This is a genomic window from Bacillus sp. NPDC077027 (assembly GCF_050269555.1).
GTDB lineage: Bacteria > Bacillota > Bacilli > Bacillales > Bacillaceae > Bacillus.
In genome coordinates this window covers 830,070-887,740 of sequence record NZ_JBNNIO010000002.1, presented here as the reverse complement: position 1 = coordinate 887,740, position 57,671 = coordinate 830,070, and the positions used below count along the sequence as shown (strand labels likewise).

At 36.6% G+C, this 57,671-nt stretch carries 58 protein-coding genes, 3 pseudogenes and 1 other annotated feature (1 of these 62 only partly in view); of the genes and pseudogenes, 45 read left to right on the top strand and 16 right to left on the bottom strand.

Annotation, left to right across the window (positions count from 1 at the left end; all coding sequences use genetic code 11):
• The 3 genes from ACQKEZ_RS10050 to ACQKEZ_RS10040 form a co-directional block, all read left to right on the top strand.
• Positions 1–499, top strand: the 3' portion of a protein-coding gene (locus tag ACQKEZ_RS10050; protein ID WP_427300363.1) for an MBL fold metallo-hydrolase. Its footprint begins 296 nt before the window's first position; the window shows 499 of its 795 coding nt (coding positions 297–795); its start codon lies off the left edge, out of view; its stop codon occupies positions 497–499.
• Positions 500–580: 81 nt separating this feature from the next.
• Positions 581–1,768, top strand: a complete 1,188-nt coding sequence (locus ACQKEZ_RS10045) for a S1C family serine protease (RefSeq protein ID WP_427300361.1) — start codon at positions 581–583, stop codon at positions 1,766–1,768.
• A gap of 71 nt (positions 1,769–1,839) precedes the next feature.
• Positions 1,840–2,307: a GNAT family N-acetyltransferase gene (locus ACQKEZ_RS10040; protein WP_427300359.1), complete on the top strand. Its 468-nt coding sequence runs from the start codon at positions 1,840–1,842 to the stop codon at positions 2,305–2,307.
• A 97-nt stretch (positions 2,308–2,404) separates the two neighbouring features.
• Here the strand turns inward: ACQKEZ_RS10040 and ACQKEZ_RS10035 are convergent, their stop codons facing one another.
• Both ACQKEZ_RS10035 and ACQKEZ_RS10030 read right to left on the bottom strand, forming a co-directional pair.
• Entirely contained in the window at positions 2,405–3,292 is an 888-nt protein-coding gene (locus ACQKEZ_RS10035; RefSeq protein ID WP_427300357.1) for an ABC transporter ATP-binding protein, read from the bottom strand.
• On the bottom strand, positions 3,292–3,981 hold the full coding sequence (locus tag ACQKEZ_RS10030) for an ABC transporter permease subunit (RefSeq protein ID WP_427300356.1): 690 nt from the start codon (positions 3,979–3,981) through the stop codon (positions 3,292–3,294). Before ACQKEZ_RS10030 ends, ACQKEZ_RS10035 begins: the two co-directional genes overlap by 1 nt.
• 191 nt (positions 3,982–4,172) lie before the next feature.
• Positions 4,173–4,443 (top strand) — a binding site (T-box leader).
• Positions 4,444–4,552: 109 nt separating this feature from the next.
• Between ACQKEZ_RS10030 and ACQKEZ_RS10025 the strand changes: the two genes are divergently transcribed.
• The 7 genes from ACQKEZ_RS10025 (at position 4,553) to ACQKEZ_RS09995 (ending at position 11,585) form a co-directional block, all read left to right on the top strand.
• Positions 4,553–5,413, top strand: coding sequence for an SAM hydrolase/SAM-dependent halogenase family protein (locus ACQKEZ_RS10025; protein ID WP_427300354.1), 861 nt, complete (start codon positions 4,553–4,555; stop codon positions 5,411–5,413).
• Between the two features lie 15 nt (positions 5,414–5,428).
• Positions 5,429–5,983 (top strand): ECF-type riboflavin transporter substrate-binding protein, encoded by a 555-nt coding sequence (locus tag ACQKEZ_RS10020; protein ID WP_427300352.1) that lies wholly within the window; start codon positions 5,429–5,431, stop codon positions 5,981–5,983.
• Between the two features lie 21 nt (positions 5,984–6,004).
• Positions 6,005–7,720, top strand: coding sequence for an ABC transporter ATP-binding protein (locus ACQKEZ_RS10015; protein WP_427300350.1), 1,716 nt, complete (start codon positions 6,005–6,007; stop codon positions 7,718–7,720).
• The gene (locus ACQKEZ_RS10010; RefSeq protein WP_427300349.1) at positions 7,711–8,541 is read left to right on the top strand and encodes an energy-coupling factor transporter transmembrane component T family protein; all 831 of its coding nucleotides are present in this window, start codon (positions 7,711–7,713) and stop codon (positions 8,539–8,541) included. Before ACQKEZ_RS10015 ends, ACQKEZ_RS10010 begins: the two co-directional genes overlap by 10 nt.
• A gap of 152 nt (positions 8,542–8,693) precedes the next feature.
• Complete coding sequence (locus tag ACQKEZ_RS10005) at positions 8,694–8,864, top strand: CxxH/CxxC protein (protein ID WP_427300347.1); 171 nt, start codon at positions 8,694–8,696, stop codon at positions 8,862–8,864.
• 80 nt (positions 8,865–8,944) lie between these two features.
• Entirely contained in the window at positions 8,945–9,424 is a 480-nt protein-coding gene (gene rlmH / locus ACQKEZ_RS10000; RefSeq protein WP_427300345.1) for a 23S rRNA (pseudouridine(1915)-N(3))-methyltransferase RlmH, read from the top strand.
• Between the two features lie 358 nt (positions 9,425–9,782).
• On the top strand, positions 9,783–11,585 hold the full coding sequence (locus ACQKEZ_RS09995; RefSeq protein WP_427300343.1) for a DNA cytosine methyltransferase: 1,803 nt from the start codon (positions 9,783–9,785) through the stop codon (positions 11,583–11,585).
• Between the two features lie 48 nt (positions 11,586–11,633).
• Here ACQKEZ_RS09995 and ACQKEZ_RS09990 read toward each other — a convergent pair whose 3' ends face one another.
• Positions 11,634–12,668 (bottom strand): HNH endonuclease, encoded by a 1,035-nt coding sequence (locus tag ACQKEZ_RS09990; RefSeq protein ID WP_427300341.1) that lies wholly within the window; start codon positions 12,666–12,668, stop codon positions 11,634–11,636.
• 219 nt (positions 12,669–12,887) lie between these two features.
• Here ACQKEZ_RS09990 and radC point away from each other — a divergent pair.
• From radC to ACQKEZ_RS09900, 18 genes and pseudogenes are all read left to right on the top strand, one after another.
• Positions 12,888–13,357: pseudogene (radC, locus tag ACQKEZ_RS09985) on the top strand (RadC family protein).
• Between the two features lie 10 nt (positions 13,358–13,367).
• The gene (locus ACQKEZ_RS09980) at positions 13,368–13,877 is read left to right on the top strand and encodes a DUF1643 domain-containing protein (protein ID WP_427300340.1); all 510 of its coding nucleotides are present in this window, start codon (positions 13,368–13,370) and stop codon (positions 13,875–13,877) included.
• Between the two features lie 49 nt (positions 13,878–13,926).
• Positions 13,927–14,178 carry a hypothetical protein gene (locus ACQKEZ_RS09975; protein WP_427300338.1) on the top strand — a complete coding sequence of 84 codons (252 nt, stop codon included), beginning with the start codon at positions 13,927–13,929 and terminating at the stop codon, positions 14,176–14,178.
• A 144-nt stretch (positions 14,179–14,322) separates the two neighbouring features.
• The gene (locus tag ACQKEZ_RS09970) at positions 14,323–15,009 is read left to right on the top strand and encodes a hypothetical protein (protein WP_427300337.1); all 687 of its coding nucleotides are present in this window, start codon (positions 14,323–14,325) and stop codon (positions 15,007–15,009) included.
• Between the two features lie 137 nt (positions 15,010–15,146).
• Positions 15,147–16,859, top strand: a complete 1,713-nt coding sequence (locus tag ACQKEZ_RS09965) for a DUF927 domain-containing protein (protein ID WP_427300335.1) — start codon at positions 15,147–15,149, stop codon at positions 16,857–16,859.
• A gap of 91 nt (positions 16,860–16,950) precedes the next feature.
• Positions 16,951–17,076, top strand: a complete 126-nt coding sequence (locus ACQKEZ_RS09960) for a hypothetical protein (RefSeq protein ID WP_427300333.1) — start codon at positions 16,951–16,953, stop codon at positions 17,074–17,076.
• Between the two features lie 65 nt (positions 17,077–17,141).
• Positions 17,142–18,761, top strand: coding sequence for a recombinase family protein (locus tag ACQKEZ_RS09955; RefSeq protein ID WP_427300331.1), 1,620 nt, complete (start codon positions 17,142–17,144; stop codon positions 18,759–18,761).
• A gap of 151 nt (positions 18,762–18,912) precedes the next feature.
• The gene (locus ACQKEZ_RS09950; RefSeq protein WP_427300329.1) at positions 18,913–19,611 is read left to right on the top strand and encodes a helix-turn-helix transcriptional regulator; all 699 of its coding nucleotides are present in this window, start codon (positions 18,913–18,915) and stop codon (positions 19,609–19,611) included.
• Between the two features lie 21 nt (positions 19,612–19,632).
• Complete coding sequence (locus tag ACQKEZ_RS09945; RefSeq protein WP_427300328.1) at positions 19,633–20,298, top strand: EcsC family protein; 666 nt, start codon at positions 19,633–19,635, stop codon at positions 20,296–20,298.
• Positions 20,292–21,158 (top strand): flagellar hook-basal body complex protein, encoded by an 867-nt coding sequence (locus ACQKEZ_RS09940; protein ID WP_427300327.1) that lies wholly within the window; start codon positions 20,292–20,294, stop codon positions 21,156–21,158. The genes ACQKEZ_RS09945 and ACQKEZ_RS09940 overlap by 7 nt, the downstream gene beginning before the upstream one ends.
• Positions 21,159–21,328: 170 nt before the next feature.
• A complete protein-coding gene (locus tag ACQKEZ_RS09935; RefSeq protein WP_427300565.1) occupies positions 21,329–22,972 on the top strand; it encodes a ribonuclease YeeF family protein in 1,644 nt (547 codons plus the stop codon).
• A 2-nt stretch (positions 22,973–22,974) separates the two neighbouring features.
• Positions 22,975–23,226, top strand: coding sequence for a hypothetical protein (locus tag ACQKEZ_RS09930; RefSeq protein ID WP_427300325.1), 252 nt, complete (start codon positions 22,975–22,977; stop codon positions 23,224–23,226).
• Between the two features lie 49 nt (positions 23,227–23,275).
• Positions 23,276–23,782, top strand: a complete 507-nt coding sequence (locus tag ACQKEZ_RS09925) for a DNA polymerase III (protein ID WP_427300323.1) — start codon at positions 23,276–23,278, stop codon at positions 23,780–23,782.
• 427 nt (positions 23,783–24,209) lie between these two features.
• Positions 24,210–24,803 (top strand): hypothetical protein, encoded by a 594-nt coding sequence (locus tag ACQKEZ_RS09920; RefSeq protein WP_427300321.1) that lies wholly within the window; start codon positions 24,210–24,212, stop codon positions 24,801–24,803.
• 77 nt (positions 24,804–24,880) lie between these two features.
• Positions 24,881–25,123, top strand: coding sequence for a hypothetical protein (locus ACQKEZ_RS09915; RefSeq protein WP_427300319.1), 243 nt, complete (start codon positions 24,881–24,883; stop codon positions 25,121–25,123).
• A gap of 265 nt (positions 25,124–25,388) precedes the next feature.
• A complete protein-coding gene (locus ACQKEZ_RS09910) occupies positions 25,389–27,272 on the top strand; it encodes a 3'-5' exonuclease (RefSeq protein ID WP_427300317.1) in 1,884 nt (627 codons plus the stop codon).
• Positions 27,273–27,387: 115 nt separating this feature from the next.
• Entirely contained in the window at positions 27,388–29,157 is a 1,770-nt protein-coding gene (locus tag ACQKEZ_RS09905) for a DUF262 domain-containing protein (protein WP_427300316.1), read from the top strand.
• Positions 29,158–29,434: 277 nt separating this feature from the next.
• Positions 29,435–30,283 carry an MBL fold metallo-hydrolase gene (locus ACQKEZ_RS09900; protein ID WP_427300314.1) on the top strand — a complete coding sequence of 283 codons (849 nt, stop codon included), beginning with the start codon at positions 29,435–29,437 and terminating at the stop codon, positions 30,281–30,283.
• A gap of 68 nt (positions 30,284–30,351) precedes the next feature.
• Here ACQKEZ_RS09900 and ACQKEZ_RS09895 read toward each other — a convergent pair whose 3' ends face one another.
• A complete protein-coding gene (locus tag ACQKEZ_RS09895; RefSeq protein WP_427300313.1) occupies positions 30,352–30,513 on the bottom strand; it encodes a hypothetical protein in 162 nt (53 codons plus the stop codon).
• A 51-nt stretch (positions 30,514–30,564) separates the two neighbouring features.
• On the opposite strand from ACQKEZ_RS09895, the pseudogene ACQKEZ_RS09890 reads away from it, so the two are divergent.
• The 5 genes and pseudogenes from ACQKEZ_RS09890 to ACQKEZ_RS09870 all read left to right on the top strand — a co-directional run.
• Positions 30,565–30,771 (top strand): annotated as a pseudogene (locus ACQKEZ_RS09890) (darcynin family protein); the annotation flags it as partial.
• A gap of 122 nt (positions 30,772–30,893) precedes the next feature.
• Positions 30,894–31,400, top strand: a complete 507-nt coding sequence (locus ACQKEZ_RS09885; RefSeq protein WP_427300311.1) for an LURP-one-related/scramblase family protein — start codon at positions 30,894–30,896, stop codon at positions 31,398–31,400.
• A gap of 201 nt (positions 31,401–31,601) precedes the next feature.
• Positions 31,602–32,039, top strand: coding sequence for a helix-turn-helix domain-containing protein (locus ACQKEZ_RS09880; RefSeq protein ID WP_427300309.1), 438 nt, complete (start codon positions 31,602–31,604; stop codon positions 32,037–32,039).
• On the top strand, positions 32,036–32,770 hold the full coding sequence (locus ACQKEZ_RS09875) for an ABC transporter ATP-binding protein (protein ID WP_427300307.1): 735 nt from the start codon (positions 32,036–32,038) through the stop codon (positions 32,768–32,770). Before ACQKEZ_RS09880 ends, ACQKEZ_RS09875 begins: the two co-directional genes overlap by 4 nt.
• Entirely contained in the window at positions 32,767–33,504 is a 738-nt protein-coding gene (locus ACQKEZ_RS09870) for an ABC transporter permease (RefSeq protein WP_427300305.1), read from the top strand. The genes ACQKEZ_RS09875 and ACQKEZ_RS09870 overlap by 4 nt, the downstream gene beginning before the upstream one ends.
• A 169-nt stretch (positions 33,505–33,673) precedes the next feature.
• Here ACQKEZ_RS09870 and ACQKEZ_RS09865 read toward each other — a convergent pair whose 3' ends face one another.
• Together ACQKEZ_RS09865 and ACQKEZ_RS09860 are read right to left on the bottom strand one after the other, a co-directional pair.
• Positions 33,674–33,802 (bottom strand): hypothetical protein, encoded by a 129-nt coding sequence (locus ACQKEZ_RS09865; RefSeq protein ID WP_427300304.1) that lies wholly within the window; start codon positions 33,800–33,802, stop codon positions 33,674–33,676.
• Positions 33,795–33,998, bottom strand: a complete 204-nt coding sequence (locus tag ACQKEZ_RS09860; protein ID WP_427300302.1) for a PhzF family phenazine biosynthesis protein — start codon at positions 33,996–33,998, stop codon at positions 33,795–33,797. The genes ACQKEZ_RS09865 and ACQKEZ_RS09860 overlap by 8 nt, the downstream gene beginning before the upstream one ends.
• Before the next feature lie 123 nt (positions 33,999–34,121).
• Here ACQKEZ_RS09860 and ACQKEZ_RS09855 point away from each other — a divergent pair, with 123 nt between their 5' ends.
• A complete protein-coding gene (locus ACQKEZ_RS09855; protein WP_427300301.1) occupies positions 34,122–34,550 on the top strand; it encodes a hypothetical protein in 429 nt (142 codons plus the stop codon).
• Positions 34,551–34,924: 374 nt separating this feature from the next.
• Positions 34,925–36,142, top strand: a complete 1,218-nt coding sequence (locus ACQKEZ_RS09850; protein WP_427300299.1) for a TerD family protein — start codon at positions 34,925–34,927, stop codon at positions 36,140–36,142.
• Between the two features lie 220 nt (positions 36,143–36,362).
• Here ACQKEZ_RS09850 and ACQKEZ_RS09845 read toward each other — a convergent pair whose 3' ends face one another.
• Entirely contained in the window at positions 36,363–36,539 is a 177-nt protein-coding gene (locus ACQKEZ_RS09845) for a hypothetical protein (protein WP_427300297.1), read from the bottom strand.
• A gap of 156 nt (positions 36,540–36,695) precedes the next feature.
• Here ACQKEZ_RS09845 and ACQKEZ_RS09840 point away from each other — a divergent pair, with 156 nt between their 5' ends.
• The gene (locus ACQKEZ_RS09840; RefSeq protein WP_427300295.1) at positions 36,696–36,926 is read left to right on the top strand and encodes a hypothetical protein; all 231 of its coding nucleotides are present in this window, start codon (positions 36,696–36,698) and stop codon (positions 36,924–36,926) included.
• A gap of 79 nt (positions 36,927–37,005) precedes the next feature.
• Here the strand turns inward: ACQKEZ_RS09840 and ACQKEZ_RS09835 are convergent, their stop codons facing one another.
• Both ACQKEZ_RS09835 and ACQKEZ_RS09830 read right to left on the bottom strand, forming a co-directional pair.
• Complete coding sequence (locus ACQKEZ_RS09835) at positions 37,006–37,308, bottom strand: nucleotide pyrophosphohydrolase (protein WP_427300293.1); 303 nt, start codon at positions 37,306–37,308, stop codon at positions 37,006–37,008.
• Positions 37,301–38,950 carry a DUF2075 domain-containing protein gene (locus ACQKEZ_RS09830; RefSeq protein ID WP_427300291.1) on the bottom strand — a complete coding sequence of 550 codons (1,650 nt, stop codon included), beginning with the start codon at positions 38,948–38,950 and terminating at the stop codon, positions 37,301–37,303. Before ACQKEZ_RS09830 ends, ACQKEZ_RS09835 begins: the two co-directional genes overlap by 8 nt.
• A gap of 359 nt (positions 38,951–39,309) precedes the next feature.
• Between ACQKEZ_RS09830 and ACQKEZ_RS09825 the strand changes: the two genes are divergently transcribed.
• Both ACQKEZ_RS09825 and ACQKEZ_RS09820 read left to right on the top strand, forming a co-directional pair.
• On the top strand, positions 39,310–40,809 hold the full coding sequence (locus ACQKEZ_RS09825) for a ribonuclease YeeF family protein (protein ID WP_427300289.1): 1,500 nt from the start codon (positions 39,310–39,312) through the stop codon (positions 40,807–40,809).
• 16 nt (positions 40,810–40,825) lie between these two features.
• Positions 40,826–41,122, top strand: coding sequence for a hypothetical protein (locus ACQKEZ_RS09820; RefSeq protein ID WP_427300287.1), 297 nt, complete (start codon positions 40,826–40,828; stop codon positions 41,120–41,122).
• Between the two features lie 291 nt (positions 41,123–41,413).
• Here the strand turns inward: ACQKEZ_RS09820 and ACQKEZ_RS09815 are convergent, their stop codons facing one another.
• Positions 41,414–42,124 (bottom strand): GntR family transcriptional regulator, encoded by a 711-nt coding sequence (locus ACQKEZ_RS09815; protein ID WP_427300285.1) that lies wholly within the window; start codon positions 42,122–42,124, stop codon positions 41,414–41,416.
• A gap of 155 nt (positions 42,125–42,279) precedes the next feature.
• On the opposite strand from ACQKEZ_RS09815, the pseudogene ACQKEZ_RS09810 reads away from it, so the two are divergent.
• The 3 genes and pseudogenes from ACQKEZ_RS09810 to ACQKEZ_RS09800 all read left to right on the top strand — a co-directional run.
• Positions 42,280–42,549: pseudogene (locus ACQKEZ_RS09810) on the top strand (PTS transporter subunit EIIB); the annotation flags it as partial.
• Between the two features lie 33 nt (positions 42,550–42,582).
• Entirely contained in the window at positions 42,583–44,025 is a 1,443-nt protein-coding gene (gene bglA / locus ACQKEZ_RS09805) for a 6-phospho-beta-glucosidase BglA (RefSeq protein WP_427300563.1), read from the top strand.
• Positions 44,026–44,515: 490 nt separating this feature from the next.
• A complete protein-coding gene (locus ACQKEZ_RS09800; RefSeq protein ID WP_427300283.1) occupies positions 44,516–45,412 on the top strand; it encodes a hypothetical protein in 897 nt (298 codons plus the stop codon).
• A gap of 264 nt (positions 45,413–45,676) precedes the next feature.
• On the opposite strand, the gene ACQKEZ_RS09795 is transcribed toward ACQKEZ_RS09800, so the two are convergent.
• The 3 genes from ACQKEZ_RS09795 to ACQKEZ_RS09785 are packed head-to-tail and all read right to left on the bottom strand — an operon-like array spanning position 45,677 to position 48,373.
• Positions 45,677–46,558 (bottom strand): NgoPII family restriction endonuclease, encoded by an 882-nt coding sequence (locus ACQKEZ_RS09795; protein WP_427300281.1) that lies wholly within the window; start codon positions 46,556–46,558, stop codon positions 45,677–45,679.
• A gap of 1 nt (position 46,559) precedes the next feature.
• Entirely contained in the window at positions 46,560–47,798 is a 1,239-nt protein-coding gene (locus tag ACQKEZ_RS09790) for a DNA cytosine methyltransferase (RefSeq protein ID WP_427300279.1), read from the bottom strand.
• A gap of 20 nt (positions 47,799–47,818) precedes the next feature.
• Positions 47,819–48,373, bottom strand: a complete 555-nt coding sequence (locus ACQKEZ_RS09785; RefSeq protein ID WP_427300277.1) for a tyrosine-type recombinase/integrase — start codon at positions 48,371–48,373, stop codon at positions 47,819–47,821.
• Positions 48,374–48,836: 463 nt separating this feature from the next.
• Between ACQKEZ_RS09785 and ACQKEZ_RS09780 the strand changes: the two genes are divergently transcribed.
• Positions 48,837–50,030 carry an MFS transporter gene (locus ACQKEZ_RS09780; RefSeq protein ID WP_427300275.1) on the top strand — a complete coding sequence of 398 codons (1,194 nt, stop codon included), beginning with the start codon at positions 48,837–48,839 and terminating at the stop codon, positions 50,028–50,030.
• A 43-nt stretch (positions 50,031–50,073) separates the two neighbouring features.
• Here the strand turns inward: ACQKEZ_RS09780 and ACQKEZ_RS09775 are convergent, their stop codons facing one another.
• The 3 genes from ACQKEZ_RS09775 to ACQKEZ_RS09765 form a co-directional block, all read right to left on the bottom strand.
• Complete coding sequence (locus ACQKEZ_RS09775) at positions 50,074–50,976, bottom strand: quinate/shikimate dehydrogenase (protein ID WP_427300273.1); 903 nt, start codon at positions 50,974–50,976, stop codon at positions 50,074–50,076.
• Positions 50,977–51,016: 40 nt separating this feature from the next.
• The gene (locus ACQKEZ_RS09770; protein ID WP_427300272.1) at positions 51,017–52,198 is read right to left on the bottom strand and encodes an MFS transporter; all 1,182 of its coding nucleotides are present in this window, start codon (positions 52,196–52,198) and stop codon (positions 51,017–51,019) included.
• 583 nt (positions 52,199–52,781) lie between these two features.
• Entirely contained in the window at positions 52,782–53,798 is a 1,017-nt protein-coding gene (locus tag ACQKEZ_RS09765; RefSeq protein ID WP_427300270.1) for a LacI family DNA-binding transcriptional regulator, read from the bottom strand.
• 559 nt (positions 53,799–54,357) lie between these two features.
• On the opposite strand from ACQKEZ_RS09765, the gene ACQKEZ_RS09760 reads away from it, so the two are divergent.
• From ACQKEZ_RS09760 to ACQKEZ_RS09750, 3 genes are all read left to right on the top strand, one after another.
• On the top strand, positions 54,358–55,194 hold the full coding sequence (locus ACQKEZ_RS09760; protein ID WP_427300268.1) for a MerR family transcriptional regulator: 837 nt from the start codon (positions 54,358–54,360) through the stop codon (positions 55,192–55,194).
• Complete coding sequence (locus ACQKEZ_RS09755) at positions 55,184–56,356, top strand: MFS transporter (protein ID WP_427300266.1); 1,173 nt, start codon at positions 55,184–55,186, stop codon at positions 56,354–56,356. The genes ACQKEZ_RS09760 and ACQKEZ_RS09755 overlap by 11 nt, the downstream gene beginning before the upstream one ends.
• 130 nt (positions 56,357–56,486) lie before the next feature.
• Positions 56,487–57,491 (top strand): alpha/beta fold hydrolase, encoded by a 1,005-nt coding sequence (locus ACQKEZ_RS09750; RefSeq protein ID WP_427300264.1) that lies wholly within the window; start codon positions 56,487–56,489, stop codon positions 57,489–57,491.
• Positions 57,492–57,671 lie beyond the last annotated feature (180 nt).

Sequence of the window (57,671 nt, the reverse complement as noted above, 5' to 3'; positions counted from 1 at the left end):
GAAGTTCCATTTTGATATGGAGTCGGTTCAATCGTTTGGTTCGCTAGATGTTGAATCGTTCGGTGTGTCACATGATGCGGCAGAGCCCATGTTTTACGTCTTTCACTATGAGGGGCGTAAACTTGCACTCATGACGGATACAGGCTATGTCAGCGATCGAATGAAAGGCATTATTAAGTCCGCCAATACGTTTGTATTCGAAAGCAATCATGATGTTGGCATGCTACAAATGTGTAGATACCCATGGAGCATTAAACGAAGAATTTTAAGTGATGTGGGTCATGTCTCGAATGAAGATGCGGCACTCGCGATGACAGATGTGATCGGAGATGAGACATCACGCATTTACTTGGCTCATTTGAGTCAGGACAACAACATGAAAGATTTGGCACGTATGTCTGTACAACAAACGCTTGAGACGAAAGGGTTTGTTGTAGGTGAAGGGTTCGACTTATATGACACGGACCCTAAAAAAGCGACACCGCTTTGTGCTGTATGATTTTTATCATTTGATGATTAAGATAATGGCTTCTTACCAACACTATATACATCATTTATTCACTGAAAGGAAGGAATGATAGTGGATTATCGCGATGTAGAGTGGAAGCCGAGACGAAGCAGAAAAGGATATTTCTTATCTGGCTTACTCGGCGTATTGGTAGGGGCTTTTTTAATGGGATTCTTTTTCCCATATGTATCAGGGCAAGGTGGATCACCCTTCAGATGGCAGGGCACAGAGGAACAACAAACGGCAGATGGTGCGCTGAAAACAATCAATGTGAATGTGAATGATGCTGTCACAAAGGTTGTCTCCAGCATGTCAGATACTGTAGTAGGTGTGATTAACATTCAGAAATCCAGCTTTTGGGATGAAGGCGGAGAGGCTGGAAGTGGTTCAGGTGTGATTTATAAGAAAAAAGGAGACACCTTTTACATTGTGACCAACCACCACGTCATCAAAGGGGCCAATCAGCTAGAAATTAGCCTTCATGATGGGACAAGAATAGGTGCAGATCTTGTTGGAAGTGATCAGCTTATGGATTTAGCGGTATTGACTGTGAAAAGCAATAAAATCAAAAAGACAGCAGCCTTTGGCAACTCGGATCATGTGAAGCCAGGTGAGCCTGTCATTGCCATTGGTAACCCGCTTGGCCTAGAATTTGCGGGTTCGGTTACGCAGGGTGTCATTTCAGGAACAGAACGGGCAATACCCGTTGATTCCAATGGAGACGGACAGACTGATTGGAATGCAGAGGTGCTACAAACAGACGCTGCTATCAATCCAGGAAACAGCGGCGGCGCCCTGATTAACATGGATGGCAAAGTCATTGGCATCAATTCGATGAAAATTGCGGAGTCAGAGGTAGAAGGTATTGGCCTTTCTATCCCAGCCAATCTTGTTATTCCTGTAATAGAGGACTTGGAGCGATACGGAGAAGTAAAGCGACCGTATTTAGGTGTTGGTATGAAATCACTTGCTGACATTGCGAGCTACCATTGGCAGGAAACTTTAAAGCTACCATCTAGTGTCACATCAGGTGTTGTCGTAATGAGTGTTGAACCACTTTCTCCGGCTGGAAAAGCTGGTTTGAAGGAACTAGATGTGGTGACGTCCTTTGACGGCAAACAAGTACAAAATATCGTCGATCTGCGCAAGTACTTGTACCAAAAGAAGATTGGCGAGCGGGTCAAGGTGCAATTTTACCGAAGCGGGAAAAAAAAATCAGTCAACATCAAATTATCTCAAACCGATCAGTTTGGCGGATAACCAGTCGTTTCATTGACTGGTTTTTTCTTTGTGGATATACTATGATGATCGAAAAAAGGGGGAGATTTCACTTGGTTGAACTGAAGGATATGTCACAATCTGATTACGATAAATATACTGAACATGCCATCAATGATTATGCAAAGGGCAAGGTGACAGCAGGCACATGGACAGAGGAGGAAGCACCAGAGCAAGCAGCAAAACAGTTTCAGAAATTACTTCCTGAAGGCAGACAATCAGTCAATCACGAGCTCTGGAATTTGATATTGGACGGTGATGAGAACATAGGCTGGCTATGGTTATATCACGATCCTCACCATCCTCAAAAAGAAGGCTTTATCTATGGTTTTATTCTATTTGAAGCCTATCGAGGAAAAGGCTATGCGAAACAAGCTCTTCATGCACTAGATGAGAAAGCAAAAACAATGGGACTTGAAAAGCTCTCACTCCATGTATTTGGGCATAATCATATAGCTCGTTCCCTCTATGAAAAAACAGGCTATGAAGAAACAAGCATTATGATGAGTAAAATCCTTTAAATAGCATGTCAAATACAAGTCCCAGGGATGGGACTTGTCAGTGTGTAGAAAAACCTTCGCATTCGTTGTTCCTAGACATCCAGGGTTTTCAGTCACGCTAAAAAGAAGACAAAGTGGATGTGTCTTGTGCTGACACGCGGTATAGATCGACTTTGCATTTAACGAAGGCACGAATAATCGCAGGAATCTGTGCCTCTGAATGAATGAGTAGTGATGTTTCTTCATCATTTGTTACAAGATCTGTTCCAACACTTTGTAAATACTGTGTGAGAACAGGTCTGATCTCATCATCTATCCAAGAATGCTTGAAAGTCGCCCGAATCAGTAAGGAAGAGAATGTTTTTCCTAGAGGCGTGGGGCTATTATTCACGAGTTTCCCATCGTGGATAAGGGCAGTGTTCGTACAAACACTTTGTGCAAATCGTGGACTGTCGGCTGTTAAAAAGACGGTTTTTCCTTCATGTTTAAATGTATGTATGAGATGCTGAATCAACACAATCGAATCCGAATCAATATCGGCAAACGGCTCATCCAAGAAAATCAGTTCTGGCTGATGAGCGACGGCTTGGGCAATCCCAAGTCTTTTCTTCATTCCTGGCGAAAACGTGCTGACCTTCTCTTGTTGATGTGCCAACAAGCCTACAAGATCGAGCAGTCCCTCATAGTAGCTAGTTTTTTGCCTTATTCCTGTCACTCTTGATAAATAAGCGATGTGCTCAAGTGCAGTTAAAGAATCATATAAATCTGTATATTCTGGGAGAACTCCGATTTGATGTCTTACCTTTTTCAATGGGGCGCCATTGAATAGCGTGAACTTACCAGAGGTTGGACGACACAACCCCGTAATTAGGTTAAAAAATGTCGTTTTTCCAGCACCTTTTTCTCCAATGAAGCCAAAAATATCTCTTTTATGTACATGAAGGTCAATATGATCTATAGAGACTTTAGACCTATATATTTTTGTTAGACCCTTTACTTGAATCACTACACATCCCTCCTTTGAAATAGTAAGGATGTTCCAACCAGCAAGACGATGGTCATCACAAGATTAATGAGCACATAGACAAGAGGTTCACTCAATCTTGCATAATAGTAGGGCGTCATATATTGAAACCAGTGGATAAACCATTCAGTTGAGAGAACAGACAATACACTGAATATCGGAAAAATAAATGAAAATAGCATACCAAAAAACATGGATAGCTGTGGTTTCGGAAAAAGAATTGAAAAGAGTAAGGCAAAGGAGATGCCAACGCTGATAAAGGTCAAGCTTTTCAATGCATCTGAGAACAAAAATCGGTGTGAAATGAACATGTTGAGGACGTATGTAATCATGATACAACTCAACCAAAACAGCATCAATCCAAGGTATTTTCCAATGACGATATTCAGACGAGTCGTTTTACTGACAAGAAAGCGAATCGTTTTTAAGTGGATTTCTCGACTAAAAATATCGTGGGATAATAAAAAGATCAGAAAAAAACCAAATAAGGAAATCACGAGTTCATTCCCTAAAGAATACGGATCTTTTGCTAAATCCCAATCAGTTCGGCTAGTTGTCACAAAGGGAAGACTTGACATTAAAGTAGATAAAATGAAAATAATAACAATTGTTAAGATAGATTTTGTGCTTTTAAAAAGCTGTTTAAATTCGTTAAAACAGATGGTCCACACAATCTTTACCTCCCTTCATCTTTATTATAACGTTAGAAAAGAAAGACACCATATCATCCTCTTTAACATTTGCTTAAATTTTTTTAAAAAAGACCCTTCCAGCAAATATTATTTCTATTTTTAAAATTATCAGAAATATATCTTGATTTATATAAATGGATCATGTATGATATCCTTAATTCAAAATAGTTGAATAGGCAATGACGAGAGAAAGTACAATCATCAATTTTTCCACAGAGAGCTTCGGCAGCTGAAAAGAAGCAAAAATAATGATTCGAAAAATGGTCTCTGAGCCTCGTGCTGAACATATCCATTTTATTAGTAGGTCACGACGAGAGTTGGTACTCGTTATCAAAACCACAGTATATGAGCCAGATTGGAGCTTTGTACTTGTAGAGGCTGTTTAGCGCGAGCAAACAGTAAATAAAGGTGGTACCACGAGACAAATACCTCGTCCTTATGATTCATAGATAAGGATGGGGTATTTTTTATTTTCCACTTTTTTCATAAACTTGTTCAAATGTTCCACGTGAAACACCACAACCATTTTCTATATGAAAGGGAGATTGACATGAGTGAACATGCATTAGTACTACAATCAGATTTTGGTATTGACGATGGAGCTGTCAGTGCTATGTATGGTGTTGCCAATACAGTGAGCAGCAACATCCGCATTTTCGATTTAACGCATCACATTCCGCAATATGACATTTGGGAGGCATCATACCGCCTGCTACAAACCGTCACATACTGGCCAGAGAAAACGGTATTTGTTTCTGTTGTAGACCCTGGTGTTGGATCAGAACGAAAAAGCCTTGTTGTGAAAACAGCAAGCTCACACTACATTATTACACCTGACAACGGTACACTCACGCACGTTGCGCAAGATATCGGTATCGTTGAGGCACGTTATTTAGATGAAACAATCAACAGATTACCGAAATCAGGGAAATCACATACGTTCCACGGAAGAGATATTTATGCCTATACAGGTGCAAGAATTGCTTCTGGAATCATTTCCTTTGAAGAGGTCGGTCCAAAAGCGGATATTGACTCGATTATTCACCTACCAGTTGTACAGGCATATGCAGAAGCAGAGGTCATTACAGGGACGGTGGACATTCTGGATGTCAGATTCGGAAACCTTTGGACAAACATTCACCATACGCTATTTGAACAGCTTTCAATTAATTATGGTGATTCTATAGAAGTTACCATTGCCAACGGGCCGAAAAATGTGTATAAAAATATCATGACCTATGGACGATCTTTTGCCGATTTAAAGGTAGGCGAACCACTCGTATATGTCAATTCACTCGATCATTTAGGCGTGGCGATCAATCAAGGGTCATTTGCAAAGGCTTATAACATCGGTACAGGCACAGGCTGGCGCCTTTCGATTCGCAAAGCTCCGCGCATTATATACGAATAAGAAGGAGGAAACATCATGGCAGGTAAACAACTTTCAACGAAAACAGTCGTTGCCATTGGGATTGGCGCAGCCGTATTTGTGATTTTAGGTCGCTTTGTCTCTATTCCAACAGGCATTCCAAACACACAAATCGAGACCTCCTACGCATTTCTTGCATTAATGGCTGTGTTATTCGGTCCAATCGCAGGCGCACTCATTGGTTTTATTGGTCACCTTATTAAGGACGCAACAACGTTCGGCCCGTGGTGGAGCTGGATTATTGTTTCTGGCTTTGTCGGGTTGCTGATTGGTTTTATCTCAAAGCGTTTAAATGTAGAAGAGGGAGACTTCGGCTGGAAAAAAATCACGCTCTTCAATGTCGTGCAGGCAGGCGCACAGGCACTTGGGTGGTTTGTCATTGCACCAATCCTCGACATTGTGATTTACGCTGAGCCAGCAAACAAAGTATTTGTACAAGGGATTGTCGCAGGTGTATCAAACATCATTACTGTCGGTGTGCTTGGGACGATCATCATTGCTGCTTATGCGAAAACAAGAAGCAAAAGCGGCAGTTTGTCTAAGGAATCATAATGGAGCAAGGTGGAAAGCTTAATGAAGAAACCGATGATTCAATTCGAACAATTCGGATTTAAATATCGCAGTCAGTCAGAACCGACATTGAAAGATATCAACTTGACTATCTACGAAGGTGAAAAAGTCTTAATAGCAGGCCCGTCTGGATCGGGAAAAAGCACACTAGCGCATTGTATCAATGGGCTAGTTCCTGCGTCTTATAAAGGATCAATGGAAGGGAACCTGCTCATTGGTGGGAAGGATGCGCAAAAAGAGAATATTTTCTCCCTATCACAGCTCGTCGGAACGGTTCTACAAGATCCTGATGGACAATTTATCGGGTTGACCGTTGGGGAAGATATTGCGTTTACGCTTGAGAATGATCAGGTGAAGCAAGAAGAAATGAAATGGCGTGTAGAAGAAGCCGCACGTCTTACAGAAGTAGATGGCAAATTAGCCGCGTCAGTCCATGAACTATCTGGTGGACAAAAACAACGTGTTGCACTGGCAGGAGTACTTGTGAATGATGTCGATATTTTGCTGTTTGATGAGCCATTGGCAAACCTTGATCCTGCAACTGGTAAGGATGTCATGAACCTCATTGATCGACTTCAGAAAGAAACGAAGAAAACGGTTGTCATTGTCGAGCATCGTCTAGAGGACGTCCTGCATCGCCATGTCGACCGCATCATTGTTGTGAATGACGGCACAATTGCTGCTGATCTCTCACCAAATGAACTGCTTTCCTCTAATGTGCTGGAGAAAGCGCATTTAAGAGAACCATTATATGTGAAGGCACTGAAATACGCAGGTGTACACGTAACGCCTGAATTAGAGCCGGCAGACCTTCACAATCTCACATTAAATGAAGAGGCGAAACACAAGCTGAAGCAGTGGATGGAGGCAGACACGCAGTATTCGTCGTACGAGGAAGCGCAGGATCTGCTAGAAGTACGGAATCTGAGCTTCGGCTACCCAACAAGACCGAACACACTGAAAAACATCTCGTTTACAGTGAAAAAAGGAGAAATGGTCAGCATCGCTGGTGCGAATGGTGCAGGCAAAACAACATTATCCAAGCTACTCTGCGCGTTTGAAAAACCAAACGAAGGGAACATCCTGATTCATGGAGAGGATATCACTGGAGATACGATTAAACAGCGTTCTGACCGAATCGGGATCGTTATGCAAAACCCAAATCAAATGATCTCAAAACAAATGATCTTTGATGAGGTAGCGCTTGGTCTTGTATTACGAGGAGTATCTGAGGATGAAATCAAGGAACGCGTCGAGCGTGTACTCAAAGTGTGTGGGCTCTATCCGTTCCGTAAATGGCCAGTTTCAGCACTAAGCTTTGGACAGAAAAAACGCGTCACCATTGCATCTATTCTTGTGCTTGAACCAGAGATTATCATACTGGACGAGCCAACCGCAGGACAGGATTTCCGTCATTATACAGAAATGATGACGTTCTTAGAGCAATTAAACAAACAAGGCGTGACCATCCTGATGATTACGCACGATATGCATCTCATGCTCGAATACACCACAAGAACCATTGTCATCTCAGAAGGAAAAAAAATCGCTGATGACGTGCCTGTAAATGTGCTGACGAATCGAGCGCTTGTGCAAGAGGCAAGCCTCAAAGAAACCTCATTATATGAATTAGCCATCAAGGCAGAATGGCCGAATCCTAATGAGCTAGTTGGTAGGTTTATTGAGATTGACAGAAAGGAACGAATGACATGGCTGTAGACATGCTGTCCTATATTGACCGTCCGTCACCATTTCACAGGTTAACAGGCGCGACAAAACTCATCTGCTTTATCCTATGGTCATCCGCAGCGATGCTCACTTACGATACAGGCATTCTCATCTTTATGCTCATTGCCAGCGTTGCATTCTTTCGGCTATCAAATGTCCAGTTTCGTGATATATCATTTGTGGTCATCGTTCTGGCGATCTTTCTTGTCATAAACAACATCGCCATTTATGTCTTTGCCCCGCAACAAGGTGTTAGCATTTATGGCGCAAAGCACGAACTGTTTCATATCGCAGGCTGGTACAATGTCACACTCGAACAGCTTTTTTACCAATTCAATATCACGCTGAAGTATGTGACAGTCATGCCAGCGGCACTATTGTTTATCGTGACAACCAATCCAAGCGAATTTGCATCATCGCTTAGCCGCATCGGTGTCAGCTATCGCATATCATATGCCGTTGCCATCGCTCTGCGCTACATCCCAGACATTCAAAGGGATTTCCGCACGATTGCCATCTCACAGCAAGCAAGAGGCATTGATCTATCGAAAAACGAAAAACTAGGAAAACGCGTGAAAAATGCATTATCGATCGTCATGCCGCTTATTTTCTCAAGTCTTGAACGAATCGAAACCATCAGTAATGCCATGGAGCTCAGAGGATTCGGGAAGCATAAAAAGCGAACCTGGTATACAGCGAAATCATTTCAAAAAGCAGATTATGGCGCTCTCGTATTTGTTGGCGTGGTACTCATTGTGTCGCTCGTGATTACATTTGTGAGAGGAACGAGATTTTATAATCCGTTTTTGTAAGAGAAGAGGAAGGAAGCCTTCACAGGAAGTGGAGGCTTTTTATTGTGGATAAAGACGTACAGGACTATTAACATGTGTATAAATCGGTTATATTGATAAAAGAGTAAATACCATGTGTATAACAAACGAAATATTGGAGGAAACCATTAGTTATGAACAAACAACTTTTTTCATGTGAAGAACACATCGAAACCGTACTAGACATGTACATAGACGATCACGAACTCCCGCCAGAATTCAGAAAAATCGAACATACACACAGCTTATCCACAACCTGTGAATTGTGCGACAAACCAGCAATATATATAGTGGGGAACGAATGATCGGACACAAAATACACAAATTTTATCCACAATTGTTGATAACTTATATGAATAACTTGTTCTTAAGGTGGGGATGACCTGTGAATATATCAATTGTCACAATCGGAAAATTAAAAGAGAAATATTTAAAGCAAGGCATAGCCGAATACACAAAACGACTCCAAGCCTATGCCAAAATCGACATCATTGAGCTAGCGGACGAAAAAGCACCCGAAAACCTCAGCGATCAAGACATGAAAATCATCAAAGACAAAGAAGGCGAACGCATCCTAAGCAAAATCAACCCAGACGCCCACGTCATCGCCCTCGCCATCGAAGGAAAAATGAAAAGTTCCGAAGAATTAGCCGATACAATAGATAAACTGGCAACATACGGAAAAAGTAAGGTGTGTTTTGTGATAGGTGGTTCGCTTGGGTTAAGCGACACTGTCATGCAGCGTGCGAATGAGAAGCTGTCGTTTTCGAAGATGACGTTTCCGCATCAGTTGATGAGGTTGGTGCTGATGGAACAGGTTTATCGGGCGTTTCGGATTATGCGGGGGGAGCCTTATCATAAGTAAATGAGGTTTTTTCAAAAAAAGCATCATAAGATGCTCAGCGTGAAGAGAAAGTGAGGGTTTTTAAGACAAGTGTCTACAAAACCCTCATTTTTGTCTTTTGAACTGGGTCAAGAAGCAGTATGTAGTGTTTTTGCCTTGGAGTTCACTCAATATACGGTGTGTTTAAACCTTTAAAAAAGCTGTCGAGATTTTCTCGACAGCCTGAGCATCATAAGATGCTTTTCTTTTGTTTTATAGGTAAGTATATGATAAATTATACTAGAACTAATGTTCTTATTTTAGTACCAGACAAACACGTTTCTTTTTGTTATAATAAATAGGTTAAATTAAACGGCTCTAAAAAGGGGTGAAAGCGCCAATGTTAAAATTAGGAACCATCTTTAGTGGAATAGGTGCTATTGAGCATTCCTTAGAACGATTAGGTATTGAATATAAAGTATCTTTTGCATGCGATAATGGAGGCATTGATATCTTTTCAAAAACCATTGAAAGAAATTTAATTTCAGTGGATAAAGAAATTGAAGAATTAGAAATAAGATTATCAAGCCTAACAAATGAAAGTTACAAAGATGCCAATGAACTTGATATTCAGGAACATTTTGAACATATACAAAAGCGAAGAGAAGAATTAGAAACCGAGTCAATAATTGTTGCTGAGAGGATTTTAAAGGAACGTTTCTTACTCTCCACAATAGATAATTTTCTAGAGATGATTACTAATAGTCGAGTGAAAATGAAGTATTCTTCATTTCTTGGAAGTTTTCAAGGAATGCAAATAAATGATATATCAAAGTCCCATCTTTATTATTTGTTAAGAGATTCTAGAGATTTTTACAAAGGGCTAAAGGATGAAGAATTAATTCATTCCCTTCTTGGAGTTTCATTGAAGGAGTATGAAGTACATTATAAAGCCTTTGTTGAAACCTCTGCAGTAAGAAAACTTAATAGTCATCTGACAGAAGTTATTGATACAATCAATATGTTAATCGAGAGACTTTCTACTGTTGAAATTCTTGATGATTTATCAAAACTTAAAGATTTCCGTAAGAAAAAAGGATATATAGATAATCTTTATAAGCCAAAAAAGAAGTCTAACTTTGTTTTACAAAGTTATTTAGCTAATTATGAAATTAATGAGGAACATTTCCACTGGAATGCCTCATTTTTAGATGGGAAACAATATAAAGACCAAATAGATTTGTTCGTTGGGGGAAGTCCTTGTCAATCTTTTTCAATGGTTGGAAAAAGAAGAGGTCTTCAAGATACTAGAGGAACTTTGTTTTATGAATATGCTCGTTTAATCAAAGAAATTCAACCTAAAGTATTTATATATGAGAATGTTAAGGGACTTATTAATCATGATGGCGGTAATACTTGGGCAACAATGCAACAAGTTTTTGATGACCTTAATTATGATTGGAAATTTCAAGTGTTGAATTCTAAAAATTATGGTATTCCTCAAAATAGAGAGAGATTATTTGTTGTTGGTTTTAGGAAGGATATAGAATTAAAAGAGGAATTTTCCTTCCCTACCCCAATACCACTTGAAAAAAAGATGCAAGACTTCTTATTAGATTCAGTCTCAGGAAAGTATTATTTGAATAAAAAAGGTGTAGAATTTGTAACAAAAGAAAAAAATATCATGAAGAGATTTACTCAAATAGATGGCGATATACAACTTTGCCAAAAAGCCAATCAGCAATTCAACTGGCATGGAGATTTTGTTTTTGTTGAAGAAAATAAAGATAAAGAAAAAATGATGGAAGACCTAGAAAAATATTTCCTTTCTGAAAAAGTTGAAAAATACGTCATGTCTAGCGGCACTAAAAACTTTTATTCAAAACCTAAAATTGATTTAGAAATTGCGAGACCATTGTTAACAACAATGCATAAGATGCACCGTGCTGGAGTCGATAACTATGTTACAACAGAAGGACGCATAAGAAAACTAACTCCGAGAGAATGTCTTAGACTAATGGGTTTTTGTGATAGTTTCAAAATTGTTGTTTCAGATACACAAATGTATCAACAGGCAGGTAATTCAATTGTTGTTGACGTTCTAATGGAGATAATGAGATCAATCATTAAGAGCTTGCCGGAAATTACAGAAGGAAAAAATTATAAATACAGAGATAACATCGAACAATTATCTTTACTTTAATAAGGAAAACACCGAGTTATTAATTATCTCGGTGTTTTCCTTATTTTACTACTTAAAAATGTTTTCCCTATGATAGTTCAAATAGGGTGAACGTTTGCCTGTTTCATTTGCAATATCATAAATCTTTCCAGAAACGAGGTTTAATTTCTCAATAATTTCTATTGAAACAAGTGCTGAAATAAGCAATGCTCCATTATCCATAAAACTAATCAACCCTCTATCGAACAGTACGTCATAGGTCGGCGTGAGGACAAGTCCATTATAACCATCCAATCTTTCTATGTTGTTAGACAAATTCCAAGGTTTAGCATGACTTGCTCTTAATAGAATAGGATCCGAAATACCTGTAAAAGGACATTTTTTCATTGTGGAAAGTAGTCTATTCTTAAACTTTCCTTGTCCTTTTCTTGAAGTAACTACCGACATTACATCAGTTTCTTCTTCTTCGATTTGCTCCGCATCCTCATAAATCTCTCTAATTACCATAGGCATCTCTCTATCAACGAACTTTTCTTTAATTGATAATGTGAATTCATATTCCACCTTATCAGGTCCGATTAACTTTGTAATGGATAATGTAGAGATGTGCGGTAGTGCCAATCTCCTGAAAACACGCCATATTTCACTGGTCGAATTTATATAAAACCTCTCTGTATCTGTTTTTCCTCTATGATTGAATACTTTAAAGAAGATTTTCTCATCTTTGTAATCTTCAATTTTTTGCTTTAGTTCAAAATAGTACTCACTGATATCGTAGAAATAATTTTGGGCAGGTTCATGATATTCCTTGAATGCCAACTCCAAGTATTCTAAAAGGTTACTCTTACGGAAGTAACAATTTGCGTTGGAAGCGTCAAACTCATTTTTTAAATACACGATTGTATCTGTGAAAGAAAAGAAACTTGACGCAATCGGGGACCCTTGAGAACCAATATAGATGCGAGATTCACCACTTGATGGTTTTAATTTTGAAGCGTTTCTTTCTGTTCTCAGCTTATTTCTCGAGACAAAACTGTCCGATATTGCAACCGAAAGTCTATTTTGAAAAAGACTATTTTCATTTTGCTCAACCTTCTCATCCATGAGTAAGCAACCCCTTTGTTAAAAAAATTCAATTCCTCTTGCTTATATTAAGGTATAACATAGTCAGAAAATATTCAACTATTTTGTATAAACGTCTATAAAAAAGCTTTTTTATTTAATTTTTAGTCAGAAGATTATTTTTATCTGATTTATTAATCTGTATTTAAATGGCGTTGCAAATTTATATTATATACTTGATATTTGAAAAAATTAATTAAAATGGAGGGCTTCGTTGTGAAAAAGCAAGTCGCGAAAAGAGTTAACATTGTTTCAGTTAAATTAGTCAGAGAGTCTAGTATTCTTTATGAAAGAAGAAGTATTCGCTCACCACAAGATGCATATGAATTGCTAAAGATTTCTTAGAAGATAAAGACTGGGAGCACCTCATTGTTGTAACCTTAAACACCAAGAACCAACTTGTATCGATAAATGTCTGCCATATTGGAAGCTTAAACGCCAGCATCGTTAGTCCTCGTGAAGTTATGAATTCAGCAATCTTGTCATCTGCAGCGAGCAGCATGGTAGCTCATAATCACGCTTCTGGTGAAACCACTCCATCAAGGGAAGACCTGGAGGTTACAGAACGTCTTGCTAAAGCAGGTAAGCTAATGGGAATTGAGCTGTTGGATCACCTCATTATTGGAGAGAGAAAGTATACATCCTTGAAAGGAAAAGGATATATTAGATAGGAGCAGAAAAATGAAATTAATCAAAAATATGATCAGGACAGAAGTTATTTACGATGATGATTTGAACAATAAGTTTTTAATCAAAAAAGAATGGAATCAGTACGAGAAAAAGGCTGTTGTCATCATGAAAAAGGCAGGAAGAGCAAATGCAATATTGTTAGATCACACAACCATGTACGTTATGAATAATCTCTTTAAATTGGGATATGGTAGTGTGAATATTGTAAATCTGTTCCCTACAATCAAAGGAAAAGAAACAAAAGAATCTATAACCACAAATATGAAATGCATAAAAGAAGCAGTCCAAAATTCGGATGATGTAATTATCGCGATTGGGAAAGGTGCCGATATCAATAAGAGAGCGATGAAAAGACTAGATATGATTTTAGCTTTATTACTTGATAACAAAGCAAATGTTTTAGAGATAGAATCTAGTTTTGGAAGGAGAGGTTTTCATCCTCTATATCCAGCATTAAAGAATCAATGGAAGTTAGTTCCCTATAGTAGAGAGAAGGTGTGAGTAATTGGAAATAGAGCAATTACTTCATTTATTTAAAAAGAGGTTTGGAGTGACAATAGAATTGAACAATTTAGGAAACGAGACAGTATTGCTGTATCATGACGAACTTGATAATGCCCTTTTTCCAAGTCATGTTTTAGAATCACTTCCGAATCCTGTTTTAATTCACACATACATTTATAAAGAAGAATCAGAGTGGTTGATAGGTATTGCTTCCAAGGCAATAACGAATCAACCACTCTATTTAATTTGCTTAAAAGATGGGAGAAGAATATACGATAAAAAAATAGCTGTTATTTAATGAGCAATCCAAAAAAGAACTAGAGATGATGGTTTGTGATTAATGCATATGAAGAAGCAAACCATCTTATTCTTTAAATTAAAAATAAGGTCTTTGATTTTTTGTGTTACTATAGTCACAGTATATTTAAAGGAGAGAGAATTTTTGGTGACCTATGGTATTACTGAGTTGACTAAAGAGATATATAAAGAAGATTATTCAAAAGAGAATCATTTAAGAAGTCTAGAAGCAGATCGGAAAAAAATTGAACGGTTTATAATTAAAATCGAGTTTTTTATGGGGAGACAACGAAAAAAAGGGGAAAAATTACGAATAAACAAAGAAAATTTTAAGATATATGCTGAGGTTATTAAAGTGTTTTTTAAGCCTGAAAATGAAAGAGTATTCAACTTTTTCAAGAAAGTATTGAAGATGCAAATGGATAGAACTCTATCTGGAAAAGATAAATTCAACAAATATGAAGAAGATAATTATGAAGAGTTATTTTATCAAGTGCATGAAATTATTGGGAATGCACAAGAAAAGTTCACACACAAAGCATTTATAGATACTAACAAGGAACATAAAGAAAATTTACGTTCTAATAAATACACTTCTAAAGCTAGAAACAAAATTAAGGAATTTGAAGCAACTATGTTTACAGACCTCTTTACTGAATTAAATATGAAGATAGATTATATTGAGCCTAAGATAAACTTGCTTGAGTTATATGAATATGAATTTAATGAGGCGAGAAAAAGATTTTATGAAAGTTTAGAAGAAACTCGATTAATGGAAATAGATATGAAAAAAGCAGCAGGAATAATGCAAGACATAAAAAGACAATCATAATAGGGTTGTCTTTTTTGCTGAATAGTTACCTGTCAAGGACAATTTTTGATCAAAAACCTCTAAAAAAAACGTCCGTGGTATTTTTTTTGTTTGATTATACAATCAGCTATACAGTCAAACATTAGGAGGAAACATTTATGATACGTAAAAATTGTGAACCAGCTATACTAGTACCACCCAGTAAGGACATTGAATTATTCCCTTATCGTGTTCAAGGGAATCAGTTACGTAAATTTGATAAAAAAACGGAGGAATATAAATATATCGCCAAAGCGGCTAAAATTAAATCCATAGAACGCTGTTTAGAGACAGGCGAATTAAAAATGAAAATTATTTTTTGGTCAATTGATCGTTGGATCACAATGGATATTGAAAGAGCGGATTTAGATGGAAAAAGCATAAAGAAATTCTTGAATCAAGGTATGGATATTATTGGTGATAAAAAGACAAAAGAAGTCTTTTCATTCCTTAGTGAGCATGAGAAGAGCATCCATCCAAGAAATTTCCATACAGGATTAGGATGGGATCGAATAAACGGATATATGAACTATAAAAGCCATTCACTTATCAATGATAATGGAATTGAATCAAGGTATTCGGGTGATATCAATTTACAACCAATGGGATCTTTTGAAGGGTACGAAAATTTATTACAGGAGTACGTTTTAGGACATGCTCCTCTCGAGCTAATGCTTTGCATAGGCCTCTCTGCTTCATTGTTAGGATTTCTTAATCAGTCAGGTGAATCATTATGGGATTGGTCGCTCATGTGTCACATACATGGGTTCTCATCTACTGGCAAGACTACTGCTAGTATGCTTGCAGTATCACCTTTTGGTAATCCAAACAGTAATCATCAAGGTCTTATCCGTTCTTTTAATGGAACAAAAAATGCTCTCATCTCCTCGCTAAATGGCAACTTTGGAATGCCAATCGTCTTCGATGAAACAACGATGAATGAGATGGAAAGCAAGAAATTAAGCGCCCTTATTTATGAATTTTCACAAAATCAAGAGCGAGCACGCCTTAATCAAGATTCAACCATGAAGAAAAATGGCACGTGGTGTACAACGATTATAACCACTGGAGAGCAATCCATTATTAATAGAGCAGAAAAAAATGATGGGCTTCGGGTTCGTTTGTTTGAATTTGAAGGGATCAACTGGTTTAAAGATGCTAATCATGCAGAAAATGTGAAAAAGGCAGTGACAGAAAACTATGGATTCTGTGGAGAAGCATTTGCGAGACTCCTCAATCGTTATCCATCTAGGGAATTGGAAGAGTTGCTAGAAAGAAATAAAGAAGAATTAAAAAAAGAGATGCCTGTTAGTCATTTAGTTGACCGCATTTCTTTAAAAATGGCACTTATTTTAACAACAGTTGATCTTTTAGAAAAAGGATTTGGATATAAATTATGTCGAGATCAGATTAAGAGAATGCTAATTGATCAAGAGAATAAATCTTTTGAAGATCGAAATATTGGCGAAAATTTTCATAGACAATTTATGGTTTATGTCATTCAACATAGTAGAAAATATTATCAAAAAGGATCTAGTGGAGGTGGCTCTGATGTTTGGGGCACAATTGAATACGAAAAAGGTAAAACATACGTATACACTTTGTCCAACGTATTTAAAGATGCAGTGACTCATTTGGGGTATCCAAATGACAAATCGGTACTACTTGCATTAAAAGAAAAAGGTGTGCTACATCACGAAAACAACAAACTGAAAATTCGGATAAATATAATGAGAGTGAGTAATCAATCAAAAAATGGTGTTTATACGATCTGTATTGTTTTTTCTGAGGATATTTTATCTTTAGAAAAATTATATGAGAGTTCCATATAAGAAGCAGCAGGGGGGATTTTCCCCCATTCCCCTTTTCATTTAACAGAAAGAACTAATATATCAAATATATATCATGAAAAGGATGAGGATAATGGATTTATGTTACGAAGATAAGAATAAAGATTTTGACATTGTTATAGAAATGATGACTGTTGTTGTAAGAGAAGCGATTAGTGATATTGATAAAGAATCAAAGAAAAGCGAGGAAGGAAGATGAATAATTCGACAAAAGCAATAATGGATCTAAATACGACATTAGAACGGAGAAAGGCTGCGTTATATGTGAGAGTATCAACAACAGAGCAAGCGGAGGAAGGGTATAGCATTGAAGAACAGATTAGAGTTTTGAAAGAAATGTGTGATCGTGAAGGATATGAAGTATTCAAAATTTATGATGATAGAGGTATAAGTGGCAAATCAATAAAAGGCAGACCTGCATTACAGCAATTACTTAGAAATGCAAATGAACATGCCTTTGATATGGTTCTTGTTTGGAAAATGAATCGATTTTCAAGAAAAACGTTAGATTTGTTAACTATCGTTGATTTGTTAAAGAAAAAGCATATTTCATTTCGTTCTTTAACAGAGCGTCATGAAACCGAAACACCATCTGGCGTTAAGCAATTCCAAATGATGGCGATTATAGCCGAGTTTGAAAGATCGAACATAGCAGAGAACGTAAAGATGGGAATGATTGCAAGAGCAAGAGAAGGATCATGGAACGGTGGACAGGTTCCTGGATACGATGTGGTTGGTCATTTTGATGATAATCGTAAAAGAAAACAATCTAAATTGGTCATCAATGAGGAAGAAGCGTCAATAGTAAGAGAAATATTTCACATGTATAACACAGGTCATGGCTATAAATCTATTGCTAATCATTTGAATAAAAAAGGTTTCACAACTAAAAAGAATAAATCATTTTCAATATCAGCGATAAAAACAATTTTAACAAATCCATTATATGTAGGCATGATTCGTTTTAATGTAAGAAGAGATTGGGAAGAAAAGAGACGCAATAATATTAATCCTCATCCAGTCATAGAGAAAGGCAAACATCAGCCAATCATTACCGAAGAAACATGGGAAAAGGCAAAATCTATTATGAAAAGTAAATCGGGAAAACCAAATCGAATCCATAATGGCAAATTCCCTTTAACGGGCATTATGAAATGTCCTGTTTGCGGGTCAGGAATGGTTATAGGAAGAACAACCAATAAGAGAAAAGATGGAACAAAAAGAATATTAGAATATTATGTTTGTGGTGCGTGGAAGAATAAAGGGTCTACTGTATGTCAATCAAATGGAGTGCGTGCTGATTATGCAGACAAATTTGTTTTGAATCAGATTTCTAAAGTGGCGAATAATGAGAAGGTTATTAATGCTATTCTTTCTAAACTCAATAATAGTGAAAAGAATAAAATGCCTGAATTAGAGAAACAATATAGACAGTTGAAAATTGATCTATCAAACCTGCAATCAAAGAAACAAAAAGTAATTGAGATTTACGAGGACAGGACAATTACTAAATTAGATTTGCAAAATCGATTGAAAAACATCAATTCTGATCAAGAAAAGCTAGAGGAAAGAATGCGCCTCATTACAGAGAAGTTAGGTGAAAGTCACACGAAACCAATAGATTATAATGTTGTATCAGCCATAATGAAAGAGTTTCATACGAGATTAAAAAAACAATTGACCAACGAACAAATGAAACAGTTAATGAGGTTGATGATTGATCAAATCACAATATCTGATAAAAGGGAAATTGAAAGTATTCAAATAACGTTGAATCATCGAGTCTTAAAATATTTTCATAACGAAAAAGGAGTAGCGGAGTCATCCAATGAGGATGATTTTGCTACTCCTTTTTCTATTTGTTTTGATATCTGTCATTTGTGAGAGGAAGTGGTGTTTGAAGGTATGTTTCAGAATCATAGGGGGAATGGGGGAATTTTAAACAGTCTAATGATTTTTTGGAATGGACATGTTGTGTCCATGTATTTGGTTATAGTAAAAAACAACCAACATAATTGCAGAAAAGGTGTATGTGTTGAAATTTGAAAGAAACAAAACTAATCGGATGCTGTTCTTGTATGAAAAACTTTTAAACAAAGAAGTGATTAAAAAGCAAGTTGAATCAGATCGTTTTCAAGTGACGCTCAAGACGATACAAAGAGACGTTGCTGATCTGAAATATTATATTGAAAGGTTTCATTATCAATTAGAACTCATCTATGATCGGCGTTTAGGAGGCTATACTCTATCAATAAACGAGAGTATGCAATTACATAAAGGTGAAATGATGGCTCTCTTTAAAATTGTGTTAGACAGTAGCAGCTTAACATCAAATGAATCAAGAAAATTATTAGAAAAGATTCTCTTCTCAATCCCTATCCAAGATCAACAAACAACTCAATTTTTTTCAAGGTACTTGCATGAATGTGATACTGAAAAAGATGCAACGTCAGTATTGAACACCTTAAAATTGTTGACTGAGGCAATTGAAAAGAAAAAATGGATACAATTATCAAGCTCAGAAAAGGGAAAGATAGTCATTGCACCAGTAGATATTCTATTACACCAAAACTCTTTCTATCTTACAGGATTTTTGAAAGAAAAAATAACAAAAGAGCGTTTACCAAATGTTTTTCTCATACAGAAGGAGATGAAGATTGATGTATTATCGGAAAAATTTCAGGTCCCTTCTCATTTTAAAGTTAACGGAGAAATGCTAAAGAAAATGATTTAGATATAGAAAGGTGTAAATTCTATGGGGAAAGAATTAAATCAACACAAAATGGTGCAGTTACTTGACTGGTGTTTTGAGAAATCATTGAATGGTTTTTCAACCTCACTTTCTGCAAAGCAGTTAGCGGAGGATTATTTGAAAAAGCATCGATCTAGAGAAGATGCAGTAAACGCTTTAATACGTTGGCAGACCGCAAAAGTCGGTGCAACTGGGTTTTTAACTGGTGTGGGTGGTGTAGTGACTCTGCCTGTTGCTGTCCCAACAGATATGGTATCTAATTTATATAATCAAATTCGTATGATTGCGTGTATTGCTTATTTAAGAGGATACGACTTGCAAGACGATAAAGTGAAAACATTTGTATACATTTGTTTAATTGGAAAGAGTGGAATAGAACTAATCGAAAAATTGAGTTTAACTATAGGAGGAAAACTGGTTGTAACTACAATACACAAAGTCCCTAGACAACTACTGGTGAAGATTAATCAAAAAGTTGGATTTAGACTTGTAACAAAGTTCGGATCAAAAGGTGCTGTAAACTTAATTAAACTTGTCCCAATTGCTGGTGGTGTGATTAATGGTTCGTTTAATGCTAGTGGAAATATGATCATTGCAAAGGTAGCAAAAGATGTATTTGTTCCTTTTGACACATTACGAGAAAAAGCAGAGGGGGAAGAGACATGTTAAGGTCAATGTATTCTGGTGTTTCTGGTTTAAAAGCCTTTCAAACAAAACTTGATGTTATAAGTAATAATGTTGCCAATGTAAACACTGTATCTTATAAGAAAGATCAGGTTACTTTTAAAGATATGCTGAGCCAAACACTGGAAACTGCTTCATTAAACAAGAATTCTAAACAAGTTGGATTAGGTGTATCTGTAGGTGCAATTCATACTAAACAGGCTCCAAACAGTCTTGAAACCACGGGAAGAACACTAGATGTATCAATCCAAGGAGAAGGGTATTTTATAGTTCAAAAAGGAGCGGATGATACAAGAACATTTACAAGAGCAGGTAACTTCTATATTGGAGCTGATGGTGTACTTGTGAATCAAGATGGTGTTCCGATTAAAGGATTAGCTAGAAATAATCAAACAGGTGAAATATTACCACCATTTAATAACACGATTCTTCTAGAATCTATTATGATTCCAAAGCCATCTGATTGGGATGCTACTTCTGGAGAGGAACGCCCAAATGTTAATATTCAATCAATTGGGAAAGATGGAACGGTTTATTATACGATTGTCGGTGATGAAGGTACATTAAGAGAAGCAGGACCTATTGTTCTAGCGACCTTCAATAATCCAGCAGGACTGGACAAGATCGGTGGAAACCTATATCGTAAAACTGCAAGTTCTGGTGATGAGCAATATGATCCAAATGATGATAACAAATTGAGATCAGGTACATTAGAAATGTCTAATGTAGATTTATCGGATGAGATGACCGAGATGATTATCTCTCAACGGGGGTTTCAATCAAACGCAAGAACACTGACAAACTCTGATGATGTATTGGCTGAACTTATGCAACTTAAGAGATGATGTGAAGTAGGACAAAGTCGAATCCAGTGAAAACCTAAAAGTCACAAAAGGCTGCACAGCTTTAGCGTGTGGCTTTTTGCTATTTTGATAATAAACTCGAAATATTTCCAAATGATAGAGAGAGATAGTAAAATAATACATGTGAACTAAATAAAGGGTGGTGACTTTCCCTGAATAAAATACTTGATGCAAAAGCACTTACAAATGCCATGGATACAAGAGCAAAACACTATCAGGAACTTCGCGAACAAATGGTCGATTTAAAAAAGGCACTACAAGGCGTCGCAAACCTCGGTGATGACTTCACTGGGAAAGGTGCAGATAACATTAAAAGTTTCTATAAAGAGCTTGCTGGAAATGTAGACATGTTTATTAGCTTCATTGATAAGCAAAAAGCCTTTCATGAAGGTGTTTCTGGGACACTTGATGATACGAGCTTTGGCGGCGATACCTTTGTAGAAGAACACTTTTTAGACAACGCAGTACATATGGGCATCAAGAATGCCAAAAGCATTGTAAAGGATCAAAAAAAGGCACTCAAAACAATTTTTGAAGACATTGATGATCTCATTTCTCTAGAGGTATATGATAGTCTAACCTTTGATGAAAAAATAGAAGATGCGGAAGATGAACGAAAAAAGACGGTCAAAGACCTAAGAGAGCTTGATCAAAATTTAAAAGATGAATATGCTTTGTCAGAGACGGAGCAACAAGCTACAATGGCATTGTACGCTGAAATGATCAATGCGACAAATGACGGAAAAGCGATTTCGCCTATGAATTTTGACAAGAAATCGTATCAAAATAGCGAAATCTACAAGGCAAAAAGCGATATTGAAAAGCAAACTTCTGAATATCTAAAAATCAAAAAAGAACAAGAAGAAACCCGCGAGATCGTAAAGGAACAAGAAGCCCTCGCCAACCGTCCTTGGTATGAGAAAGCACTCGATTATGGTGGAAATATCGTGAATGAACTGACTGGTGTGAACGATGCAAAACGTGCCGCAACGGGCGTCGATCCAATCACAGGGGAAGAGCTAACCCCAGGCCAGCGAGTCGCAGCAGGCGGTATGGCAGCAGCGGGTTATATCCCAATCGTCGGTTGGGCAGGACGCATTTTCAAAGGCGGGAAAGCCGTCTATAAAACCACCCAAGCCACATCAGCCGCAGTTAGAGCGGTTGACGTTTACAAGACATCCCAAAAGTCTTTTGACGCCCTAAAAACATCTCAAAAAGGCTTATATGGCCTCACCGCCACTAACGGCTTCAGCGAAGCAATCACAGGCCGAGACATGTTTGGAAATAAGGTCTCAAAAGAACAGCAGGAAGCAAGTATGAATGCGGCGCTTGGAATGCTTTTGCCGTTTGGGGCGAAAGGGTTTCATGGGAAGATGGGGATTAAGGGTACAAATGGAATTCAAACTGGTGGTAGGGAAATTTCAATCGATGACTATCTAAAACAACTTGATAGAGCAGAAGAAATGTATGCTAATTTTAGAAAATCTAAAATGGATGTTCAGTTAATTTCTAAAAATACAGGAATGACTAAAGAAAGAGTTCAAAGAATTAAAGAGCATTTATTTATTAAGGAACACATAAAGGAGCATGGTGTCGGACGCTTTGATCCTGATTATGAAATTGCACAGGCATGGGACAGGCTACAAAAAGGAAGTTATAATAAGAATGATATTGCACTATTAAATCATGAAATATTTGAATCAAAGTTCGAGGGGATTTTTAATACAAATTATAGGACAGCACATGATAAAACAGTAAAGTCTGGTCGTCCTTGGTATCCATTAAAGGAGGAATGAAGATGGCTTCATACGTCTTATTACTAAAAGAATTTGAAAATAAAGATGCAGTCATATATAGATTTGGTCCAAATGAAAATAGTATGGGGAAAATTGAATTGAATAAATTGACGAGAAAAGTTTCAGAAATAGAAGCTATACCAGATGAGAATATTCCCTCAAAATTTTATTTTGATAGAGCTGCTCAAAGGTTAGCAGTTTGCCTAATCAGAGAGGGAGGAGTATTCCCAGAAAGAACTGCTTTTGAGTCATAAAAAAGGTTCAACCAAAACTCATATATCAAGAAATAAGAAGATGAGATACATGCGTGATTTACTATACCATGCAAATTTTCCCGAGAGTCATGAGTTTCATGTTTCACAGCAGGAAGTCATGAACAGTGGCATTAAATATTCTACGAAGTCAAATCATAGATATAGTAATGGTGGAAGAGTGAAATTAGAGAGAACAGAAAACTTAAGACCTTCGGATATTCCTAAATGGATTCATTTCAAAGAAGCAATAGGCGCTGATATAATCAATCGTTTTTCCGAGTCTTTTTGTTTCCCTATATTTACGGACAAGATATTTGTATTTGATAGTGAAATTTCACTTTCTATTTATGATCAAGCATTCTATGAAGATATGAAAGAGTTTGATGAGGAAGCTTTAAATTTTGACACTGGAGAAACGATTGATTATTGGATTGAGCAGTACTGGAAAAGTATGATCCCACTCAAAGATTATTTGAGGAAAAGACCTTATCCAAAGCCAGAGGTATTAATATTTGAACCTGTACCGAAGGAAATCATTAGTTTTTGTGAAGAGTGATAAGCACTTTCTAATTTAAATGTAATTCTAGAGATCTTCTAACATAAAATAATATTTTAGAACCTTGGTAGAGGTTGGTCTCCACCAAGGTTTTTAAATAACCTCATTTAAAGGCATCACGGAGAGCCTTATCATAAGTAGGTGAGGTTTTTATAATTAAGATAGATGAAGCAAATGGATAGTTAATAGCATTTAATTGCTATAGGCTATCCTTTTTTTATTATCTAATTTTGGTTTTATCTCTCAGTATTCAATACATCTAAATAATTAATCATGCTATCAATAAAACCAATATAAATCTTCTTTAATAGTAATAATACTTCCAACTATTTAAATTTTAAGCTTATTTTAATGTAAATATAGATATATAGTTTCGATATAATGCGGGTGAATGAAATCTATTATTTATATTTTGGAGGTATTTGGATTGAGAAAAACTATTATAATAATTGTAGCAATTATACTTTCACTTACTATCTTTGCCCCATTTACAGAGGCAAGAGAGACATTCAATATTGAAGGACAAAAAGATTTCCATTCAATTAGTATTGAAAACATGGGTTCACAAGACAATATTGAAAGTGATGACAACATTAACGATGAAACTGATGAGGATTTAACTGAAGAAGAAATTATTAATGAAATGGCAGAACAGCTTGAATTTTTATATACGGAAGCTGCTACTGTGAATAAACAGGGTGAAATAATAAAAGTGGATGTAAACAAAGTAGAAGCGAAATACGGATCACCTGAGCCAAAGAATCAAGAAGCAATGATTGCTAATTCGCTTAGTGTAGCATCTTTTGGAGTGTGTATTGTTAATTCTACAGGAGGTGCAGTAGGATTAGATGTAGTAAAACGAGCATACAACAAACAAGTGAAAAAAGCATTAAAATCACATGCTTGGAAAAAAGCTTCTTCAATCATGTATAACAACATTAAGAAACATCTTGGTAAAAGTGCTACTAAATTTTTAATTAAAAAATTAGCTGGTGTCGCTTTACCTGGGGGCTACCAATGAAGTGTTGCTAAATGTGGAGTAAAAGAGTTAATCTAGAAATGACTCACTCTTGTTAAAAATTCTCAAAGGAGATTAGTATGCTTAAATCTTTTAAATCATTTGTTATTACTTTTATCGTATTACCTTCATTATTAGGAGCTGCATTGGCATTCACTGTAGAAATACTCCCCCTAATTTGGAGTATCATTACACAAAAAGGGGCAAGCTTGGCATTTAAAGATTTAATCATTACATTTGTTTTAGGCTATGTAATGTATCTAATATATATTGTATATAAAGCGATCATTCACAAAATTAATAAAAATAAAAGTCACAACTAAAAAAACAAATCACACCTGTCGCTGGGGATGGATCTGAAAATTCTTAAACTAAAAGCTCTTAAATTATTAATTTAAGAGCTTTTTGATTTGAGATGTCATCTAGTTATATAACGACAGCCTTATCATTTTGGCTAGAGTAGCAAATAAACGTACTCAAAACAAACCGATATATTGTAAGATTCATTATTTCATAATCATTTATTTATAAAACCCAAATAATTCCGATATATGATATATAAGGATTATTAGAGGGGTGTTAGTATACATGGCGATTACTGTACCAGAAACTATTAAAAGTACTGCGACTGCAGGGGAACGAATTTTATTTCGAACATTAAAGGAATATCTACCCGAGGATTATATTGTTCATTATGAGCCTAATATCAATGGATTTAGACCAGACTTTGTGATAGTCGGTCCTGATTTAGGAGTATTAGTTCTGGAAGTAAAAGATTACACCAAAAATACAATAAGAGAGCTAAACGACAATACCTGGGGAATTTTAGACTCGTCTGGTGATTTACATAGAGTTAAGAGTCCTCTAGTTCAATCAAGAGAGTATGCTTTTAAAATAAAAGAAATGCTTGAAAAAGACATTGATTTAATCAATACAGAAGGGAAATATCAGTTTAAATTAAAGTTTCCTTATGGTTATGGTGTCGTATTTACTCGACTTCATGAAGAGCAACTTTTAAAAAACAAAGTATATGAAGTCATTGATCCACAATTTATTTTATCCCGTGATCAGATTGATCCGGATAATGATCAATTTGATCACGAGATTTTAATAGAAAAATTGGTTGATATGTTTCATGTGCCTTTTAAGTTAAATACACCACTATCATCTGACGAATTAGAAAGGATTCGTTATCATCTATACAAAGAAATACGCGTTGGGGCAGGTTGTGAACCAGTCCCATACCAAGACAAACTGTTATTATCTTTTCGAAACATCAAAACGATGGATTTGCACCAGGAAAACTTGGCTAAACAGATTGGTGATAAACATCGTTTAATTAGAGGAGTAGCAGGGAGCGGTAAAACCTTAATCTTAGCGACTCGAGCAAAAATGTTAGCAGAACAACACCCGGAATGGAAAATACTGATACTCTGTTACAATGCAGCTTTGAAACAAAATATTAAACAGATGGTTCATTCTAAATACACCGAACCAAGTGAGATTTTAACATCAGAACCTAATCAAACACCGAATTTAAATAATATACAAATTCTAAATTTTCACCAATGGATTAAGAAAGACCATGGAATTACTGATATTGAAGTTGAAACGTATATTGAAAAGATAGAAAATGACGCGTCAACCGTTATAAAGTATGATGCCATCTTAATAGATGAAGGGCAAGATTTTAAAGGGAGCTGGCTTCATCTCATCAGTTTATGCTTAAATCAAGAGACGCAATCCTTGCTTTTGGTAGAAGATAGAGCGCAAAATATTTATCGGAAAAGTAGAAGTTATGTAAAAGATACGGGACTCGATTTTAGAGGTAGATCTAGAATCTTAAATATAAATTATCGTAATACGTCACAGATTGTAGCATTTGCATGGAAGTTTTACGATAGCCATAGCAATTTAGAACTTAAATTAAAACAAGAACAGACAGAGACAATTGAAATCATACCTCCAAAAAAGACGAAACGTAAAGGGCCAGAGGTAGATATTTTAAGATGTAGTACATTTAAAGAAGAAATAGAGGGAATTACTAAAGAAATAGTGAATCAACACTGTGAAAAAAACGTACCATACTCTGAAATGGCCATTTTATACCGTATAAAGGGATATAACAGCCAATATATATCAGCGATTCAAACGGCGTTTAAAGCAAAGGATATTCCATACAATTGGATAACTGAAAATGGTGCAACAAAACATAAGTTTAATCCAGAGGAAGAAACGGTTAAAATTTGCTCCCTTGATAGTAGTAAAGGTCTTGATTTCCACTCAGTATTTATTGTGAAAGCGGATTTAATGCCATATAAATATGAAAAGGATCAAGGTAAAGAAGTACCGCTAATGTATATAGGAATGACTCGTGCTAAAGAATACCTTTCAATATCTTATTCAGGCGTTTCTTCGTTTACTCAGTATTTTGAAGATGTAAAGAGTAAAGACCTGATCTCTCAAAATTAATAGAGCTAAATGTAGAGATTGAACTTAGACCATAAAGAATATTAAAAGCCCTTGTAAATAAGGGCTTTTGCTAAATGAATTAAACTGATAGGAACATACAGAAGGGAGAATAATTGTGGCTACAACAATCGAAGTGAATAAGCAGAGTGTTAAACAATTATTAGAAACAGGAAAAGTGAACAAATTCATTATCCCTGAGTATCAACGTCCATATGCATGGTCTGATGAGCAAATTCAAACACTTTTTGATGATTTAGTGGATTACACGAAAAATGGTAGTGAAAGTACTTATTTTCTTGGAACGATTGTTTCATACGAAAATGAGAATAATGAACAAGAGATTATAGATGGTCAACAGCGTATCACTTCTTTGTTTTTATTGCTTCGTGCACTTTACTCAAAGCTTAATTCAATGACTGAGATAAAAGAAGTGAAAAATTTCAAGAGACAAATTGAATCAGCTCTGTGGGAGCAGGATGAGTTAACTGCGGAAGTTGATTACGGAAAAACATTAATTGAATCTAGGGTAATCAGGGATGAGGGAAACAAAACATTTCTTAACATTCTGACAAGCGATATTCTTGAAGAAGGTGCTAAAGATAACTATTCGTCGAACTATAAGTTATTTTTAAAGTTAATAGAGGAATTTAATACGAATGAGCCTCTATTGTTTTTCAAATTCATCCTAAATGCTTTAAACAAAGCAATTCTACTACCAATTACTGCAGATTCTCAAGATACTGCTTTAACGATCTTCTCAACTTTAAACGATAGAGGACTCGCTCTATCTGATGCAGATATTTTTAAAGCAAAGATTTATAACCACTTGGATGCTGAAGGAAAAGCGCAGTTTATTGAACAGTGGCAACAACTTGATGATGAGGCTGTCAATGCGAATGAAAGTATTCAAAAATTGTTCTATTACTATATGTTTTATATAAGAGCGTTAGAAAACGATAGAAATACAACGACTCCGGGTATAAGAAAATACTATTCAAAAAATAATTTTGAACAGCTTTATAAGAGCGAATTGATGGACAATTTACGTACGGTGCTGAACCTATGGCTTGTCATCAATAATCGTGTAGAAATTGAAGATGAAGACTGGTCTAAAAATATTGAAGTGAAACAAGTACTTGATGAATTATCTTCATATCCAAATGAATTTTGGAAGTATCCCGTAGTTATTTATTACCTTAAACATAGGGGGGCGCAAGACTTTGAGGAACTATTCTTAAAATTCCTCAAGAAATTACTAGCTGTGTTAGCAGCAAGGTATATAGTGACACCGACTATAAATGCTGTAAAGCGAGGCATCTTAAATTTAAATGCTGAAATTATTAGATCATCTACTCCAACTTTCGTTTTTTCTACTGTAGATGAACAAGAATTAAAAACCAAAATTAAGACTGCTCATCGCAATACTGTTCGTATGATTTTAAAAATTCTAGCGTATCAAAATCAAGAGGTTTTGCTTCCTGATAGATGGGAAATAGAGCACATTCTTCCTCGAAAATGGCAATCTAGTTATTTTCCTACTAACTCGGATAAAGAAGTAAAAGAGTTAGTGGAACATATAGGGAATAAGGTGCCTTTTGAGAAGAAATTAAACATTATTGCGAGTAATGGATACTTTAAAAAGAAACAAGAAAGTTACGAGAAATCAAAAGTACAGTTATTATTAAACCTTTCCAATCATTATAACGATTGGGGCCTTGATGAGATTAGAGAAAGAGATATTAGAATTTCTGACCAGTTGTGGAGTATACTAAATAGTTGGGGATTAAACCAATTAGAATTGTCAATACAAGAAAAACAAACACCTACTCCAACAGCTGAGGAATCAAAGGTGATTGAGGAGTTAAAAAGAAAAGGATTCATTTAAAAGATAAAAAGAAAGTGCTAATACTGGGCTTCTGCCTCAAAGAAACGAACTGTCACAAATATTTTCTTATTTAAAAAATGGTTTATTTTGGAGTATTTCATCTGTATAGAAAACAAAACCTTCAGCGCAGACCTAAATTAAAGATGAAGTATCCCAATTATAGATGCCTTGATAGATAAATAGTCAATCAATGATTATAAATAAGGGTAAGAACAGATATGCAATTTGAGTAAAAAACGCTATTGGATCTTAAATAATAGGAAGCAGGCAGTACACTATGCACTCAATTAACAAAATAGGTCAGAGCTTTTGGTATATCACGCCAGTATCGCTTACCGACCGCCCCATTCTAGGCATGGTCGTAGGCAGTAACAAAACATTAATGATTGATGCTGGTAACTCAAAAGATCATGCCGAGTACTTCATCAAAAAAACATTAATACATGAGAACTCGATTCCTGATATGGTTGTCCTCACGCATTGGCATTGGGATCATATTTTTGGTCTGCCAGCGTTGCCTGATTCGCTTTCGGTTGCTTCTGCAAAGACAAGAAAGGAAATGGAGAAGCTTCTTCCGTTTTCGTGGTCAGATGAGGCAATTGATGAGCGGGTGAAGGAAGGAACGGAAATCGAGTTCTGTGCTAAGGCCATAAAGGAAGAATATAAGGATCATCGAGATATCACCATTGTCTTACCGGATGTAACGTTTGAACACCGGGTGGAAATTGATCTTGGCGGGGTAACCTGTATCGTTCAATATGTTGGAGGCGATCATGCCGCAGATTCAGTCATCGTGTATATCAAAGAAGAGAAAATTCTATTTCTTGGTGATTGCATTTATCCGAAAATGTATGCCGAAAAAGTACATTATACGATGAAGGAAACATTGCGTCTTTTAGATGAGTTAGATGCTTTTGATGCTGATACGTATATTCCATCACACCAACGACCATTAACAAAAGAGGAGTTTCATCAGGAAACAGACAAGCTTAGAATGATTGCGAAATTTACCGATCTTTGCGGTGGAGATAAGCAGAGAATCATAAGTGAATATAAAAGATACATCAATAGAGAACTTAAAGAAGATGAATTAGAAACCATTGCTTACTTTGTAAATGGTTATTAAATAATTGAGGTAACTAAACAGAAAAAGTCTCATTTGAGTGATTTCCCTCAAACGAGACTTTTTAATTTTTATGGTAAACCTACAACATCTTCTGCATCACGAACTGTGACAGACATATTTTTTGCATTAACAATAATGACACAATCCCAAGTCGGCTTGATTTGCAGGTCGTTGTTTTCCTCCATCCAAATCACACTGTTTAATTCAATTGATGGCTCTAAAATGACCATTTTCTTTTATGCGACCTCGCTGTAAGAAATGATGCAGAAATAGACGGTGCGTTTTTTGATGCAGAAGCCTTGACAGGAAAGGACTATACAGACTTTGTCATGTGTGAAACGGATGATCTGAAGTCCTATCATTTTATGTGGGGAGAAAGGGACTTCATTCCTTATACAAGAGGGTATTTAAAAATTAAGGAGGTCGTTATGGGAAGGGAAAATGCTTTCCAAACATTTGAAGGGGAATCTCTGAAACTGGATCAGTGACCGCAAACCACCTGCGTATTAGGTGGTTTTTTTGTACATTCTATTTTTGGGTATAATCAGATGTATAAAGTAAAGAACATGATAAAGACTGATAAATTTTTCATCCTAATTGGAGGTACTGTATGAAACAACTTTATATCAAGCAAAAGGTATTTAGTCTCAGTGGCAGGTTTACGGTAAAGGATCAGCAGGAGAACGATGTGTATGTGGTCGAGGGAAGCTTTATGAAGATGCCGAAGACGTTCACCATTATGAATACAAAACGAGACGAAATCGCCGTTATTACGAAAAAGATGTTTAGTTTGTTACCGAAGTTTTTAGTTGAAGTCAATGGCCAAGAAGTGTTGACCATCAAAAAAGAGTTTACGTTCTTTAAAGCCAAATATTCAATTGATGCGGCAGGGATAGAAGTGCGTGGTAACTGGTGGGATATGAATTTCCAAGTGTTGCAGAACGGCGAAGTGATCGGTCAGGTGAACAAAGAATGGTTCACTTGGGGTGATAGCTACAAGGTTGATATTTTAAAAGAAGAGATGGAGCCTCTGATGGTTGCATTAGTCGTCGCAATTGATTGTGTGAAGGCAGATGAGGCAGCATCTAGATCTTCTTCGTCGACACCGCCGAATTAGTCAGATTTATTCTTAGAAGTGAATGTTGAGATGAAGAAGAGTGGATTATGGCACTCTCCTTCATTTTAAGTTCGAGGGGACTTTTCAGGTTAAACTTAGGCATTTAACCAAATGTAAATTGAAGATAACTTCTGATGTCATGTTCAGTTGGTAGATGATTCGAATAAGTCTTATATAATGATAATGAAGGGTGTGAAAAGTATGATAAATAAGAATTTAAAAAAGATGCGAAAAATACAGAGATACACACAAGAAGAAGTGGCTGAGAAAATTAGTGTTTCAAGGCAAGCGGTTGCGAAATGGGAATCAGGAGAAACTGTGCCGGATATCAATAATTGTAAGGCTTTGGCTGAATTATACGAAGTGACGTTGGATGATCTAGTGAATGATTTAAATGGCACAGAAGAGATAGGAATGAAACCAAAAGGAAAACACATATTTGGACTTGTAAAGGTTGGTGAACGTGGACAAATTGTGATTCCTAAAAAAGCTAGGGAGATATTTAACATTTGTTCTGGAGATAGTCTGCTGATTCTGGGCGATGAGGCTCAAGGAATCGCCATTGTAAAAAACGAGGGCTTCCTGCAGTTTGCTGAGGATATATTTCAAGCACAGGAACACAAGGAGGATGAGGAATGATTGCTATTCAAATAAAAAATTTAACAAAGAAATTCGCAGAAAAGATTGCGGTCGATTCTCTCAATCTTTCAATTGAAAAAGGCGAACTTTTTGCTTTACTTGGAGTGAATGGTGCAGGTAAAACCACAACGATAAAGATGTTGACTGGCCTCAGCAGCCCTACTACGGGCGATGCGATTCTCCTTGGCGACAGTATTGTTTCTCATCCTCATGCAGTAAAAGAAAAAATCAATGTTTCACCACAGGAAACGGCAGTAGCCCCTAATTTATCCGTTAAAGAGAATCTTGAATTAATCGCTCAAATATATGGATTCCATAAGAAAACGGTGGCTATCAAAGTGGAGGAAATGCTTCGTATGTTTAGTCTGACGGAGGTATCTAAAATGAAGGCTAAAACTTTATCAGGAGGAATGCAAAGGAGACTTAGTATCGTAATGGCACTCATTACAGATCCAAAGATACTTTTCCTTGATGAACCTACTCTCGGTCTCGATGTCATCGCAAGGCGTGAGCTATGGAATGCTATTGAGAAATTAAAGGGGAGCATGACCATCATTCTCACGACCCATTATATGGAGGAAGCAGAAGCGCTTTCGGATCGAATAGGGACGATGGTGAAAGGAAAATTAAAGGCAGTTGGAACAGCAACTGAATTGATGGAAAGCACCAACACCAAATCACTTGAGGATGCCTTTATTTCATTAGCTACCAATGAGGAGGTCACTAGATGAAGTCACTAGCCTTTGCTGCACGTAATCGTAAAGAGATTTTGAGAGATCCGTTAAACTTAGCATTTGGTATAGGCTTCCCGTTAGTTATCTTATTATTGCTTCATGCTATTCAAGCGAATGTTCCAACTGATTTATTTGTTATTGATAAACTTATTCCTGGCATAGCCGTTTTCGGGCTTTCTTTTATCTCACTATTCTCTGGAATGTTAATAGCTAAAGATCGGAGCACCTCATTTTTGATGCGATTGTTTACTACACCTCTTTCTGCCTCAGACTATATTGTAGGGTATATTGTCCCGCTCATACCCATAGCAATTGTTCAAGTTATCATTAGCTTTATCGCAGCACTCTTCTTAGGATTACCTTTTAGTGCCAATGTTTTGCTATCAATTCTTGTCCTTCTACCAACATCTTTACTGTTTATAGGAATAGGACTCTTAGTAGGAAGTATATTTAACGACAAACAGGTTGGTGGTATTTGTGGAGCACTACTGACTAATATGAGCGCATGGTTAAGTGGTACATGGTTTGACTTGAATTTAGTAGGAGGCTGGTTCAAAGATATTGCATACGCACTTCCATTTGCTCATGCAGTAGACGCTAGCAGAGCTGCCCTTTCTGGAGACTATGCATCAATTTCACTGCATCTCTGGTGGGTGATTGGATATATGGTTGTTACTGTAGCTATCGCCATTTTTGCTTTTAAAAAGAAAATGAATGGGGAAAATGCTTAGTTTGTTACAGTTGTTCATCTCATTCTACACCGTTGAATGAGAGCAGATAGATGAGGATTCTACATTTGGTTCTGTGAAAGACGGAATTTCTCTTCAAGGTAAAAATGAAAGGAAGGAGAGTGTTCATGGCGCTCTCCTTCTTTTATCAACTGGATACTTCTATCCAACTTTAATCAATTTCTTCTCGGATGTTTTCCTTGTTTGCCTCTATGGTTTCTTCATTGCTTTTCCATTGGTGAGCATTAAAATTGCTCCTTTCTACAGTTTTTCGCCAAGATTTCTTCCATGTCTCATTCATCAAAAAATCCCCTGGTATCCAGATAGAGTTGGTATGAAGGTAGCGGCAAGACAGATTCTGATAAAATAAATTCGTTTGCGATGCTTTGTATCTCATCTTCTGTTAACTTTTCTCCATCTAATACTACGCCTGCTGTATTTCCTCCGAATGTTTCTGTTGTAAAAACATCGACATGATAAACTATTATCTCACTCATCGCAAGAACCGCTCTTCAGGTGCATTTTTAAAATATACGCCCAAAAATTCCCGTATGATTGTATCCTTTAATATGTTTATAGAGTAAAATATGATAAAAAGTTCAATCGAGGGGATGTTTTCCATGTCAAAAAAGAAAATAGTAATTAGTACGATCATAGTAATAGCAACAATCATTTCGATCACATTATTTCTCCTATTCAATAAGAATAATTCTGGAAATTTATTAACAATCAAAACATCAAAAACACTAAATTCATCAATATCCATTGTAATGAAGGAACATGAAACAGAAAATATACTTTTTTCAAGTGAAAATATTAAAAATAGCACAGAAAATATTCATGTAAAAAAAGATCATGGAGAATTTAGTCTAGTTTTAAACATTAACAACCAAGAACAAGTAATACTAGGATATGGTGATTCTTCAGAAAAAACAATTTCCATTGAATTAGATTTTAATAAAGATAAGAATAATATGATTGTTAACTCGAAGGTTACAACATCTTTAGAAAAGGAAGAAATGAAACTAACATTCCCATTTGAAAAGTAACATAACGCATTACACAAAGATCAATTAGAAGCAATTGATCAGACAGGGTATGTAGATTACGTTTGAATATAGATGGTACTTTAAACTCCGTCTCGTTACTAACTTATATAGATTTGGTCATGATAGTGAAAATTGAAATGAATCAATTGACGAGAAAAGCTTCGGAATGAGAAGCAATACTAGATGAAAATATTCCTTGAAGACTTTATATAGAAATGTCAAAAATTAGTGGTTTGTCTTGTGAGAAATCGCTTTCGAATCATACTTTCATAAGAAGTGCCAAAGATTCTTAACAATTCCAACAACATCTTTTGGTATAATCTATCTATAAAAGTGATAAACGGTAATAGATAGAGATATAGGGGGTTGTTGAAATGAATCAATTTCTTCAGATGGGGGCAAACACTGTTTTAAGTTCTCCGAAGGGTCATATATCGGTTAGCTACGAAATGTCTAACACAATAGACATTTCCTTAACGGCTTTTCTTTTAACGGATTCAGATCAGGTACAAGGAGATAGTGGAATTATATTTTACAATCAACCAGAGAGCATGTCGGGTGTTGCTACTCTTTTGCCATCAGAAGTGTTGGGCAATACAAAAGTTCATCAATTGAATTTTGACATGAGTAAAGTCTCTGAAGGTATTACAAAAATCGCTATAACTCTGACAGAGGATCATAACACAGGCTTTTCTAATGTGAAAAATTTAAAGGCTGAGATACATACGGATCAGCAGATGATTCAATTAACGCCAGCTAGTTTTACAAATGAAAATGGCATTGTCGTAGTAGAATTATATTTAAGAAATGGCGAGACAAAGGCAAAGTCAATCTGGCGCGGGTTTGATTCTGGGCTTGAAGGGTTATGTAGAAATTACGGAGTTGAGGTTGAGCCTGATGAGCAGAATACGCCGCCTGAACCTCAAACAATTCAAGAACAACCTCTTAAAGAGAAAGAAAGAAAAACCGCGGTGTCGCCTATAAGTCTTGAAAAGGTACAGGGTAAAATCAGTCTCGACAAAGGTCAAAAACCAGTTATCATTGAGAAAACACCAGAAATTACGGCTACAGTTTCTTGGAAGTCTGGGACAGATTATGATATATATGCTTTGGTTTATACAAAGGATGGTAAGCAGGTAGATGTAGCCATGTTTGGGGCGAAAGGAACCCCTCCCCTCAGAAATTATGGCAATGGAGCGGTGGAGCATATGGGGGATGTTGGGAGAGATCATCAATCAACCAAGACAGAAGTCATTAAATTAAGGTTAAATGATGATATTCTCGCAGTGGTTCCAGTGGTTTATTCTGCCCAGTCGAACGGAACAGGTTCATTCTATAGATATAAAGTGTCCATGAGTATAGATAATCACCAGGGAACATCTGTGACGATAAACGCCAAGAATGCTAATGATAATGATCAAATCTATTCCTGTGTGCCAGGCATCCTTCAGAATACACAAGATGGCGTGATCATAAGTCCATTGGAGCTTTATAGTAAACCGAATTCAGAGCGTAGACCAAAACTGAAGATGAAGTCTTCAAATATGATAGATGTGATGATGGATAAAGGACCATTAAATGATTACAAGTAGATCAGAATGAACATAAGGTTTAAAGTGGAGGCTAGACGGATAGACCTTTAGAGGTCATGTCTAGCTTCCCTTTTTTATCTGGGAGTACGTGGTGATTAATCATGAGTGTAGGTGGATATATAAACATTGGGATTGATGGGTTAACGAGTAAAGAGCAAAAGAAAGACATGATTACTTTATAAGGTAACGTATTAAAAATCACATGCCGTCATTTATACTATTATTCATCACGCTGTCTGGCATACGTTTGAAATAGAAAATGACATACTCTTTCAACAGTATAAATCCCTATAAATAATAGACCGAATAAAGGTAAGCCACTCAAACGATCTTCAGTAAAATAAACAATCAATCCCACTGTAAAAGCCACGGCAATTGTTGTCACTGTATTTTTCATCCGCAGCACCTCCATTCATCTAAAATGAACAACCTCTTGCATGTTTGATAGAATCATTGATTTGGCATATCATTTTATTATATTATTTAACTTAAATGTTATAATAATCAAATAAAATGATAAATATACTATAATCGATTCAAGGAGGAATTTGTGATGTTATGGCTTTTTACACAAAATAATCAAAGTTTAGTGAATGTAAAAGAAGTGACTGCGAATGGAAAGAAGATAGAAGGTGTCATCAGTAGTGCATCTTTGGATCAATGGAGTAAAACTTTAGGGAAATATGAATCGAAAGAGAGAGCATTAGAAGTACTTAATGAGATATTTATGAAGATTGAAGAAAGCAATGGTCCTTCTGTGACTTTCACGTTGCCTCAAAAATAAGGAAAATGAGGGAGGATATCGTGACAATCCCCTCCCTTTGTTAGGTATGACTTTTTGTCAGTAAACTAAAATTCCTTCACTACTCAACGGGATACTTCCGTCCATTTTTCACAACCTTCTCCTCAATAATCTTTTTCACATCCAAATCAAGGTCTGAGCAGAGCATCAGCGAATAAATAAGAATATCTGCAATTTCCTCGCGAATGTTTTCTTCATTTGCTTTGAGGGCTTCTTCGCTACTTTTCCATTGGAAGTCTTCTAGTAGCTCGGCTGCTTCTATAGAGATGGAGATGGCGAGGTCCTTTGGGTTGTGATACTGCCTCCAGTTTCGTGCATCTCTAAATTGATTGATGGTGTTGATTAAGTCTTTGATCTCACTCATTTTTTCCCCTCCCTTTTAATTCTATTAATCTCTTTCTTAATTTTGCATCTGTTGCGTAAATATAAAGACCATGGATGCCTCTTTTCATCAGGACATTGATTGAGTTTAAAATAATTTCTTCTTTTACCTGTTGGATTTTTTCAGGAGACATGTCATCTCGTGAGGTGAATGCCCCCTTATCCTTATATTTCGAGGTGTCAATGAGAAGTTTATCGTTTTCCTCATCATAACTGACAGAAGGTCCTAAAATCACCCCAACATAATTTAAATCAAAACCTTGAACTGTATAGATCGAACCCACTTCGTTGATCGAATCAGCATACTCTGCCCATGTCCATTTATCATTTGTGGAATTCCACGGCATGTTAATACCTTCTTCATCGACAATGTAAGTATCTCCATCTTTTTTATGTATATAATCGAAGGTCGAAACAATACGTGATAGACCTGTTTTATCATCCTTTCGCTTAATGGCGGTTTTAAATCTTCCATAATCTTCAAAGATTTCAAGCTGAAAGAAATCGTTCTTTTCAGCAGGTAAAGGAAGTAGTTGTTTTGAGACAAATTGATCAATCCATTCTAGCGTTTCTGGATTTGCATTCATTCTCATTTGCTCCGTCAGCTTTACGGTTTTCGCATGATATTGATTGGTGATCTCTTCAAGGAGTCTATCATTCCAATAGCTCTTAATTTTTAGCACTTGTTTTGGATCAAAGATAACAATTGTGATTTTACTTCTTTTAATAATTTCTTCTAGTTGATTTTGATAGTGAAAGTTATTGTATTTATCCTCTTTTGTTAAAAGTAAATGCGCTTCATCTACTAAGACAATATCAGCGCTTCTCCTCGATTTTGTCATTTGGTTAATAAAAGAGGTCGGCTTCATCAGATTTTTTTTCTTTAAATTCGGTAAGCTGTTCGCAATGCTTTTATATGTCTTCAGCATTTCTCCATGATTCACAAGTAAGTAATTGTTCTTATTCTCTAAAAGCGAACTATCATCCTTAGATAAGTCCTGAAGGGTGTTAAAAAGAGAGCTCAATAAGACACTTTTCCCTGTTCCGGCATCTCCTTCTATTGAAATGACATGGTTTCCTGGTTTGCCGATATGATTCTTGCAAAAATCGAGAATTTCGTTTTTAATTTCCACCTGCTGGGGAGAAAGTTCTTTGTACGGAGAGAGCTTATAAATGTCTTTATTTCTAAGGCTCTCAAGGGTGTCACTCACAATATTCTCTGTTCGAAGCTGGTTCCAGATTTCTTCAAAAAGCTGTTCGTTATAAAAATCTTTTTGATAATAATGATGCATCTCTCTTGATCGAGTCTGGCTGACATTTTGCAATTGATAGTGATTCTCTGCAATAAAATAATTAATAAGGTTTGTCTCAATATTGTAGGATGCCGATTGATGGAAGCGTTCATGTCCAATCAAAATGGTTTTTGTCAGGTTTTTTCTTTTCGAGTCTTGCAAATGATTCTTCAATCGCCGTGTAGCTTGCACAGTCTGCCCAATATACGCAGTTGGTTTCTTATTTTCGTTATAAAGAATATAGACAATCGGATGATTATTGAACTCAGATACTTTCAAAGCAATCATTTGTTCAGTATTAAAATCTCTTTTTTCAAACAAAAGTTCACTCATATGACTAGCCCCTGTATGTCTTTTTGCTGTTATCGTATCATAAATTTAGCAAAATATCTCAAATTTTATAATGAAGTGACTTGTTTAAAAACAATAAGTTCTGAAAAATAGAAAGCTCAACGGGGTGATTTTATTAAAGAGGCTGTTCTAAATGGATAGTGTAACTATTATAGAGGATATGTATAGACGTTTAAAGGAATTAAAAAATGAGAGTGTGAGACAGATTTTAGTTATGTTTTTATATCTTAAAGCCAATTTTTTAGCTATGTGGATAAGAGTAAAATAGATTTAATGATCAATATTGGGGGGAGTGACTTTTTCTGGGCAAGATATTTGATGCAAAAGCACTAACAAATGCCATGGATGCAAGAGCCAAGCATTATCAAGCACTAAGAGAAGAAATGACGGATCTGAAAAAAGCACTCCAAGGTGTGGCAAACCTAGGTGATGATTTCACTGGTAAAGGCGCAGATAATATTAAAAATTTTTACAAAGAACTAGCCGGAAATGTCGATATGTTTATCAGTTTTATTGATAAGCAAAAAGCCTTTCACGAAGGTGTCTCAGGCACGCTGGAGGATGCAAATTTTGGCGGCGATACCTTCGTTGAAGAACATTTTTTAAATAACCAGGTGGAGATGGGCATTAAGAATGCGAAAAGCATTGTGTCTGATCAAAAGAAAGCACTCAAAACCATTTTCCAAGACATAGATGATCTCATTTCACTTGATGTGTTTGATAGTCAAACGTTTGACGAAAAGATAGAAGATGCCGAAGAAGAGCGGAAAAAGACGCTGAAAGATTTAAAAGAGCTAGATCAAAATCTAACAGATGAATATGCTTTGTCTGAAGCGGAAGAAGAGGCTACAATGGCATTGTACGCTGAAATGATCAATGCGACAAATGACGGAAAATCGATTTCACCGATGAATTTTGATCGAAAAGCGTATCAAAATAGCGAAATCTATCAAGCAAAAGACGATATTCAGAAGCAAACTTCTGAATATCTCACAATCAAAAAAGATCAAGAAGAAGCACGTAAAATTGCAAAGGAACAAGAAGCGCTTGAAAATCGTCCTTGGCACGAAAAAGCGCTTGATTATGGCGGAATGCTTCTGAATGAATTGACTGGTGTGAACGATGCAAAACGAGCCGCTACAGGTGTCGATCCAGTAACAGGTGAACGGCTTACGTCAGGGCAACGATTCGCCGCAGGCGGCATGGCAGCAGCAGGCTACATCCCAATTGTGGGTTGGGCAGGTCGCGTTTTCAAAAGCGGGAAAGCCATCTACAAAACGACCCAAGCCACGACATCCGCAGTCCGAGCGGTCGATATTTATAAAACATCCCAAAAATCCTTTGATGTCCTGAAAGCATCCCAAAAAGGCTTGTACGGCTTAACAGCCACAAATGGCTTCAGTGAAGCGATCATAGGCAGAGATATGTTTGGAAATAAGATTTCTAAAGAACAGCAGGAAGCCAGTATGAATGCGGCGCTGGGGATGCTTTTACCGTTTGGGGTGAAAGGGTTTCATGGTAAGATGGGGGTTAAGAGTAATGTAAAACCCGTTTCAAATATGAACGAGTTTTTTGATAAGGAATTTGGCAAATCAATAAGTAATTCCCTATCAAAATCAAAAGTAAAATATGATGGACAATCAATATATAAAGTAGAAACAAAAACTAATAACCAATATCTCAAAAAAGGTTATGGTGTTTATCTTGACGCATTACACAAAGACCATTTAGAAGTAATTGATAAGACAGGTAATGTGAAATACGTATTGAATATAGATGGTACTTTAAACACTGATAAAACTAAAAAAGCATTTGGGCGTGTGGTTAAGGGATGGAAATGAAAATGGAGGAATTTAAATGGATAATAAGTTAGCAGAGGTATTGAGCATACTGGATAATCTTAATTCAAGAGTTAATATTGTGACAAAGGAAGATTTAGATGAACAGTACGATAATATAGAAGATTTTAGGGATTTAACTGGAGATTTAGATATTTTATTAAATAAGTTTAGTTCAGTAAATAAAAATGATGGTAATGAAGTAGAAGAAATGTTATTTGAACTTCATAGAATTTTAACGACGTTTGAATGGCATTACTCAGAGATCAGTGAATTAAACACAAAGATTTTAAAGGTATATAAAACCAAAATATAACGTCTTCGCTAACTATAATTATTATAAGTAATGATTTATAGTAGATACTATTGGGAATAGAGGCTAGATGACGATTCAATGAATGCCATCAGCCAGAACACTGAATTGATTTTGTGAAAAGAGTTTAGATATTGAGAAGTGATTAGTTCAACCCCTAAGTTTTTCGACTTAGGGGTCATTTTGTTGCAAAAATTTAGTGATTAAATTTAGCATAATCCCATTTCAATTAATTGATCGGCATTTTTTAAGTTGTATTTTCAATAAACCTTCGGAGGAATCACACCGCACCAATCACCCATAATAATTGTTCGCCTGAATAAAAAACTGCGATTGCAGGTAGTTATAAGTGATTTTTGAGAAGTCGAAGGGTTGGCCATTTGTTAGGTGGAAGACGGTTTCGATACAGAGTGCGGGATCGTCTAGTTTGAGGCCTAGGTGCTCTGCTTCGGTTTCGTTTAGTTTGTTTACGTGCATATACAGGTCAGAGAAGCCTACTTTTAGGCCAAGCCCCTCGCTAATGAATTTAAAAACGGAGTCCGCTACGATTTCTGTGTTGATGTAGGGGATGACGTTTTTGTGATAATACGATTCTTCTAGGCAAAGGGTTTGTCCGTTAATATAGCATATGCGTTGGAGATAGTAGATGTCGTCGTCTTGACTGATATTTAGGTTTAGTGCGGCTTCTTCTGTTGGTTTTCTGACTTCTAGCTTTAGTACTTCTGATGTGATTTGAAATTCCTCTAAGTCTCTCTTGAATCCTTGATTCGATAAAAGGCTAATGTAGCCTTTTCTTCTATGTCTTCGGACGAAAATGCCACTGCCCCTCACTTGATACACAATGCCTTTTTTTTCTAACAAATCTAATGATTTAATAATCGTACTTTTGCTGACGGAAAATTGGGTCATGAGCGTTTCTAAAACTGGCAGTTTGTCTCCTTGCTGAAGCTCGTGAGTAACAATATATTTTTCAATGTCGATTGCGATTTGTTGATACTTTAACATGGGCATTCCTCTTTGTTTTTCACTTTTATTATCCCTTTATTATAGCATAGGCAAATTATTTTGATGTAGAAAAATTTATTTTGTGCATGCATTGATTAATTGTATGGGTATAATTATAATGTATACATACACTGTGGGTTAAAGGTGGTTTTTATATGTCAAAAGTGAGAGATTACCAAAAGCTTTCAAAAGATATTTTAGAGGCAATTGGTGGAGAAGAGAATGTGGTTAGTGCGACGAGGTGTGCCACACGATTGCGGTTAGTGCTGAAGCGATCGAATCCGAAGGCGAAAGAAGACATTAATGCGATGCCAGGTGTCATTACCGTTGTCGAAAATGGCGGGCAATTTCAAATTGTCATTGGTCAGCATGTCGGAGAGGTGTACGAGCAATTTGCTAGTCTTGTAAATCTTCAAACAGATGAAGTGTTAATGACGTTTGTAAAATAGGAGGAAATAATAATGACATTACCAAAGGATTTTCTATGGGGAGGCGCTTTAGCTGCGCATCAATTTGAAGGTGGATGGAATGCAGGCGGAAAAGGTCCGAGCGTTGTTGATGTGATGACAGCAGGTGCGCATGGTGTGCCGAGGAAAATTACAGAGAATGTGGAGGAGGATGAATTTTATCCTAACCACGAAGCCATTGACTTTTACCATCGTTATAAAGAAGACATCGCATTGTTTGGAGAAATGGGCTTAAAATGCTTAAGAACCTCAATCGGCTGGAGCCGCATTTTTCCTAGAGGGGATGAAGAGGAACCGAACGAAGCAGGCTTGCAATTTTATGATGATGTCTTTGACGAATTGTTAAAGCATGGGATCGAGCCTGTCATTACATTGTCTCACTTTGAAATGCCGCTACATTTAGCAAAGGAATACGGCGGATTCAGAAGCAGAAAGGTCGTCGACTATTTCGCCAAATTTGCAGAAGTTTGCTTTAATCGTTACAAAGAAAAAGTGACTTACTGGATGACTTTTAACGAAATTAATAACAAGATGGATGTCAATAACCCACTCTTCTTATGGACGAACTCTGGTGTGTCTGTCAAAGAAGGCGAAAATGCCAAAGAAGTGATGTATCAAGCGGGACATCATGAGCTAATTGCTAGTGCATTGGCTGTAGCGAAAGGGAAAGAAATTAATCCTGCTTTCAAAATTGGTGCCATGGTTTCACATGTACCGATCTATCCATTCTCATCAAATCCAGAGGATGTCATGCTTGCAGAAGAATACATGAGACAGCGTTACTTCTTCCCTGACGTACATGTTCGCGGTTCCTATCCGAACTATGTATTAAAGGAATTCGAACGAGAAGGCTATGATATTCAGTTTGAAGAAGGCGATGAAGAGATTTTACGGAATGGAACCGTTGATTATTTAGGTTTCAGCTATTACATGTCCACAACGGTCAGAAGTGACGTTGTTTCTGATCATAGCGGTGACATCGTCAATGGCGCACTGCCACATGGTGTAGAAAATCCTTATATCACAGCAAGTGATTGGGGCTGGTCAATCGACCCAACAGGCCTAAGGTATACATTAAATCGCTTTTACGATCGCTACCAAATCCCATTATTTATTGTCGAAAACGGCTTTGGTGCCATTGATACGGTAGAAGAAGACGGTTCCATTCATGATGCTGAAAGAATTCAATATTTAGCTTCACACATCGAGGCATTGAAAAAGGCAGTCGAATACGATGGCGTCGACCTCATCGGCTATACACCTTGGGGCATCATTGACATCGTCTCATTCACAACCGGCGAAATGAAAAAACGATACGGCATGATCTACGTCGACCGTGACAACGAAGGAAACGGCTCAATGAAACGCTTAAAGAAAGATTCATTTGCCTGGTACCAAAAGGTCATTGCAACGAATGGTAAAGAAGTGAAATAGATGAATGAAAAACCCGAATGGGGCACTGGAGGCAGTGCTTGTTCGGGTTTTTGTTAGTTGTGTTTTGTTTGAGAGAGGTTATCGGAAGTACAAAAAACAATTATTCTTTTATTAGACATGAGAGGGGGTTTCTAGAGTAAAAGCACTCAAACTCACAAAATACAGTGATTGTAATGATTATTCCAATAGTGAGATACTTTATTCTAGAAAAGGAAGGGTTTATTGCTAATACGTTTTTACTTTTCTGACCTGGAGTTAATACTTTTACAATAAAATTTTAGAAGAGTGTTAGAGATAGAAGACTATATGACTGCCATTCTTTTTGTAGAACTAATGAATCATAATGAGCATTTATGTTGATTGGATTAGGACAATCATTATATAGCGTTTTGTGGAAAATCCTTAAAAGAGGGTTGAATTTGATTTATTTAGACAGACCTGATAAATATAGTTTATTATATTTATAATACTAAGTTGAGGAGGTTTTTTTTTGAGTAAATTTATTGAAAGTGAAAAATATCTTTTATCTTTATTTTCACCTAATAATGAGTTTGAATACGAGGGAGTTAAATATAAGATAATTGAATCTGGTAAGCCACAAACTTCAAAAGGTGAACCGAAAACAGATATTTATGTTAGTAGTATTTCATTAGATAATAAAAGCAATTTAGAGTTTAAGATATCTTTTAAACAAGATAATGCAGATTTCTTAGAAAATAAAATGAATGAAGAGCGTGCAGAACAAATTTTCGGATCAGATTGGAAATCTATAATCGAATCTTTTACGTCATCAATAAAGCATAAATTTTCGGATCGTTGTTATATTTTTAGAAACTCTGAAAAAAGAACATCAGCTGGAAGTATTACTTTGGGATGGCGTTTTGAATTAGTAAATAAATCAAGTGGTGATTTATCAGGTTTAGCTAATTTGACAATGGATCAAGTTTTAGAAGTATATACTGGTAAAAAATTAAATGAACAAAAGAAAAATGCAAAGGTTAATGGAATAGTTATAAAAGATTCTGGTGTTGCTAATTGTATTATTAGTTGCGATGTTGCATATGTACATTCGACTCAGGACGCAGTAGATAAGATAATTTCAATGGAAGAATTCGCTAAAAATAATCGGAATGTCTTTTTTGTATGTAAGGCACTTAATTATCGCAGTTTTGAAGATAAAATTGAGGGTAATCGACATTTATCAGTATTTATTAATTGGAGTATAGAAAATAATAAACTATCACCTGAGTTGGTATTCTCCAATCCACTTTTAACCAAAGGTAAACAAGTTAAAGAGCAGCTTAAGAAAAGTATGGGCTTGCTTGAAATAAAGAATACAGACGATATAAATGAGAACAATGTTGTTTCATTAGAATTTGTAAATTAAACTAATCCTATAATTAGGTATCGACTTGAAGGTATTATTATGTGAGCTTAAATGAGTAGATTGGATACTTGTGTTGTAGGGGGAAGTTAAATAATCAGCGAGATTCTCTACCAAAAGGGTTAATTTTCATGGTGATAAATTGTATGTATAAATATTGCATATTTAATGAGGAAATAGAATCCTTCTCATTAGTAAGTGGAGGATTCTAAACCACAGAATAGAACTCAAAATAATTGCTATTTTATAAGTGTGTACTGCTCTTTTTTATAGAACAGCTGAATATAAAATGGCATCTAGATTCTTTGCAGGATTAATGGGATTAGGTATTTTTACTTCTTGAATAGTTAAAGTATTTTCATTAAGATAAACACTGAGATCAGGTTTGTTTTTTATTTGGTCATGGGTTTGTTTCCTCATTAGAACATAAATATATGTTTTTGTATTATCAAGGTTTAATAGTTGTTTAAAAACTGCCGAGGGGTGTTCAATACCCCACATACCTCTTATTCTTAGATAGGTAATTCCTAGAGGGTCTACCCTATTGACTCTACCGAGTTCCTTCGTCTCACCAAACTCAACACTAGGGATTAATGAAACCCCGTGTTTTATGGTAGTAGCTATTTTTTCATAAGTATCTTTATCAGCCGCATAACAGTCACCATAAACCAACCAAAGGCTATGAATATGTTTTTTATCAACATTCCCAATAGCATAAATCATCTCTTTCTTTTCCCAACCGCCAAATTCATCTTCACATTCTCGGCAGGCTTTTTTTATACGTAAGTCGTTTTGATATAAATAGTCTTTAGGAAAGGAGCTATTTAGAGAAATCCCATTTGCATTTCTACCTTCAATTTTTTTAACTTCTACTGCTACGCCATGCTGAACAACAAAATCAGGTGGATTGTTTGAGTTACCATAGTAGCTAAATACATTTTGATATTCTATTAATTTTTTATCAATCATTTCAAAATCAGTGCTTTTACCACAAAAAGCATCTTTCACATAATACTCTAATAAATCTCCTACACTGTTTACTCTGTTATTATTTTTGTGGTCAATAACTGTGGGTAGTGTATTTATTTTTCGATTCAATATGTTATTTAGTGCGATTAGAACATTGGTCGGAGGTGTATTTTGAACCATATTATTCCCCCCTGTATCCATTTTCATACAGCCATTGAGCAAGAGGGCGTGCAATTACTCTTGCTAATTGAACTGGAACTGCATTTCCTATTTGTTTATAAACTTTATCTATACGTCCATTGATTGACATTTTTGTATTTTCTCCGTCACTAAAATCAAACCAATCTGGGAAAGTTTGAATACGGGCAATTTCTTTAATTGATAATCTGCGATTATTTTGTTCACCATCTGGAAATATCCATTTATTCTTATCAATTTTTTTCATTGGTAGCCCACCTGGATGTATAGGAGCTTGTCTACCACTTGCCTGAATAGTAAAGCTTTGTTCATCCCACTTTTTCTTTCTGTTTCGGCTCATAAAGATGGTCGAATAAGAACCTGTGAAATATCTTCCGGGTTTTTCTTCTAAATCTCCTATTGCTTCTTTTAAAGTTATATAGGGTTTTTGAAGTAAACCTTCCCCATGGGTAGGTTCAGGAAAGGTGTATTCAAAATCAATATCTTCTCTCACACCTACTAAAAAGACCCTTTCACGAAGTTGAGGCACTCCGTAGTCACGTGCATTTACAAGTTTATAATAAACACGGTATCCCGCGGCTTCAAAATCCTCTTTAATTTGCTGGAATACTTCGCCTTTACCTAGCGTCAACATTCCTTTTACATTTTCCATAATAAAGAATTTTGGCTGTACTTGCATTAAGCAACGAATATAATGGATATACAAGAAGTTCCGTGGATCATCAACCAGTCGTGGTCCAGCCTCGCTGAATCCAGGGCATGGTGGACCTCCTACTACTAAATCGGCCTTTGGAAATAGTTTTATTTTACGAATATCTTTATTGTGAGTGAAAACAGAATTGGGAAAATTCCGCTGGTAAGTTTCTATTGCTTCCTTGAATATATCGTTGGAATAGAGATGATGGAAAATACCTTTTTCTCGGATGGAATTAAAACAATCTTTATTTTTAAAAATTTCATTGTTTTTTTGTTCACCAATTGTTACATCTAATCCTGCTAATTCCAGTCCAAGGTCTAGTCCACCTGCACCACAAAATAATCCCAAAACATTGGCTTTGTTAGCTTTGTAATTTAGATTATCCATATCATAGTCATGTGGCTCATCTATTATTAATTGGGCTTCTTCCTTTATTTTATCAATAAGGAGATTTTTTACATCTTTTATATCATAATCGGGGGCAGGTTTAAATTTGCCTCTGCCTCTTTCTTCTGTTTTAAACATACTTTTAAACCTCCAGATACTTATAAATTTAAATAGTTCAGCTTATTTGCAGTCTCTTCTTGTCTAATCCCTATATATTTCTTTGTTATATTTGGAGATGGGTGGGAAAAAAATTCTTGTAAGAAATCTATATTTTTATGTTTTTTATAGTGATGATATCCATATGTTTTTCTGAGACTTCTTGTGCCTGTGTGCTTAATTCCAACGATTTCTGCGGCCTTTAGAAGTGTGCGATAAGCTTGAGTAGGAGAAATGTGGTTGTTTCCCTTCCTTGAGGGGAAAAGGAGTTCTTCAGGCTTCATAAAAACCGTGTATTTGTCTATCTCTTCTTGGAGGTACTCATTAAAATAGATAGTTCTGAATTTCATTGTTTTTTTCTCTTGAATTTGAATTTGAGTCTTATTTTTTACATCTCTTACTTTTAAGGGAAGTATATCTGATATTCTCAACCCTGTGTTGATTCCAAAAATAAATAAAAAATAGTCTCTGTATGAGCAATAGCGAAATAAAGAGTCTTTCATTTTTTGAATGTCTTTTAAGGAACGAATGGGCTGTACATTTTTTTCTTTTTTCATATTTCCACCCCAAATAAAAAATGATACATTCAATGTATCATTATAGGGGAGGTTCGTCTATAAATCCATAGATTTTTATGATATCAGGATAGCCTAATTCGTACATTCATAACAATATCACGTTCATGTGCAATTAAGTGTTTGTGTTTTTAACTACCACTTTTTTAGTTTTCCTCTGCAAAAAAGCGTACAAAACCCAATCCCCTAAAATCTAAGCAATTAACTAACACCACAATTCATGTTATTATACAAATGACTGTTAGTATCATGAATTGAAGAAATGATGAGTGAATGAAGTAAAATAAGACATGCTAAATAAAGATGATTGGATTCATTTAAAAGAATATATGGTGAATGGCGTATCTGGATGATGATCACTTTTCGGATCATCTCTTTTTTGTGAGAAAGATGGTCAGGTGAAGCTGTCACTTTATTGTTAGGGTGTTTAGGAGTGTGGGTCAATATGAAAAATCCATATATGAAAACTGCTTCGGGTATGTATGTGAATTATTTTTTGTTAGGTATGGTTAATATTATTTTAGCTTCTAATATGCCCTTTTTAACAAAGCAATTGCATACGGATAGTGCGGGGATTAGTTTTATTATTTCGGCGTTAGGGATTGGGAGAGTCCTGACTTATGGAATCTCAGGTGTTCTTTCTGATCGTTTTGGACGGAAGCCTGTGATTTTGGTGTCGGGTTTGCTGATGGCGGTTTTCCTCATCGGTATCCCGCTTTCTCCAAGTTATCAAGTTGCTTTTATCTTTGCCATTTTAGCGGGTATTGCAAACTCAGCGATGGATGCTGGGACGTATCCTGCGTTGATGGAGTCTTTCCCGCAAAACTCAGGGTCGGCGAATGTGATTGTGAAGGCATTTATATCGATTGGGGCAACGCTATTGCCGTTTGCTATTTTCTTTTTGGCAGAGCATGATTTATTTTACGGGTATGCCTTTTTTATTCCTGCGCTCATCTATCTTGTGAATGTGCTGTTTCTTTGGACATTGCCGTTCCCGAATCATCGCAAGATTGAGCAAGTTCAGGTGACAGAGCATAATGCGGTGCCGCGCTTTTCGTCTGAGCCTACATTTTGGAGAGAAGGCATTGCGCTGATTGTGATTAGTTTTACCTCAAATGGCTTATATGCCTTGCCACAGATTTGGCTCCCTACCTATGGAGAGGAGATTTTGGAACTGACATCGGGTGGTGCAGTGAAGCTGTTGAGTTATTATAGCATGGGTGGTTTGCTGTCTGTTTTGCTGCTAGCATGGTTGTTACGCCGGTTTATCCGCCCTGTGACGATTCTGCTTGTCTATCCTATGATCACGTTAATATCTATTTTTGTCTTATTGGTTGTGAAGTCACCGGTCATTGGTACGATCAATGCGTTTGTTTTAGGTTTTTCAACGGCAGGTGTCTTTCAGTTAACGTTAACGGTGATGGCTGAATTCTTCTGGAAAAACAAAGGAACAATGACGGGAATTATCTCGACAGCAGGTGGGGTATCGGCGATTGTTATACCGGTCGTCACTGGTTTGATTAAAAGCAACTCAACCATTTTGCAGATTTTCATGTTCGATGCAGTGATTACAGTCATTGCTATTTTAGGAGCTATTTATATTTTTTATCGTTATCGCCGTATCATGATCCACGAATAAAAAAAGACGACTTCCATAGTGGAGGTCGTCTTTTTTTATCATGTTAGAAACGGTCGTTTTCGAAAAGAATTTTTTTGACTTGATCGACTGGCATATCTTCGCCTGTAAATAGCTTATAAGCAAGAGCACCTTGCCATAGCATCATGCCTAGACCATTGATCGTTTTTGCACCTGCTTCTTCTGCTTGTGCTAGTAGCTTCGTTTTTTGCGGGTTGTATACGACATCTGTGACGGTTAAGTCTTTACGCAGTACATCTAGTGTGTCGTCTATAATGCTTAATTGGTCAAGTGGCTTCATGCCAAGGCTTGTCCCGTTTGCTAAAATCGCACTTTCGGCTACTTCACGACGGAAGGTTTCTTTGTCTTCTAGTGGGAAGATGTTGGCTTTCACGCCGAATGATTTCATCTCATTATTAATGTAATTGACGTTTTCTTCTGCTTGTACAAAGTATTGATCTTGACGAGCAAAGATGCTGATTTCACGAATACCAGACTGGGCAAGTTGGATAGCAATTGGTGTTGCGGCACCACCTGAGCCAACAAGTGTTACTTTTTTGTCCGCTAGTTCAATGCCATGTTCGATGAGATTTCTCACATAGCCAAGACCATCTGTATTGTATCCAATTAATTTCCCATTATCATTTACGACTGTATTACTCGCACGTGTATGTTTCGCTGAATCGTCTAGCTCATCTAGGTACTCAAGGACTTTCATCTTGTTAGGCATAGAGACGTTAAAACCTGCTGCGCCTACAGCTTTTAATCCGTTTACTGCTGCTTCTAATTCATCATTTCCTACTTCAAACGCTAGATAAGCATAGTTGAGTCCTGACAATGTGTATCCTAGGTTGTGCATACGTGGTGATAGGCTATGACCAATCGGTGTTGCTAAGAGTCCTACTAGTTTTGTTTTTCCATCAATGTTTCTTTCGTGTACGGTTGTCATGTTAGACATCTCCTCTATCTTTTTTGATTGAATGATTACGTTATCCAAAAATTTTCTTCATGCGACTAAGTACATAAACGGCTAGTGCCACACCAATGATGGCGATGACCATGTCAAAATAGAGGGTCATCTTGATGCCGTATGAGCTGACCAAACCACTTGTGATGAGTGGAACAAGGATAAATGCTGAACTCGCAGCAATATTGACATATGAAGAAGCCGTCGCCTTGTTTGTAGGGAATAACTTCATCATCATACTCATTGCGAGTTGGAAAATACCTGATGTAAACAACCCTAAGAAGAAGGTACTGATGATCACAATGCTGTATGCTTGCACTTGGAATAGTGTCAGCATGGCAAGAAAAGCACCAATCGGATAAATAATGGCGACCTTAATTGGCGAAATAAATTTATCCAATACAATGGAAAGTAAAAGTACAGACACGAGCGCACCGATACTGAAAAAAGACAGTAACTGTGTCGCTTGGCTAGCTCCAAGTCCAATCAATTTCAATCCCAATTGAGGAAGCCAAGTTTGCCATACAACAAATAATGCAGTAGATGTAAAGCCAATGATCACAACCGCTAAGCCTTCACCTAAGAATTTCGGCTGTTCTTTCACTTCTTGCTGTGATGCTTGTTCTTTTTCTGTTGCTGCAATCTGGTGATTTGGGAAAGGCATGAAGATGAGATAAATCCCCACCAATAAATATAAAAGACCTAATCCAAAGAACGCCCATCCCCAGAAAATATGATTCGCAACTAAGAATGCCAAAATAAATGGTAAAACGGTAGCACCGATGGAAACAGATGCTTTTACTAACACAGAAGCAGAGCTTGCTTTTTTAGGAAAAGCTTCTGTGAGTGCAGGGTAAGTACCTGAATCAAGCAATGAATTGGCGATACCCGCAGAAATCGCAAAAATAAAGGCCAACGTATAATTCGTTGTGGTTGGAATCCCAATTAAAAATATTAAGTAAAGAAAGTTCCCTGCAATAATCACAGGCTTACGCCCTAAGCGATCTGCAAGACGCCCAGAGAAGAACAGTGCAACCAATTTTCCGATTCCGATGGCTGAGACAAGCAAGCTAATCTTTGGAATGTCGACACTGTAGCGTTCTGACAAGCTGTCCATATTTGATGCGACAATAATGTTGATCATGCCGAGCATAAAATAGTTCAAATACATGCCAAGAGATGATTTTATATATGGATTTCTCATTTTTTCACTCCTATATTTGAAACTTTTCTTGTAGAAAAGGATCTAAATTCGTTTGTATTGCCTTGTTTTGATAGCATGACCTATTTTATATTTTTTAATAAGATTTTTTAAAAATACTTACCCATCCCTTTGATCTAACCAAGTAGACCGCTTTCTCGTCACATCCCTTGTTTTATTTTTCAAATAAAAAGGTAACCGATGAATATCCATCTGCTCCTTCCGGAATTAGTACATCGTTCTACTGAAAATAAAATAATAAAGACCTTGTTTAAAAATGGTCGTCCACGAGTAAAACAGATTGATTGAAACTAGAGCACTTGATCAGAGCGGTAAGGGCAATCTTTCTGATGATTACTTTGTATGGGTGTTTAGCAAATTGTTAGGTATAACGATATACTAAATAAGAAGCAACGAGATAAATATACTCCTGCCAGATATATGTGTCAAGTTTGTGAATTTGTGTTTTGAAAAAAGAAAATTGGAGGAAATAAAGAATTGATGCTTTGGGGACGTTTAGAGAGGAAAATATAAAAAAACGAGGACTGTGAAACAATCCTCGCTGTAGATAGATGACCTTCCATCTTTATTTTGAAGTTTCTCGTATATTTAGTTCCGGTTTTAAAATGAGACGTTGAAGCTCACTGCCTTTTCCGTTCATTTTATCGTATAAAAGATTGGCTGCCTTAACACCAATAGACTTGGGGAAGGAAGAGACGGTTGTGAGTGGAGGATGATACATGTCTGATTCAGGCACATTATCAAATCCAACAACGTCTATGTCTTCTCCAGACTTGATTCCTCGCGCGGCCAATTCCTGAATCACACCAAAAGCCACTAGATCACTAAAGCAAAAAATAGCAGTGGGCGGGTTGGGGTTATTTAGTGCCTGATCTAATGCCCTTTTTCCACCTTGACGTGTAGGTTCAATATCAATAATGAGGGAGTCATCTATTGCTAATGCTGCCTGCTCATGCGCTCTTTTAAATCCTTTCATACGTTCAATCCACGTAGAGGACGATTTAATCCCTCCTAAAAAGGCAATCCGTGTATGCCCTTTTTGGATGAGGTGACGGATGGCCATCCATGTTCCTTGTTCATAGTCGACACCGACATAATCAGAATGCACATCGGCAAGCTCTCGATTCGCCAGTACTTTCGGAATGCTTATTTTATTCAGCTGTCGGGCTGTTCTGTCTGAGCTTTTAGATGCTGGGTTTAATATGATGCCACCTACTCTATGCTCTACCATGGTGGAGATGAGTCGCTCTTGCTTGGAGACACTATCAAAAGTCGTTCCGAGTAAGACTGTATAACCAAGCGATTCTAATGTCATTTGTACACCTATCAAAAATTCAGAAATGAAGCTGTTGGAAATGTCTGTTACGATGACACCTACTATGTTAGAGCTCTTGGAGCGCATATTGGCTGCGACTCGATCGTAGACATAGCCTAATTCTTCAATTGAATTGAGCACTTTTTTTCTTGTCGCCTCTGATATTCTAGGGTTATTCCGAACAACGAGTGAAGCCGTTGAAGTAGATACACCTGCATGCCGGGCTACTTCTTGTAACGTGACGCCCTTTTTGTTTGATTTTTTCATATTATTCACCATCTTCAGTGTAATGAAAGCTTCTGTTCTATAGGATACCTACAAGGTTATTATGAGGTGTAATTTATTAAATGAAAAGTTTTAGCTAGCATGTAGAGCTAGATATGACATGGATCATTCTGTTGACATAGTTACAGGTAGGGTGTTGAGAAAGAATGAACGGTGAGTCTCAGTTGATTCATGTAAAATAAAAAAGAAACTCAGCGATTTTGAACTGTCCCATAAAATAGAAGATAATAAAAAGAAGACCTAAGTAACTAGTATGTGACCACAGTATTGAGCTGAGGTCATTTTTTTATCCCTTTTTAATCATTTATTGGGACGCTCCTTTTTTCTGTTTTCAAGTTTATAGTTCTCGATTTCTTTTGAGATTACTGATCGTTTGAAAGAGCAGTTAGGGTCTACTCTTATTAAACAATCTTATCATAAAGATAGAGTCGTTTATGAGAATGAATTAGTCCACAACGTTGGTTGTTTTAATATAAATGTTGACTTTCCCCCATACTGGAAGGTATATACTCAAACAAATATACGATTTGGAGGAGTTACATTGTTTAGAATTAGTGAGTTTTCCATGTTGAGCAAGATTCCATTGAAAACATTGCGATATTATGACCAAATTGGGATTTTGAAACCAGTTAAAGTCGATCAGGGCACGAGATATAGATATTATTCCGCCGAGCAGCTTTTTGAAGCAAACCGTATCCTGATTTATAAAGAATTAGGTTTTACTTTACAACAAATTGCTCATCTTCTTCATGAAGAGATCTCTTTGGAACAGATTCGTGGAATGTTTAAACTGAAAGAATTTGAGATCAAGCAACAACTTGAAGCTGAACAATCGAAATTAAGCCGAATTAAAGAACGTATGAATTTGATTGAAGCTGAAGGACGCACAGAGAAGGAGCAGGAGGTCATCATTAAAACCATTGAACCGCAAGATGTTATTTCGCTCTATTCAACTGGTTCAACGCAAGACATACCAGATCTTTTCTGCACACTCAATCAATTATTAGAAAAAAAACACGGCTCATTCATTACTGGTCCGCAAATCGTTTTATGGAGAGAATCAAATAACGAAGATGATGAGTTTGAATTGGAGGTTGGTTACGCTTATAAAAGTGGCAGCACATTTATTCCAGAAAACCTTAAGGTAAGATCTTTACCCGCTGAATCATCCATGGCGACGCTTCTCTTTCGTTCGGATTCGGCTATTGCATCTACTGCTTGCGTTGACTTAGCATTATGGATTGAGCGAAATGGGTACCATGTGAAAAAAGATCAACCTGGAAGAGAAGTACATTTGCCAATGTCGGGGAATGAAGAAATAAAATTAATCGAGATTCAAATTCCGATTGAGGGTGAGGAGAACAACCATGAAAAATAGAATGCTTATTTATTCATTGGCGTTTGCCGTTTTTCTTATCGGAACAATTGAATACATTATTACAGGGATTATCCAACTGGTATCTAACGATTTCAATGTATCGACATCTGTAGCGGGCTTGCTTGTAACGACTTTTGCTCTATCGGCTGCAATTGGCGCACCTATTGTTATCGCTCTGACCATTAATGTAGACCGAAAGAAACTATTGCTAACCACACTTCTTGTTTTTATCTTAAGTACATTCTTATCATTCTTTAGTCCTTGGTATGGCATGCTGCTCTTTACAAGAGTTGTACAGGGTGTTAGCGGGGGAATTGTAACAGTAGTTGCAATGGCTGTAGCTACACGCCTTGTTGAAAAAGAAAAAAGAGGCAATGCGATAGGAATTATTTTGATGGGCCTCAGTAGTTCTCTTGTAATTGGCGTTCCAATTGGCACCTTTCTTAGTAGCATCATTGGATGGAGAGGACTATTTATCGTAGTTGGCGTATTCGCACTCCTCCCATTTATTTTTATCTACAAGAATGTCCCATCCATAAAAGAAAAAGAACCTGTCACAATTAGAATGCAATGGTTGATATTAAAGAATAAAAAAATGGTGATCACTGTAATCATTACGCTCCTTTATATAGGTGGATACTCAACCTTATTTACATATCTCACCCCCTATCTGCAAGAACAATCAAATCTAACCATCGAACAAATAAGCGGGCTTCTGCTTTTAGCAGGTATAAGCAGTTTTATGGGTTCAAGAGTTGGGGGGCTGACTGTTGATAAAAAAGGACCTAAGTTGACCATTTTTATCGGGTTGCTATTACAAGCGATCATGTTACTGCTCCTTTCTATTGTTGGCGAGTTTTTATCTTTAGTGGGAGTAATTGCGGTTATCATGATTTGGATGTTGGCGACGTGGGGTACGTCTCCAGCGCAGCAATTCTATTTAGTAACACAAGTACCGAGATCTCCTGATATTGCTTTAAGTGTAAATACGTCTTTCATTCAATTTGGATTTGCAACAGGATCGGCTTTAGGGGGGTATGTAATAAACATATCATCTGTTTTGAGCCTTGGATGGATAGGGTTAGGCTTTGTGATCCTAGCTTTATTAATAGCAACAATTTTGTTTGCTTCTGAAAGTGGATCTAAGAATCTATCTCATTAAAGCATCATGAAAGTTGAGCTACTCAAAGCTTGAGTTTTGTTTCATCATTACGCACCCATAAAAAATGTCTTTTTGGAGGATTACTATTATCTCCATTTACATATTTACCTATAAGAAAAGGAGTGGAAAAATGAAAGATTACGATGTTTACTCACTTAAAAAAACAGCTTTACAATCGGGAGGGAACCTTCCAAATGCATTCCTTGCCTATAAGACATACGGCACTTTAAACGCTGACAAAAGTAATGTCATTGTTTACCCTACTTGGTTTGCCGGGCAACACACTGATAATGAATGGCTCATAGGAAAAGGCAAAGCTCTTGATCCTGATCATTATTTTATCATTGTTCCAAATATGATCGGGAACGGTTTGTCTTCATCTCCAAGTAATACATTACCTCCATACGACAAAGCTAATTTTCCACTAGTGACTATCTATGATAATGTTCGTTTTCAGCACGAACTTATAACAGAAAAGTTTGGTATAAAAAAAGTCGCTCTCGTTGTGGGCTGGTCTCTCGGAGCAATTCAAGCATTTCAGTGGGGAACTAGTTATCCTGACATGGTGGATCGAATTGTGCCATTTGGAGGCGTAGCAAAAACTCGTCCTCATGCTCAAGTCGTTTTTGAAGGGCTTATTGCGACATTGCAAGCAGATAACAAATGGCAAAAAGGATTTTATACTGAGCAGCCTAAAGGTGGCTTATCCGCGATGGGACGTGCATATGCTCCATGGGGCTTTTCGCAAGCCTATTATCTAGAACAATTATATCAATCGGAAGGATATGCAACATTGAAAGACTATTTAGAAGAGTATTGGGATCAAGTGTTTTTTTCGTTTGATGCTAATGACTTGATTACTATGTTACGTACAGGCATACATGGAGATATTAGCATGAACCCAAGAGACAATGGGAATTTGGATCAGGCATTAGGCCATATTACCACTAAAGCTCTCGTCATCCCAGGAACAACTGATTTATTTTTCACTCCTGAGGACAGTGCATATGACGCAGAGCGTATGCCACAAGTCGTTTTTCATCCAATTGAATCCAAATGGGGACATTGCTTCGGTATCGGTCAGAATGAGCAAGATTCTGTTCAGATCGACAACCTCATAAAAAATTTTTTATGAGAAAGTTAAAATCAATTTAATGGTAATTAAGCGCTGTCTGATACACCACTTTTCTATCAATGCTATTATTGATTTTGCTATCGGTGGTGGTGTAGGTGCTATTCAATGTCAAATTGCTAAACAATTAGATAAGAGGGATAAGCGTCCTAATAATGGTTGGGTAGATATATATTAGGAGGA

Bases quoted from the DNA above. Each gene is read 5' to 3' on its own strand.
- ACQKEZ_RS10025 (WP_427300354.1), top strand. From the start codon at position 4,553: ATGAGTGAACATGCATTAGTACTACAATCAGATTTTGGTATTGACGAT.
- ACQKEZ_RS10020 (WP_427300352.1), top strand. From the start codon at position 5,429: ATGGCAGGTAAACAACTTTCAACGAAAACAGTCGTTGCCATTGGGATT.
- ACQKEZ_RS10015 (WP_427300350.1), top strand. From the start codon at position 6,005: ATGAAGAAACCGATGATTCAATTCGAACAATTCGGATTTAAATATCGC.
- ACQKEZ_RS10010 (WP_427300349.1), top strand. From the start codon at position 7,711: ATGGCTGTAGACATGCTGTCCTATATTGACCGTCCGTCACCATTTCAC.
- ACQKEZ_RS10005 (WP_427300347.1), top strand. From the start codon at position 8,694: ATGAACAAACAACTTTTTTCATGTGAAGAACACATCGAAACCGTACTA.
- ACQKEZ_RS09995 (WP_427300343.1), top strand. From the start codon at position 9,783: ATGTTAAAATTAGGAACCATCTTTAGTGGAATAGGTGCTATTGAGCAT.
- ACQKEZ_RS09990 (WP_427300341.1), bottom strand. From the start codon at position 12,668: ATGGATGAGAAGGTTGAGCAAAATGAAAATAGTCTTTTTCAAAATAGA.
- ACQKEZ_RS09980 (WP_427300340.1), top strand. From the start codon at position 13,368: ATGAAATTAATCAAAAATATGATCAGGACAGAAGTTATTTACGATGAT.
- ACQKEZ_RS09965 (WP_427300335.1), top strand. From the start codon at position 15,147: ATGATACGTAAAAATTGTGAACCAGCTATACTAGTACCACCCAGTAAG.
- ACQKEZ_RS09960 (WP_427300333.1), top strand. From the start codon at position 16,951: ATGGATTTATGTTACGAAGATAAGAATAAAGATTTTGACATTGTTATA.
- ACQKEZ_RS09945 (WP_427300328.1), top strand. From the start codon at position 19,633: ATGGGGAAAGAATTAAATCAACACAAAATGGTGCAGTTACTTGACTGG.
- ACQKEZ_RS09940 (WP_427300327.1), top strand. From the start codon at position 20,292: ATGTTAAGGTCAATGTATTCTGGTGTTTCTGGTTTAAAAGCCTTTCAA.
- ACQKEZ_RS09930 (WP_427300325.1), top strand. From the start codon at position 22,975: ATGGCTTCATACGTCTTATTACTAAAAGAATTTGAAAATAAAGATGCA.
- ACQKEZ_RS09925 (WP_427300323.1), top strand. From the start codon at position 23,276: ATGCGTGATTTACTATACCATGCAAATTTTCCCGAGAGTCATGAGTTT.
- ACQKEZ_RS09915 (WP_427300319.1), top strand. From the start codon at position 24,881: ATGCTTAAATCTTTTAAATCATTTGTTATTACTTTTATCGTATTACCT.
- ACQKEZ_RS09910 (WP_427300317.1), top strand. From the start codon at position 25,389: ATGGCGATTACTGTACCAGAAACTATTAAAAGTACTGCGACTGCAGGG.
- ACQKEZ_RS09900 (WP_427300314.1), top strand. From the start codon at position 29,435: ATGCACTCAATTAACAAAATAGGTCAGAGCTTTTGGTATATCACGCCA.
- ACQKEZ_RS09895 (WP_427300313.1), bottom strand. From the start codon at position 30,513: ATGGTCATTTTAGAGCCATCAATTGAATTAAACAGTGTGATTTGGATG.
- ACQKEZ_RS09885 (WP_427300311.1), top strand. From the start codon at position 30,894: ATGAAACAACTTTATATCAAGCAAAAGGTATTTAGTCTCAGTGGCAGG.
- ACQKEZ_RS09880 (WP_427300309.1), top strand. From the start codon at position 31,602: ATGATAAATAAGAATTTAAAAAAGATGCGAAAAATACAGAGATACACA.
- ACQKEZ_RS09875 (WP_427300307.1), top strand. From the start codon at position 32,036: ATGATTGCTATTCAAATAAAAAATTTAACAAAGAAATTCGCAGAAAAG.
- ACQKEZ_RS09870 (WP_427300305.1), top strand. From the start codon at position 32,767: ATGAAGTCACTAGCCTTTGCTGCACGTAATCGTAAAGAGATTTTGAGA.
- ACQKEZ_RS09865 (WP_427300304.1), bottom strand. From the start codon at position 33,802: ATGAATGAGACATGGAAGAAATCTTGGCGAAAAACTGTAGAAAGGAGC.
- ACQKEZ_RS09860 (WP_427300302.1), bottom strand. From the start codon at position 33,998: ATGAGTGAGATAATAGTTTATCATGTCGATGTTTTTACAACAGAAACA.
- ACQKEZ_RS09855 (WP_427300301.1), top strand. From the start codon at position 34,122: ATGTCAAAAAAGAAAATAGTAATTAGTACGATCATAGTAATAGCAACA.
- ACQKEZ_RS09850 (WP_427300299.1), top strand. From the start codon at position 34,925: ATGAATCAATTTCTTCAGATGGGGGCAAACACTGTTTTAAGTTCTCCG.
- ACQKEZ_RS09845 (WP_427300297.1), bottom strand. From the start codon at position 36,539: ATGAAAAATACAGTGACAACAATTGCCGTGGCTTTTACAGTGGGATTG.
- ACQKEZ_RS09840 (WP_427300295.1), top strand. From the start codon at position 36,696: ATGTTATGGCTTTTTACACAAAATAATCAAAGTTTAGTGAATGTAAAA.
- ACQKEZ_RS09835 (WP_427300293.1), bottom strand. From the start codon at position 37,308: ATGAGTGAGATCAAAGACTTAATCAACACCATCAATCAATTTAGAGAT.
- ACQKEZ_RS09830 (WP_427300291.1), bottom strand. From the start codon at position 38,950: ATGAGTGAACTTTTGTTTGAAAAAAGAGATTTTAATACTGAACAAATG.
- ACQKEZ_RS09825 (WP_427300289.1), top strand. From the start codon at position 39,310: ATGGATGCAAGAGCCAAGCATTATCAAGCACTAAGAGAAGAAATGACG.
- ACQKEZ_RS09820 (WP_427300287.1), top strand. From the start codon at position 40,826: ATGGATAATAAGTTAGCAGAGGTATTGAGCATACTGGATAATCTTAAT.
- ACQKEZ_RS09815 (WP_427300285.1), bottom strand. From the start codon at position 42,124: ATGTTAAAGTATCAACAAATCGCAATCGACATTGAAAAATATATTGTT.
- ACQKEZ_RS09795 (WP_427300281.1), bottom strand. From the start codon at position 46,558: ATGGTTCAAAATACACCTCCGACCAATGTTCTAATCGCACTAAATAAC.
- ACQKEZ_RS09790 (WP_427300279.1), bottom strand. From the start codon at position 47,798: ATGTTTAAAACAGAAGAAAGAGGCAGAGGCAAATTTAAACCTGCCCCC.
- ACQKEZ_RS09785 (WP_427300277.1), bottom strand. From the start codon at position 48,373: ATGAAAAAAGAAAAAAATGTACAGCCCATTCGTTCCTTAAAAGACATT.
- ACQKEZ_RS09780 (WP_427300275.1), top strand. From the start codon at position 48,837: ATGAAAAATCCATATATGAAAACTGCTTCGGGTATGTATGTGAATTAT.
- ACQKEZ_RS09775 (WP_427300273.1), bottom strand. From the start codon at position 50,976: ATGACAACCGTACACGAAAGAAACATTGATGGAAAAACAAAACTAGTA.
- ACQKEZ_RS09770 (WP_427300272.1), bottom strand. From the start codon at position 52,198: ATGAGAAATCCATATATAAAATCATCTCTTGGCATGTATTTGAACTAT.
- ACQKEZ_RS09765 (WP_427300270.1), bottom strand. From the start codon at position 53,798: ATGAAAAAATCAAACAAAAAGGGCGTCACGTTACAAGAAGTAGCCCGG.
- ACQKEZ_RS09755 (WP_427300266.1), top strand. From the start codon at position 55,184: ATGAAAAATAGAATGCTTATTTATTCATTGGCGTTTGCCGTTTTTCTT.
- ACQKEZ_RS09750 (WP_427300264.1), top strand. From the start codon at position 56,487: ATGAAAGATTACGATGTTTACTCACTTAAAAAAACAGCTTTACAATCG.